We start from the raw sequence: 56,251 nt of genomic DNA on the forward strand, positions 1-56,251 counted from the left end.
GTGCCACCGGCGCCGTCGGCACCGTCATGCTCGACATCCTCTCCACCCGCGAGAACGTGTGGGGCGAGATCCGGCTCGTGGCGTCCCCGCGCTCGGCCGGCAAGCGCCTCACCGTCCGTGGCGAGGAGATCGAGGTCCAGGCGCTCGCCCCCGAGGTCTTCGACGGGGTGGACGTCGCGATGTTCGACGTCCCCGACGAGGTCTCCAAGGAGTGGGCGCCGATCGCCGCCGCGCGCGGCGCGATCGCGGTCGACAACTCCGGCGCGTTCCGCATGGACCCCGACGTCCCGCTCGTGGTGCCCGAGGTCAACGCCGAGCAGACCCGTAACCGTCCCCGCGGCATCATCAGCAACCCCAACTGCACCACGCTGTCGATGATCGTGGCCCTTGGCGCGCTGCACCGCGCCTACGGCCTGTCCGAGCTGGTCGTGGCCTCCTACCAGGCGGCCTCGGGGGCCGGCCAGGAGGGCATCGACACCCTGCACGACCAGATCGCCAAGGTCGCCTCGGACCGCACGCTCGGCAGCCGCGCCGGTGACGTCCGCGCCGCGGTCGGCGAGCTGGGGCCCTTCCCGGCCCCGCTGGCGTTGAACGTGGTGCCGTGGGCGGGGTCGCTCAAGGACGACGGCTGGTCCTCGGAGGAGCTGAAGGTCCGCAACGAGTCCCGGAAGATCCTCGGCCTGCCGGACCTGAAGGTGTCGGCGACCTGTGTGCGCGTCCCGGTCGTCACCACCCACGCGCTCGCGGTCCACGCGACCTTCGAGCGCGAGGTCGACGCCGCGGCGGCGCGCGAGGCGCTGGCGTCGGCGCCCGGTGTCGTCGTCCAGGACGACCCGTCCAGGGGTGAGTTCCCGACCCCGGCCGACGTCGTGGGCACCGACCCGACGTGGGTGGGCCGTATCCGCCGCTCGCTCGACGACCCGCGCTCGCTCGACCTCTTCCTGTGCGGGGACAACCTGCGCAAGGGGGCGGCGCTGAACACCGCGCAGATCGCCGAGGTCGTCGCCAAGGAGCTCACCGAGGGCTGAGCGACACCGGACCGGTGACGGTGGGGCGGGGCGCGTAGCGCCCCGCCCCACCGTCGTCTCAGCCGCGAATGGTCACGGGACACGCCGCGACATGCCTGGCGTGTTTCCGCGTTTTCCGAGGTCGAGCAACTATGGTTACACCAGGTCACTGAATGAACACGTTGTGTTCCGGTTCGGCCGATCCGAAAACGTTCGTGGAAGAGGTAAATGAGAATGCGTCTCATCGCGAAGTCCGCCTCCCTGGCCATCGCCACCGGCGCGATGCTGGCCTCCCTCAGCGGTGCCGCGTTCGCCGGCGGCGACGAGGGCGGCAACAACGACAACAACGACAACGTCAACAACTGCACGCTTGAGGGCGGGATCATCGAGCTGCCCATCAACCTCAACATCCTCGCCGTCGGCGAGCAGGACGCCAGCGACTCCCTGGACTGCATCATCGTCGACTGACACTCGGCGTGATCCCGGTCACCGGGACGTGTCCGCTCGAGCGGGGATATCCCGCACGGCGTACGGGCACCGCGAGGACCCGACGGTCCCCGCGGTGCCCTTCGCGTTGCGGCGGGTGGGACGGAGCGGTCAGCGGTAGCGGTTACGGCGCACGTCGGCGTGGGAGCGGGCCAGGCTGAGCCGGTACACCAGCCGGCACCGGTCCGGGGTGGCCACCAGGTCCGACGTCTCGACGGGGCGGCGCCCCGAGAAGTGGGTGCGCTCCACCACGAGCACGGGCAGCCCCGGGGTCAGCCGCAGCAGTCCGGCCTCGGTCTCGCGGAGCGGACGGACCGACACCTCCTCCACCACCCGGTCGATGGGGACCCCCGCCGCGCCGAGCCGGTCGATGACCCCCAGGCGCGGAATCATCTCGCCGGGTGCCCGGGAGGTGCCGTGGGTGAGGATCGTCGGCTCCCAGGAGGTGTGGACGGCGACCGGCGCGCCCTCGGAGGACCCCACGAAGCACGTCCGGTACAGCGGCTCGTCCTCGCGGATCCGCAGCCGTTGCGCGAGCGAGAGGTCGGCCGGGAGCGTCACCGTTCCCACGGGTTCGGCGTCCAGCGGTTCGACCCCCGTCCCCGACGCGCGGTCGGTACGCGAGAACCGGTGCGCCTCGGGCAACCCCCGGACGTAGTACCCCGACCCGGGCCGGCTCTCCACGAGCCCTTCGGTGACGAGCAGCCGCAGCGCGTTGCGGGACACCTGCTCGCTGACCTCGTACTGCCGGGCGAGCTGGGCTCGCGAGGGGAGCCGGGTCCCCGCGGCCAGTTCACCGCTGAGGATCGGCCGTCGCAGCGTCTCGGCCACCCACAGGTAGCGCGGTTGCCGGGACATGGTCAGGAACGCCCGGAGCGAGGCACCTCCAGGACCGGTCCGGTGTTTCTGAGCGCGAAGTCGAGCTCGGCGGCCATGTGGCGGATGCGTTCCTCCACGACCAGGGAACCGTGGCCGGCGTCGAACCGGTACACCTCGTGCGGCTTGCCCAGCTCGGCGAGGCGTTCGATGTAGTTGTCGATCTGGCGGATCGGACAGCGTGGATCGTTCTCGCCGGCCAGGATCAGCACCGGAGCGGTGACGTCGCCGACGTAGGTGATGGGAGAGGAACGCTGGTACAACTCCGGCACCTCCTGGGGAGAACCGCCGAACAGTGAACGGTCGAACGCCCGCAACGCCTCCATCTCGTCCTCGTAGGCGGCGGCGTAGTCGGCGATGGGAACGGCGGCGATGGCGACCCTCCAGTCGTCGGGGTACACGCCCACACCGAGGAGCGCCAGGTAGCCTCCCCAGGAGCCGCCTTCGAGGACGAGGCGGTCGGGGTCGGCGAGGCCGGACTCGACGGCCCAGTCGCGCACCGCCTTGATGTCTTCCAGTTCGGTCAGGCCGACCCGGCCCTCCAGGGCGTCCCGCCAGAGGCTGCCGTACCCGGTGGATCCCCGGTAGTTGACCCGCACGACCGCGAACCCGTGGTCGACCCACGCCGCGACGTCCGGCGAGAAGGAGTCGAAGTCCTGGGCCTCGGGACCACCGTGTACCAGGAACACGGTCGGGAAGGGCGCCGACTCCTCCTCGGGGCGCGACACCAGGGCGTGGATGTCGCCGCCCGGGCCGCTTACGGTGGCGTCCTCCACCGGAACCGACCACGGGGCCTCGGGTCCGGGCGGGGACAGGACGGTCCTGCCGTTGGTGTCGCGGATCATCGGGGGCCGGGCCGAGCTGGACCAGGCGTATTCGACGGTGCCGTCGGGGCGCGGGGCCGCGGCCGACACCAGTCCCGGGGGCACCGGGAGCTCGGTGAGCGCGCCGGAGGCGAGGTCGTACCGGTACAGCCGCGACCGTGCCCGGAAATCCTGGGAGATGAGGAGGGCGTCGCCGTCGGGGTACCAGTCGGCGGCGAGTTCGCCGGGCAGGTCGATCGCGATCTCGTGTTCGCTCCCGGCCACGGCGTCCCAGATGAGCGGTTCGAGCCGGTCGCGCCGCTCGTGCAGGACCAGCAGCCGGTGGTCGTGGGGGGCGAAGGCGACCGGTGACAGGTTCTTGCCGGGGCCGTCCCACAGGTCGGCGACGGTCTGCGCGGTGCCGGTCGCGGTGTCCAGGCGCAGCACCCGGACCGCCATGTGCCGGCTGTCGCCGTGCTCGCTGTGGGCGATGGCGAACAGCGACTCGTCGCGCGACAGCGCGGCCAGCCAGCCCTCCTCACGGTGGGAGTACACCGTCCGCGGCGGCCGGTCGGGAAGCGCGAGGTGCACGCTGAAGCCGTCGTCGGTCGAGCGGCCCACCAGGGCGGTTCCCGACGCGCCCAGCGCGAGCCCTCCCAAGTAGGAGCGCTCCAGTCCGGGGACGGCGATCTCGTGCTCGCCGCCGTCGAACTCCTGGCGGCGCCACAGGCCGAACTCGTCGCCGTCGGTGTCGTCGAACCACCACACCCGCGTGCCGGTGGGGTCGAGGACGCCCGTCGTCGTCCCGTTGGGGCGCTTGGTCACCTGGCGTTGCTCACCGGTGGCCCGGTCCCAGGTGTAGAGCTCCCATGTTCCGCTGGAGTTGCTGCGGAAGAGGGAGCGGTCAGGGGCCTCCTTGGCCCACGAGGGAAGACTGATCCTGGCTGCCCGGAACCGTTCCTGCCAACGCTCACCCATGATCTCCAGTAAAGCAGTGGGGAACGCTCCTATGGAGGGGAACGAGTGATACCAGATGACCACTCTCGGTCATCGGCGCACGTCAAGGTGGCCGTCGAGAAGGGGAAGGGGGCCGTGGGCGCCCAGGGGAAAGTCACTCCCTAAGGGCATAATGACCGCTATGGTCGACGCTTCCCTTCCTCCCCTGTCCGTCGCTGACCTTCTGAAGGGAGTGGAAAGTGGCGAGCCGTATCGCTACCTCCTCTTCTGGGGACACCGCCCGTCCCGCGACGGCGGTCCCGGCCCCGGCTGGCTGAGCCAGTGGTGGCCCGCGCCGTTCACGGTCGATGGGGTCGAGTACCGGACCGCCGAGCACTGGATGATGGCGCACAAGGCCCTGCTGTTCGGCGACGAGGAGGCCGCCGGCCGGATCGTCGCCGCGAAGCACCCCGGCGAGGCCAAGCGACTGGGACGCCAGGTCCGCGGCTTCGACGAGGAGACGTGGCGCGCGCACCGGTTCGACATCGTCGTCCGCGGCTCGGTGGAGAAGTTCCGCGCCGACCCCGCGCTACGCGCCTACCTGGTCGGCACCGGAAGCCGCGTGCTGGTCGAGGCGAGCCCGCGTGATCGGGTGTGGGGCATCGGCCTGGCGGCCGACGACGAGCGCGCCACCGATCCGGCCCGGTGGCGCGGCGACAACCTGCTCGGATTCGCGCTGATGCGGGCGCGCGCCGAACTCGCCGCGGGGGACTGACCGCGACGCCCTGGACGCGGACCGCTCCCCGCCGGTGCCGGCGGGAAGCGGCCGTCTCGTGGCCGGGAGCCGCGGGACGGGGCCTGCGCCGTGGCCATGACGCGGATCTCCCGGCCGGTCCGTCCCCGCCTCGCCATCCCCTTCGGGACGGTGCCCGGCCCGTTCCGCCCGTCGGCACGGGAGCGCGGCCCCGTCCGCCCGACGGGCCCACGGGTATGCTGCCGCGGTGGCCACCCAGTGACGAGGAGCGATCGTGGACGGCGGTGACAAGCTGAGGATCGGGATCATCGGGCTGGGCGACATCGCGCGCAAGGCCTACCTGCCCACACTGCTGTCCCGCCCGGGCGTCGACCCGTACCTGATGACCAGGGACGCCACCAAGCTCGCCGGTCTCGCCGAGGCCCATCGGGTTCCCGTGGACCACTGCTTCACCGACCTGGACGCGCTGTTGGAGCGTCCCTTGGACGCGGCGTTCGTGCACGCTCCCACCGATCAGCACGTGTCCATCGCCGAGCGACTGATCGACGAGGGGATCGCGCTCTATGTCGACAAACCGCTCGACTCGACCCTGGAGGGGGCACGGCGCGTGGTCGAGCGTGCCGAACGGGCCGGCGTCACGCTGATGGTCGGCTTCAACCGCAGGTACGCCCCCGGATACGTCAAGGCCCGGGAGGCACCGCGCGACCTCGTCGTGCTCCAGAAGAACCAGCCGGGTATCCCCGGCTCTCCCCGCACCGTGGTCTACGACGACTTCATCCACGTGGTCGACACGCTGCGCTTTCTGGCGCCGGGGGAGATCCGGCGGGCCGATGTCACGGCGCGGGTCGAGGCGGGGGACCTGCACCACGTCACACTGCGGCTGGCGGGGGACGGGTTCACACTGCTCGGCCTCATGAGCCGGTTCGGCGGGGCCAAGGAGGAACGGCTGGAGGTCACCGGCGGCGGTCGCAAGCGCGTGGTGATCGGGCTGGCCGAGGAGATCGACCACGACGGCGGGACCACCGTGACACGGCGCGGCGACTGGACCCCGGTGGCCCGCCAGCGCGGTATCGAGCAGGCGTGCTCCGTGTTCCTCGACGCGGTGCGCGAGGGACGCCCGCTCGACGCCCGGGACGCGCTGCGCACGCATGAGCTATGCGAGCGCGTCGTCGTCGCGATCGAAGCGGAGGGGTAGTCCCACGGCGGCCGCGCGCCGTGGAACCACTCCGCGGGCGGTGGCGACCGGAGGCCCCGTCGGCTCACCGACTCCTCACTGCGTCGTCGGAGGGGCCGCGGTGTCGGCGGCAGGGAACAGCGCGCGGAGTTCGTCGACGCTGGCGACGATCCACGCGCGCAACGCCGCCGGCCGAAGGTCGACGCCCCCGATGGCCTCGGCGGTGAACGGCACGTGCACCACCTCGTGCCGTCCGTTGCCGGCGTGGAACTCCGGGCCGTAGCGCTCCTCGGGACGCATGTCCCGCAGCAGGCAGGCGAACAGGTGCTGCCGGTGGAGCCGGCCGTCCTCGTGGCGGACCACGACGGAGGTGAGCGGGGTGAAACGGGTGGCGACCGCCCGCAGCTCCTCGTCGAGTTCGCGCCGCAGGGCCTCCAGGCGGGTCTCGCCGGGCTCGATCCCCCCGCCGGGCAGGCTCCAGTAGACCGGGTGGTCCGCGATCACCCGACGGAACAGCACCACCGACCCGCGACCGTCGAACAGCAGGGCGCGGACCCGCTCGCGGTCGACCACCGGCCCCTCCGGCCGGCCCGCCGGCCACGTCGCCTCGTGGCCGGCGGTGGGTTCGCCGGGGGTCATGGCACCTGGAGGTCAGGCCGGCGGATCATGGTGACCTCGTCGGTGTCGAGCAGTTTGTCGATCAGTTCCTCGTCGTAGTCGGCGAGGCCGACGTCGTTGAGGATCCGCATGTCGGTGGGGTGGGGCAGGATCTCGTCGGGACGGGCCTGGCAGATCCCCGAGATCTCCTCGGGGTCGAACGCGAACCCCTCGCGCACCACGCTCGGCTCGGACGCCCGGTAGACGTGCAACCGGAACGCGTAGGGTTCGTCCTTGAAGCGTCCGTACAGGTCGTAGACCCCGCAGGGCGCGAGCGCGCCGGCGTCCACCCCCGCCTCCTCGGCGGCCTCGCGCCGAGCGGCCTGCTCGGGGGTCTCACCGGGGTCGATGTACCCGCCGGGCAGCAGCCAGTGCCCGATGTAGGCGCCGCAGTTCTGCAGCACGAACGTCAGGGTCCCGTCGGGGCCGGGAACGATGGCCACGGCGGTCATGATCATCTCGGTCTCGCTGGACTGGTTCGAGGCGACCGTCATGCGGAGGAGTCCGTCCTTTCGTGGTGGGCCGATGGTCGGGTGACCGAGGGAGCGGCCGGCCGGCCGCCCGCCGGGTCGATATCGGCGTGGTAGGCGCTCGCCTGCAATCCGTACAGGCTCGCGTAGTGCCCACCTTGGCGCATCAGCTCCTCGTGTGTGCCCTGTTCGATGACACGGCCGTGATCGAGCACGTAGATGCGGTCCGCCAGACGCACCGAGGCGAGCCGGTGGGTGATGAGCACGACCGTGCGCCCGGAATCGGCGGCGACGTGCCGGCCGATCGACTCGAACAGACGGTGCTCGGCGCGCGCGTCCAGCGCCGCGGTCGGCTCGTCGCAGATGAGCAGGGGTGCGTCACGGTAGAAGCCGCGGGCCGCGGCGACACGCTGCCACTGGCCGCCGGACAGCTCGTGACCGTCGGCGAACCTGCGGTCGAGCAGGGTCTGCCAGCCGTGGGGGAGCTCGGCGACCACCGCGTCGGCGCCCGAGAGCGCCGCCGCGCGTTCGAGGCGCGCGGGGTCGTCGTCGTTGCTCATGACGACGTTGCGCCGTGCCGTCATCGGCCAGTGGGTGTGGTCCTGGGCGATGACGGCGATCCGGTCGCGCAGCGTGTCGGGATCGACGTCGGCCAGATCGGTGCCGTCCCAGCACACGCGCCCGGACCGGGGCGAGTAGAGGCCGGCGAGCAGCTTGGACAGGGTGGTCTTGCCCGATCCGTTCTCGCCGACCAGGGCGATCACCTCGCCGCGGCGGATCTCGACGGTCACCCCGTCCAGGGCGGGGGTGTCCTGGCCGGGGTAGTGGAAGACGACGTCCTCGACGGAGATCCGGTCGAATTCGGCGGGCGCGGTCAGCGAGGCCGGTGCGGGGAGGTGGGCGCGGGCCGACGCGCAGAACTCGACGTAGTCGTTGAAGTACAGCCCCGACTCGTAACAGCTGTTGATCGCCACGATCGTGCTGGCCAGCGCGGACTGGCCGCTGCGGATGGCGATCACGGCGGTTCCGGCCACGGCGAGCGGCATGCCGCCGGTGACCAGCAGCGTGGCCAGGGCGACGTAGACGACGACGGTCGCCGCGCCGGTCGCGGCCTCGCCACCGGCCCGTACCAGCGCCTGGCGCCGGGCCAGGCGCAGGTGGGCGTCGCGCTCGTAGCGGGCGACCCGGTCGAAGTCGTCGAGCAGCAGGTCGCGCATGGTGAACGAACGCACCTCGGCGGCCGTCTCGCGTTCGGCGAGCAGGTCGGAGATCATCCACTTGCGGCGGTGCCGGTCCGACAGCGCGACGAGCAGGGCGTGGCGCATGCGCGCGGCCCTGCCCGCGGCCCACCCCTCGGGGAGGACCGCCAGCAGGAGCAGGGGCAGCAGCACCGGGTGCAGCACGCCCAGGACGCCGGCGGCCGAGACGAGACCGGTGACACCGGTCAGCACGTTCACGGTGTGGGAGACCACGTACTGGGCCTCGCGGATCCCGCGCAGACGGGCGCGGTGGGCCGCGTCGTGGAAGGCGGGGTCGTCGAAGGCGACCAGGTCGATCCGTCCGGTCAGCCGGAGCAGCCGCAGTTCGGCGATCCGCTCGACCTGGGGTTCCAGCCGCGACTGGGTCCAGCCGGCGGCCGAGGACAGGGCCCCGCGCAACGCCGCCGAGCCCGCCACCAGGATCAGTGACGGGGCCGCGGCGCGGACCCGGTCGGGGGTGGGGCCGGAGGCGAACAGCTCCTCCAGTACGCCGGCGGTGGCGACCAGCGCGATCGCGGTGAACACCCCGGCGGCCAGGTTGAGGGCGATGGTCGCGGCGGTGTCGAGGGGACTGGCCGTCCAGGCCAGCCGGACCGCCTGGCCCACCAGCGTGGGCAGTCTTCGGACCATCCCGGTCCAACGGGCCGAGGCCAGCTCGTCGTCGTGGGTCCGCCACCAGCGGGTGGCGAGGGCCGGGGGAGTCTCGTGCTGCTCACCGTCCGGTGCCGAGCCGTCGGGTGAGGACCCCTCTTCGCCGTTGGCGGGGCCGTCGTCGGGAGGGGCGGTGCGTCGGGTGCCGTGGGTCACGGGGACCTCCTGGATCGCTGTTACCGGTGCCCAGATCCTCCGCGCGGCCGGTGACAAAGCGCGGTCGGTTGGGCACCGTTGGAATTCCAACCGTCCGATGCCCGACCCGGCCGGGGCGGGGCCGACGCGGCACGGTGAACGTCGCCGCTGGTCGCGCCTGTGTCGCGGGCACTCCGGGCCTGTCCCGCCGGCGGTGCCCGGTGGACCGATCCCTGGTCCGCGTGCGTGGGCCGGGACCGGGAGGCGGCTCAGGCGCCCGAGGCCGAGAAGAGGGAGCCGACGAACTCCACCAGGAAGAGTTCCTTCAGCTCCTGGGGAGCCGCGTCGAGCAGCGCCAACACCGGCGCCGATCGTGCCGGCACCCCCTCCCCGGGGACGATGCCGGCGGCGGCCAGGACCGCCGCCATGTCCTCGGGGCCGAGTTCCGCCGGATTCAGCGCGGCGATCGCCTCCGCCACGTCGGGATCGGGGTCGGGCGAGGGGAGGTCCGCCGCCACGCGCACCGCCTCGGCCAGGTCGGCGAGCATGTCCGCGGCACGCGGCCCGGTGGCCGGTGTGACCGTCAGGTGAAGGGTGCGGTTCAACCCGCCGAAGGACAGCTGCGGCTGGAGGAACCAGCCGCGCTCCCGCATCTCGTCCGCGACGTTCAGGGGGTCCGTGATGTCGCTGGCCACGCACACCAGGGTCGAGGCGGGGCTGCCCAGGACGCGCAGCCCGTCGATCCGTTCCACCCCCGCCACCACGGCCTCGGTGGCGCGCAGCGCGGCGGCGGCCAGGTCCGCGTACCCGTCGTCCCCGACGTGCCGCAGTACCGCCCAGGCCGAGGCCAGCAGCCCGGCCGACCTGCTTCCCAGGATGGTGGGGTTCACGACGGGATACCCCGGCCAGGCCGCCGAGGCGAAGTACTGGTGGCGCCGCAGCGCGGCGTCGCGGTACAGCACCACGGAGGCGCCCTTGTCGGCGAAACCGTACTTGTGCAGGTCGCTTGTCGGCGAAACCGTACTTGTGCAGGTCGACGGAGAGGGACTGGACACCGGGCACGGACAGGTCGAAGGGGGCGATGTCGCGGCCGAGCCGTCGCAGGTAGGGCAGGACCATGCCGCCCACGCAGGCGTCCACGTGGCACCACACACCGCGTTCGCGCGCCAGGGCGGCGATGTCGGCGACCGGGTCCAACACTCCGTGGGCGTAGGAGGGGGCCGAGGCGACCACGAGCGCGGTCCGCTCGCCGACGGCCCCGGCCATGTCGCGGGGGTCGGGGGTGAGCGTCACGGGGTCCACGGGGACCGTGACGACCCGCAGTCCGAGGTAGTGGGCCGCCTTGCGGAACGCGACGTGCGCGGTGGCGGGCAGCACGATCGCGGGGTCGGTGAGGCCCCGGGTGGCGCGGGCGTGGTCGCGCGCGGCCTTCACCGCCAGGAGGATGGACTCGGTGCCACCGCTGGTGAAGGAGCCACGAGTCGCGTCGTCCCCGCCGAGCAGCCGGGCGGCGAACGCCACGACATCGTTCTCCAGCCGGACCACGCTGGGGAACACGGTCATGTCGAGGGCGTTGACGGTCGCGAACGTCGCGTAGGCGCGTGCCGCCAGGTCGTCCAGGCCGGGAAGCCCGGCCTCGTACACGTAGGCGAACGTGCGTCCGCCGCGGGTCGGGGCGTCGTGCGCGCGTAGGCGGGTGAGCTCGGCCAGGATCTCGTCGTCACTGGGCATGGGGCGCTCTCCGGTGTTTCACGTGGAACCTTCACGGGTGCCGGCCAGAAGGGCGGTCAGCCGTTCCTCGGTGAGGTCGTAACACCGCACGAACGGCAGGCTCACGCCGATCAGGGCGGCCGGTAGCAGGCTCATTCCGATGACGATCCCGGCCAGGGCGCTCGATGACTGGAGCACCTGGACGGCCGCGTCGGAGGAGACGAACCCGCCGAGCGCGAGGACGAGGGCGTAGATCCCGCTGCCGGCCGCCATGGCCAGCGTCTCGCCCGCCGTCCACAGCCCTGTGAACAGGCCGGCGCGGCGCCGTCCCGACACCGCGGCGTCCAGGGCGAGCGTGTCGGTCAACATCGCGAACGGCAGCATCTGGGTCCCGGCGTAACCGATCCCGACCACGGCCACGCAGCCGTAGGCGTAGGAGGCCGCCCAGGCGGCGGGGAGAAGCGGGGTGGCGGCGATCGCCGCGGCTCCGACCAGGAAGAACCCGGCCGCGGCGAACAGGCAGGAGCGTTTTCCACGCCGGCGGGAGGCGCGTAGCCACAGCGGCATCGTCACGATGAGCGGACCGACCAGGCAGACGAAGAGCGGGGTGACGGCCGAGGCAGCCCCCAGCGTGTAGGTCGCGAAGTAGGGCGCGCCGGCCAGCATGATCCCCGCGGGGATCGCCTGGAGGACGAACGCGCAGAACAGGAGGGCGAAGGGGCGGTTGGACCGGGCGGCGGCGATCCGCTCCCGGAGCCGCCCCTCCGACTCCAGACGGCCGGTCAGGGGGGCGCGGCGGGTGCCGAGGAACGCCGCGAGCGTGCCCACCAGCAGGAGGCCGCCCACCGCGATCCCCATGAGCCGGTACCCCTCCGCGGTTCCGCCCTGGCTCTGCGCGATCGCGGGGGCGACGGCCCCCGAGAGCAGGATCGCCACGCCGAGGAAGGCCATGCGCCACGACATCAGCAGGGAGCGTTCACCGGGGTCGTCGGTCATCTCCGCGGGCATCGCCACGTAGGGCACCTGGAACACCGCGAACGCGGTCGCCGCGACCAGGAAGGCCACCGCCACGTACAGGGCCGCGCCCGTCCCGTCCAGCGGTGGGGCCAGGAAGACCGCAGCGAACGACACCGGCAGGGTGAGCGCCCCGGCCAGCAGCCACGGCCGGCGGGGACCCAGGCGCGAACGGGTGCGGTCGGACAGCCCGCCGATCCAGGGGTTGGCGAGGACGTCCCAGGCCTTGGGGAGGAACACCACGAGCGCGGCCACCCCCGCGGAGACCGCCAGCACGTCGGTGAGGTAGTACAGCAGCACCAGGCCGGGAACCGTGGCGAAGGAACCCGTCACCAGGGAACCCAGGCCGTAACCCACGTGGACGGAACGGGGGAGGGGCGGGGAGGCCATGCGGCATTAGAACACGCCGCGCGACCGCTCCTCCAGGGATCCGGCGACCTTGTCCGCGCGTGGTCGCCGCAGCATGCACCACACGCGCGGCGCGTCACCGGGGAGCGCGACCTCGGCCGTCACCTCGAAGCCGAGGCTCCGGTAGAAACCGACGTTGCCCTCGTCCGCGGTCTCGAGGAAGGCCGGATGGCCGCTCGCCTCGGCCGCGGCGATCCCCGGGGCCAGGACGGCGCGTCCCAGACCGCTGCCCTGGTCCGCGCGCCGCACCCCGACCGTGGCGAGGAACCAGCAGGGCTCCTGCGGGCGGTGCGGGGCCAGGAGCTCCTCGGCCCGGGCCATGACGGCGCCGCGGTCGCCGTGCAGTTCCACCAGTTCCGCAGCGGTGAACAGCTCCTCGGGCAGGGCGACATCGGGCAGGGTCCACACGGCCACGGCGGCACCGTCGCGGGCCACCCACACACGGCCGTGGGGAAGCCCGACCCGTTCGGCGTAGTAGAGCTGCACCGCCCGCAGTCGGCGTTCGTAGTCGTCGGCGGGCAGCACCCAGCGGGTCCACCGGTAGTCGGCGAAGGCGTCGGCGAGGGTGTCGGCGATGACGGGAAGGTCGTCGGTGGTCGCCTCGCGGACATCGGCGTCGGGGCGGGTGGGCGGATCGAGCGGCACTGCTGTTCTCCCTGTGGTTGTTTCCCCGGACCGTCGACCCGGGGTCGCCGGTCCATGACGACGAAGCCCGCTCCGGCACGCCAGGCGGCCGGAGCGGGCGACGAGGTGATCCAAGCGGTTCCTGTCCTACAGGATGATCCGCATCGGCTCCTCCAGCGTTTCGGCGAGGTCCTTGAGGAAGGCCGCGCCGACCGCGCCGTCGACCGCGCGGTGGTCCACCGACAGCTCCAGCGCGATGGTGTTGCGGGCGACGATCTCGCCGTCGCGCACCACGGCCTCCTGCTTCATCGCGCCCACCGCCAGGATCGCGGCCTCCGGCGGGTTGATGACGGCGGCGAAGCTGTCCACGCCGAACATGCCGAGGTTGCTGACGCTGAACGTGCCGCCGCTCATCTCCTGCGGCTTCAGCTTGCCGTCGCGCGCCTTGGCGGCGAGCTCCTTGGTCTTGGTGGAGATCTCCGACAGCGGGGTCTTGTCCGTGTCGTGCAGGACCGGGACCACCAGTCCAGCGTCGACCGCGACGGCCACGCCGACGTTGATGCGTCCGTGGCGCAGCAGCCGGTCGTCCACCCAGGAGGAGTTGACGGCCGGGTGGCGGCGCAGCGTGGTCGCCACCGCCTTGACGATGAGGTCGTTGAAGCTGATCTTGACGCCGGTGTCCGCCAGACGCTCGTTGACCTCGGCGCGGAACGCCTTGAGCGCTTCGGCGTCGATCGTCCGCCGCAGGTAGAAGTGCGGGACCTCCTGCTTGCTCTGGAGCAGGCGGCGCGCGATCACCTTGCGGACGTTGTTGACCGGCACCTCTTCGGAGTCGCGTCCGTCGTCGTACTTCTCCTGCGGCGCGGCCTGCGGAGCGGGGGCCTTCGGCTGCTCCCGCGGCGCCTCCTGCTGGGCGGGCGCGGAGGCGGACTGCTTCTTGGCGGCGGCCTCGATGTCGGCGCGGACGATCCGGCCCTTGGGACCGGAGCCCTCGATGTCGTCGAGGTTGAGACCGTACTCGCGGGCCAGCCGGCGGGCCAGCGGGGAGGAACGCGGACGCGGCGCGCCGTCGGCCGGACCGGTCGCAGCGCTGGGCTCGGCCTTCTCCTCGGCCTTCGGCTGCTCTTCCGCGGGAGCCTCCTCCTGCGCGGGCGCGGCGTCGCCGGAGCCGGACTCGTCGGGCACGGCGTCGGGGCTGTCGCCGATGACGCCGATCACCGCGCCGATCGGCACGGTCTCGCCCTCGGAGACCGACTGTTTGACGAGGAAGCCCTCCTCGTAGGCCTCGTACTCCATGACGGCCTTGTCGGTCTCGATCTCGACGAGGACGTCGCCGGGGGCCACCTTGTCGCCGACCTTCTTGACCCAGCTACTGATGACGCCTTCCTCCATGGTGTCGGAGAGGCGCGGCATGTAGATCTCAGACATCGTGTGGTTATCCCCTTTATCCGACCCGCCGGCCCACGGCGCTCAGGGTCTCCTTGACGGCGGTGGTGATCGAATCGATCGACGGCAGCGCGGCCGTCTCCAGCGGCTTGGCGTAGGGCATGGGAACCTCGGCCATGGCGACCCGGCGCACCGGGGCGTCCAGGTAGTCGAAGGCGCCCTCCTGGATCGAGGCCGCGATCTCGGCGCCGATGCCGTAGGTCAGCCAGTCGTCCTCGGCGACGACGGCGCAGCCGGTCTTGCGGACCGACTCCACGATGGTGTCGCGGTCCAGCGGGCGCAGGCTGCGCAGGTCGACGACCTCCACGCTGATGCCCTCGGCCGCGAGCTTCTCCGCGACCTGGCCGGCGACCATGGCCATCCGCGAGTAGCCGATCAGCGTGATGTCGGTGCCCTCGCGGGTCACCGCGGCGCGGCCGATCTCGGCGACGCTCTCGTCACCGTCGGGAACCTCGCCCTTGGTGTTGTACAGACCGAGGTTCTCCAGGAACAGGACCGGGTCGTCGTCGCGGATGGCGGCCCGCAGCATCGACGCGGCCTCGGCGGGGGTGCTGGGGGCGAGCACCTTGAGGCCCGGGATGAAGGAGTAGAACAGCTCGATGTTCTGCGAGTGGGTGGCGCCGAGCTGCTGCCCGCCGCCGCCCGGGGTCCGGATGACCATCGGCACGCTGGTCTGACCGCCGAACATGCCGTAGATCTTCGCGGCGTGGTTGATGATCTGGTCGATCGCGATCAGCGAGAAGTTGATCGTCATGATCTCGACGACCGGGCGCAGGCCCAGCATCGCCGCGCCGATCGCGGCGCCGACGAACCCTTCCTCGGCGATCGGGGTGTCGCGCACCCGGCGCTCGCCGAACTCCTTGAGCAGCCCCTCGGTGATCTTGTAGGAGCCTTCGAAGACACCGATCTCCTCACCGAGGAGGAAGACGTTCTCGTCGCGGTGCATCTCCGCGCGGAGCGTGTCGCGCAGTGCCTGGCGGTAAGTGATAACGGACATGACCGCTCCTTCTCTACTCGGCGAAGACCGGGTCGGCGGGCATGCGGCGCGACTCGTTCGGGACGGGGGTGGCGTAGGTGTAGTCGAACAGCGTGGACACCTCGGGGTGCGGGCTGTTCTCGGCGAAGTCGGCGGCGTCGGTCACCTCGTCGCGGACCGAGTCGGCGATCTCCTGCTTGATCTCCTCGGTGAGGATGCCGGCCTCTTCGAGCTGGCGCTCGAACGCGAGGACCGGGTCGTTGGCCTTGGCCTCCTCGGCCTGCTCGGCCGTGCGGTACTTGGCCGGGTCCACGACGGAGTGGCCCTTCATCCGGTAGCTGATCGCCTCGAGCAGGAACGGCTTCTGCTCGGCGCGCGCACGCTCGACGAGGTCGGTGGCGGCGTCGCGGACGGCGAGCACGTCCTGGCCGTCGACGCGCACGCCCTCCATCCGGTAGGACGATCCGCGCTTGTAGAGCTCGGGCTCGGCCGAGGACTTCTCCACGGTGGTGCCCATGCCGGTGAAGTTGTTGACGACCACGAACACGATGGGCAGGTTCCACAGCGCCGCGATGTTGAGCGACTCGTGGAAGGCCCCGATGTTGGTGGTGCCGTCACCCATCTGGCACATGACGACCTCGTCGCCGCCGCGGTAGGAGATGGCGAGCGCGGCGCCGGTGGCCAGGGGGAGCTGGCCGCCCACGATGCCGTAGCCGCCGAGCATCCGGGTCTGGGTGTCGAACATGTGCATCGACCCGCCCCACCCCTTGGACACGCCGGTGGAGCGGCCGTAGAGCTCGGCCATGACGCTGCGCGGGCTGATGCCCTTGCCGATGGCGTAGCCGTGCTCGCGGTAGTTGGTGAAGAGGTAGTCGCGTTCCTGGAGGGCGGTCATGAGGCCGACGATGGTGGCCTCCTCGCCCAGGTTCAGGTGGCAGTAGCCGCCGATACGGGCCTGGGTGTAGGCCTGCGCGGTGCGCTCCTCGAACCGGCGGATGAGCAGCATCTGCCGGTAGTAGTCCAGCAGCGTCTTCGGCTGCTCGTCGGCGATGTTCGGCGCGGTGTCCTTGCGGCTCCGCCGGCGGCCGCCAGTGCTCCTGGCAGTGCCGCCGCCCTTCGGCTTGGCCGTGTCAGCCATGGTGGTGCCTTTCTACGTGCGGGCTCGGCCGGTCCGGGCCGGTGGGTCCGGGGGCCGCTCCGTGACGCGCGGTGGCGCCTCGTCACGGGCCGCGCGCCGGAACCGGGCTCAACGGCGGGCGCGCGGGGTGGCTGCGATGTTCAATGTGAGGTTCGTCGCGCACACTCTACGTACTGATCGATGATCGATCAATACGACTTTAAGGGAGATCCTGGACTTTCCTCGCAGAAGGGGCGGTAATGCGAGAGGGGAGGCGGTCTCCCTCCCGTCGGATCACCCGATGGCGTCCCGTGTCTTCAGCGCGGCCTCGACATAGTTGAGCACGTGGTCGCTGAGCATCCGGCCCACCTCGGGGTCGCGGCGGCGGAACGCCTCGGTGATCTGGTGGTGGTCGGCGGCTTTGGCGTGCAACTCCATGTTCAGCCAGCGCACCGACAGCGCCGTCCACACCTCCACGCCCAGGGACTCCCAGGTGTGCAGCAGCACGCTGTTGCGCGCCGCCCGCACGATCTCGCGATGGAAGTCCACGCTGTGCTTGATCTGCTCCTCGACGTCCCCGTTGGCGGTCGCCCGCTTGAGCTCCTCGACCTCGCGTTCCAGGGGACGGATGTCCTCGGCCAGCCTCGGCGCCGCGAGTTCGGCCGCGACGAGTTCGAGCCCGGCCCGCACGGGGTAGATCTCCGCCATATCCTCGACGCCGAAGTCGCGTACCCGCGCCCCCTTGTTCGGCACCGACTCGATCAGCCGCAGCGTCTCCAGTTCGCGCAGCGCCTCGCGCACGGGCGCCTGGCTCACGTTGAGCTCGGCGGCGATGCGCCGCTCGACGATGCGCTCCCCGGGCTGCCATCGACCGGCCAGCAGGCCGTCGACCAGGACGCGGCGGATCTGTTCCCGTAACGGGTTACGGGCCAGCCGGGAGGAGTCGTCCGGCCTCTCGGGGAGGTCGACCATCGACGGCCTTTCTGCTCGGAGTACGGGGTGGGGGAGGGCATCAACGAGAGTGCCACATCGTGGCGCGTTCACCGGCATGCGGCCGGCCGCCCTCCCGTGTCCCCTCTCCTCCGGCCACCTGGATGAACATGTCGCGCCGATTGGTCGTCCGATGCGCGCCCGGCAGCTGTCCGCGGCGGAAAGTGCGAGGTAGAAGGACCGACTTCAACAGGTCGGGGCATGTCGAGGTGGCCCGGCGCGCTATGCTCTCCTGTCGGAAATGTTCTGAAAAGCAGGCTGCCGCCTCGGGAGGACCGCCCCCAACAACGGTCACCGGAGCGCGGTGGGAGCCACGGTCCGTCGTGGCGCCCGGGAGCCGTCACGATGGCGCTCCTCATGTCGACTTGACGGAACGCGGTATTTCCCGGCTGCGCGGGCGCGTACAAGGGCGCGCCCGTTCCCCAACCCCTACGACCCCACCGAGACAGACCCAGCGGCGAGCCCGTCCCCCTTACGCACGACCGTGCCGCAGGCCAGCCCACACCACGTGAGACAGCACTGAGCACATGATGCACACATCGCGGATCCGGCCCAAGCCGCCAAACCGAGCCGGGCATTCCAACCACGCGTTCCGTCGGTCCGGGTACCCCTCTGGTGGTCCCGTCACCATCTCCAACGGCCCACGTCCCGACAGGGACGGACCCAAGCGGGTCACCTGGCCGACCGTCAGCGAGATCGCCTGGGGACTGGCGTCGGACAAGATCGCCATCCTCCTGGCCGTGGCGCTGGTGACGATGACGGTGCTGTCGGCGGGACCGTTGCACCCTGTCGACAACTTCATCAACACCCTGCCACGCCCCTTCTGGGATGAGATCAGGGTGTTCCTGATCCTATGGCCTGACACGGTCGCCTCGCGATTCGTCGCACTGCCCGTGCTGACCGTCGTGGCACTGCACCTGGCCTACCACCACCGCTCCTGGCGGCCGATCATTCTCGGCGCCGGTGGCGTCTTCGGCATGATCTGCCTGGTCGCCTCGATGAAGCTGCTGCTCGCCCGCAGCCACCCGCGTACCTACGACCCGTCGTTCTTCTCCGAGGGCGGGGTCTCCTTCCCCTCCGGGCACGGCGCGAACGCGATCATGATCTACGGCCTGGTGCTGTTCCTGATCGTCCGCTACCGCGCGGCCCGGCCGCATATCGTGCACCGGCTCGCCTACTGCATCGTCATGATCGCGGTGCTGCAGTCGGTGGTCTCGGCCTACCTGCACTTCCACTGGTTCACCGACCTGGTGACCGGGATGATCGCCGGCGGTTTCGCCCTGCGGTTGACGATCCGGCTGGACCGGATGATCCCCGAGGGACGCACCACGAACTGGTGGCCGTTCCGTCGCCAAGACGACGAGGTTGCGGCGGCCGCCGAATAGCCCCGGAACGCCTCCCACGGCCGTCGCGCATCGCGCGGCGGCCGTTTCCGTGTTCGGGAGGGGCCGCCTCGACACGTGCTCATGCGGGACACAAGAAGGCGGGGCCCGTAGGCCGGCGCCTGAAGGCGCTTCCACACGGACCCCGCTCCACGGTCGCTCGCCCGGAGGGAACCCCCCGTGCCCTCCTGCCCCGAGATCCCCCGATCGGGGCGGCGAACCCCCGGTGACGTCCGGGGGACCCCCATCACCCCGGCTCACCGTGACCGCTCGGCCGTGCTACTACCCCTTGAACAGTGACCAAACATCTTCTTCGGATTTTTTTCGCGCCGGTGTTCCGGCCTGCCGTGAGGTTCCTCCAGCGGTCGCGCGCCGCGGCGTGGCAGCCCTACATTTGGCTACACAGGGAGCCGTTCCGGATGCGCTCCCACACAGACGAGAGGTGCCCGTGTCGATCCTTCAGCCGGACATGAAGCGGATCAGGCTCTCGGTTCCCGCCGACGCCTCCTTCGACGCGGTCCGTGACCTCGACGGTACGGTCGCCGAGGTCGCCGACCCCAAGGACAGGTACCGCTACAAGCGCGACGACTACACGGTCGACTTCGAGGCGACGGGGGAGACCAGCGTCGACGCCGGGGAGGAGATCGAGGTCTTCCGGGCGGTCCGCCTGCACGTGTGATCCGCCGTCGTGTGGGACCGGTCCCACACGGCCGGTGCCGCCGTCCTCGACGTGGACCCCGGTCCCTGAGGCCGGGGTCCACGTGTCGTCACCGGCAGGGCGTGGTCGCGTGGACCCCTCGCCGCCATGGGAACGCGGTCACCTGATCGGCCGCCTCCGCGCCCTCCCCGTCGGCGGGACGCGGGGACCGGGGACGATCCGAGGCCGTGGCGGCCCTCGTGGTGCCGGAAACGCGGGGCGCCGTCGCGGGCCGGGAGAACAGTCTGTACTCCCCCGCCTCGTGTCGGTTACGTTCTCCGTGCGGGGGGACACAGCCACCGACCGGAACGGCGGAGCCGACATGTCCGAACTCGCCTCGCCCCCCACCGACCCGTCCGGCGGACGGCGCCGACCCACCGGGCTGCGCGCCGACCTCCGCGCCGCTATCCCCGACGCGCTGGCCGCCCTGCTCGTCACCGCCACGGTCTTCGTCGTCCTCTACGCGCGGGTGCGCGCCGGGACCTCCGACACCGTCGCCGTCATGCCCTTCCTCGCCGACGCCGACGAGTACTGGATGTACTGGCTCAGCCAGGCCTTCGGCTGGTCCGCCCTGTTGTGGGCGTGGGGCACCGTCGTACTGGGGCTCCTGCTCTCGGGACCCCGGCCGCGCCGACTCGCCACGTCGGTGGCCCGGATCGAACGCCTGCACCGCACCACCTCCCTGAGCGCGATCGCGCTCATGTTCGCCCACGCGCTGATGTTCTTCGCCGAACTGGTCCGCTACGAGGACGAGCTGGGGTGGGCGGCCCGGATCGGCGCGGCCTACCTGGAGACCTTCGTCCCCGGCGGTTACACCAGTGGCACCGGGCAGATCGCCATCCCGATCGGCCAGGCGGCGATGTACCTGGCGCTCCCGTTGGGTCTGATGTTCTACGCGCGCCACCGGATCGGCGCGCGCACGTGGCGCAACCTGCACCGGTTCGTCATCGTCTGCTACGTGCTCGCCGTCTGGCACACCCTGCTGTACGGCACCAACGTCTGGTACGACGGCTGGCCGCGCACGGCCCTGTGGCTCGCCCAGCTCCCCATCGCCGTCCTGCTGCTGGCCCGCCTGCTCCGACCGTCCCGCCGCGGCGAGCGGCTGCGCGCCGGCGGGGGCGACAGGCGGCGCGGCCTCCTGCCCGTCTGGCTGAGGCTGGCCGGGCGCGCCGCGGCCGTCCTGGTGATCGTCGCCCTGGTCGCGGTCGTCGTCACCGGCAGGGACGGCGGGCGCCCGGCGCCGGGCGCCGGGGACGGACACGCCACCCACACCGAAGAGGGGACCGGCTGATCCGCCTGGGGCCGTGGGCGGGTCACAGCGTGTGGACGGCGGGCTCGTCCACCAGCACCGCCTCGTGGACCGACGCCCGTGCCCGGTCCAGGGCGCGCACGGCCTGGCGCAGGCCGTCGATCGCCGTGCGCGCGCCGTCCTCGTCCCGTTGTGGGTCGCGGGCGGCCCCCGCCGCGCAGAGCAGGGCCGAGAGCGCCGCCGCGACGAGCTCGACGGCCCGGAGCAGGCGGTCGCCGCCGGCCGGGGCCGGCCCCGCGGAGTCGCGGTTATGGGCGAGCGAGCCGATGGCCTGGGCCAGCCGGGTGGCCTGCCACTCGACCAGGGCGAACTCCTCGGTCTCACTGCGGACCCCGGCGGCCAGCGTCCGGCTCCGCGCGGTGGCGCCGAACTCGGCGGGGCTGGTCCCGGCGCGGAGCGCGGCACGCTCGGTGTCGATCGCGTTGCGCTCGGCGGCTCCGACGAGCGCGTAGGCCAGGCCCAGAGCCGTCGATCCGTCCCCCGAGCCCTGTCCGGCGCTCGCGGTGACACCGAGCTCGGCCAGCAGCGCCATGACCTGTTCGGTGCTGAGGGGGGTGTCGGCCCGTGTGATCGTCATGGCCACGATCGTAGACAGTCCGAAAAAGCGGAAAATCCGGTCGTGAGGGTTCGCCCTGGTGGGGCGGGGGTGACGTGGACGGCTCCCTGCCTTTCCGTGATCGTTTCGGCGCGCAACGTTAAAGGGAAGGTCGAGGATGGGTAAAGACGGCGTATGGCCACTCCTGAAGTCCGCCCCCTCCCCAGGCGTACGGCGCGGATCGCCGCACTGGCGCTGTCCGCGCTCGCCGTCACCGGATTCGCCGCCCCCGCGCAGGCGGCCACGGTCGCGGGAGCACCGTCGTCGGTCGCCGCGATCCTGCCCATCGACCTCGGTGGTTCCGAGCTGCTCAACCGCGGCGACTCCGGTCCCGAGGTCCGTGAGCTCCAAGAACGCCTGAACGAGCTCGGCTATTGGACGGGAACCCCTGACGGCCTGTTCCAGGACCTCACCGTGCAGGCGGTCTACGCCGTGCAGAAGGCCGCGGGCATCGACCGCGACGGCGTGGTCGGACCCCAGACCCGTAAGGCCCTCCGGGAAGGGGTGCGGCCCGAGGCCACCGCCTCGGGCGAGGCGATCGAGATCGACCTGGAGCGTCAGCTGCTCCTCGTGGTCTCCGACGGCCGTGTCGAGCAGGTCTTCAACACCTCGACCGGATCGGGTGAGACCTACGAGTCCCGGGGACGCCAGAGCGTCGCCGTCACCCCCACCGGCGCCTACACCGTCTTCCGCGAGGTGGACGCCTGGGACCCCGGCCCGCTCGGCGCGCTGTACCGGCCCAAGTACTTCAACGGCGGCATCGCCATCCACGGCTATCCCTCGGTTCCCCCCTACCCCGCCTCGCACGGGTGCGCCCGGGTGAGCACCCCGGCCATGGACTGGCTGTGGGAGAGCGGCCACCTCGACCACGGCAAGACCGTCATCGTGCGCTGACCCGCCTCCCGCGTTTCCCAGTCCTTCCGGCCCAGGTCGTGATACCTATGACCGGGAGGGGGCGGGGCAGCCCGTGCCACCGATGCGAAGACGGTCGGGTGCGCAGGAGGCAGGGTGAAGGTCGCGGTGGTAGGGGCCGGGAAGGTCGGCGCGATGGTGGCCGTGGGGCTGGTCTACCACGGGATCGCCCGAGAGATCGTCCTGGTCGACCAGGACACGGCACGGGCCAGGGGGGTCGCGCTCGACCTGGGCTACGCCGCGCCGATGTACCCCGAGGTGGACGTGCGCGCCGGGACCACCGACGACCTGGCCGGAGCCGGGGTCGTGGTCGTGACCGCGGGCCTCAACGAGAAGGCCGGCGGCGCGACCGACCGTTCCGATCCGCGCGGACGGCTGCGCCTGCTCGACCACAACGCCGGGGTCTTCCGCGACGTCGTCCCGGCCATCGCCGCGGCGGCGCCCTCGGCCACCGTCATGGTCATCACCGATCCGCCGGACCCGCTCGCCGACCTGGCGCGCTCCATCCTCGGCCACGACCGGGTCTTCTCCACCGGGACGGTCATCGACAGCCTGCGGTTCCGGGTGCGCCTGGCCCACGCGCTGGGCGTCACCCCGCGATCGGTCCACGCCCAGATCATCGGGGAACACGGCACCAGCGGGGTCTTCCTGTGGTCCACGGCCGCGGTCGGGGGCGTTCCAGCTCTCCACCTGGCCGAGCGGGCCGGGCACGACGTCGACCGGTTCCGCGCCGAGGTCGAGCGGGCCGTGCGCTACGCCAACATCGACATCATCGAGGGCACCGGTGCCAGCCGTTACGGCATCGGCGCGGTGGCCGCCATGCTGGTGCGCTGCGTGGCCCGGGACGAGCGCACCGTGCTCCCGGTCGCCTCGCACCGCCCCGCGTGGGGGACCACGCTGTCGCTGCCCTCGGTGCTGGGCGCCGGAGGGGTGCGTGAGGTGATCGAACCGGCGATGGACGACGCCGAGCGGGCGGCGCTGGAGGCCAGCGCGCGCACCCTGCGCGAGGCGGCCTCCACCGTCCTGGTCTAACCCCCTCCCGGCGACGGGGGCAGGCGGGGCCCCGGGAGGTGTGGGGGCGTCGGATCCGGACCGGTGAGGGGAGGCCCGCCGGGACCACGCGCGCGGGTTCGGCGCCGCGCCGCTCACCCGCGGACATGGGAGTGGGGTCAGGGGGCCGGTGGCCCCGGCTGGGCAGCGGTGTCCGGAGGTCTTCGCGTACCTGGTGGACGGGTGTTGCTGTGGCCGACCGGTTGAGACGCATGGGCCGATCGGGTTCGGCCGTGCGAAGGGGCGTCATGTCTTCGAATCCGTGGCCGTGGACCGGGGGAGGGGCTGGTCGTCCCGGTTGGGTACCGCTGTTCGGGGGTTTGCGTACCTGGTGGACGGGTGTTGCTGTGGCCGACCGGTTGAGACGCATGGGCCGATCGGGTTCGGCCGTGCGAAGGGGCGTCATGTCTTCGAGTCCGCGGACACGGGAGCTGTGAAAGAAAGGGGGAGGGGCCGGCGTCTCGCGCAGGACGCCGGCCCCTCGGCCGTCCCGCTATGGAGGGGGGCGCGGAGCGGCCTGTGTCCGAGTCCCCGAGACTCGAACGCGTGTACGAATACTACGCGCCGGTGGGATCCCTGTCGAGGGGCCGGTGCCCCGCGTCCGGCCGGAAGCGGCCTCCTCCCCCCGGGGGAAAGGGTTGGCGAGCAGAAGAGGTGGGTAGCGGGCCGCGATCGCGCCACGCCGGCCTGCCGACCCAGGAGGAGCAGCATGGACACGACAGCGCCCCACCACGTCTTCCACCCCGCCGAGCGCCCCGGCCACCCACTGCTGTTGCTGCTGCACGGACCCGACGGTGATGAGGAGGAGCTCGTCGCGGCGGGACGCGGCCTCCTGCCCGAATCCGCCCTGCTCGCCCCGCGCGGGTTCGGCGTCCACGACGGGATGGACGGACGCGAGGTCGAGGAACGGGTGGTCCGCCTGGAGCGATTCGTCGACAAGGCGACCATCCACTACGGCCTCGACCCCGACGGCGTCATCGCGGTCGGACGCTCCGACGGCGCGTCCCTCGCCGCCGCCAGCCTCCTGCTCCACCCGGGCCTGTTGCGCGCGGCGGTCATGTTCGCGCCGGCTCCGGTCCTGCACGACCCGCCCCGCCCCGACCTGACGGGACGGTCGGCGTTCATCGCGGCGGGGCGCGCCGATCGCGTCACCGACCCTCTCCAGTCGGAGCGACTCGCCGCCGACCTGCGGCGCTGCGGTGCCGACGTGGTGCTGCACTGGCACCCGGGGGAGGGCGACGCGGTGAGCGGGCCGGCACTCGACGCCGCCCAGGCGTGGTTGCGCGTGCGTGACACCGCGCTGTGACCAGGGCGCGCGGGCGCCGGCCCGTCCCGGGATCACGGAAGGTCGCCCACCTCCCGCACCCACGCCGACTCCACCAGGACGACGTACTCGTTCACCACCGGTGAGCCGTCCGCGATGTCGGTCGTGTCCCCTTCCATGGCCACGGTCTCGTGGTAGAGCGGCATCCCGGTGTCGGCGTCGAACATGATGCGCCGCTGGAGGGTCCCCCCCTCGGAGAAGAGGCGGTCCTCCGCCACGAACAGCACCCCGGTGCGGCCCTCGCGGTCGGTGGCCTGACCCGCGAGGCGCACGCCGTCGTCCTCGGCGAGCATGCGCAGGATCCTCTCCTGCTCCCCTGGGGACACCGGCATCTCCTGGTAGAGACGCTGCAACCCGTAGAAGACCTCCGCCGTGTCGACCTCCGCGTTCTCGATGCCGTCCCCCTCGGCGAGCTGCCGGCGCAGGGTGTCGGGGTCCTCCGCCAGCGTCCCCGGGGCCCAGCTGAACTGGAGTCCTTCGTCGGGGTGCGACCATTCGTACTCGGTGGCCTCGGGCTCGAACAGGGCGTCGATGGGGCCGCGGTCGCCGGCCAGGTGCTCGGCCGGCCGGGGCCGCTCGACCACCCGGCCGGTGTGGTCGGGGGAACGCCAGACCTGTTCGTCCACCGGTGCGATCCCCCACCCCTCCTCTCCGGTGTCGAGGTCCTGCGACAGGGTGAGGTTCCACCGGGAGAGGCGGACGTAGGCGACCTCGCCCTCTCCCGCCGTGGCCGGTCGCGCCGCGGCCCGCTCGGCCAGCTCCCGCAGCTCCTCCCCCGCGTCGTCCAGCTCCCCGGGGAGCACGCTGAGCGGCGCCGGCGGTGGAGTGGCTTCGGCGGTTCCGGGATCGCGGTACAACGTCACCCCCGTCAGCAGCAGCGTGGCGACACCCGCCGCCAGGCCGAGCAGCAGGGGCCGGCGGCCTCGGGCCGGGCCGCCCCGCACGGACGCGGGCACGGTCCCGGTCTGGATGCCGGCGCGGGCCTGGTCCATCCGCTCGGGGTCGGGCCGGGTCCCTGCCGCCGGATCATGCGGTGCGAAAAGATCGCGTACGACCTGCTCGTCGGCGTTCATCGGTTCTCCTCCACGAGGGTGGGACGGGTCAGGGGGAGCGGCCCGGGGCCGTCGCCGTCGGGCTGGGCCGCGGAGTCGGCGAGAAGCCGCTGGATGCGCTTGCGCGCCCGATGCAGCCGCACCCGGGCCGTCGCGACGGTGCAGCCCAGGACCTGCGCGGCCGCGGGCATGTCCAGCCCCTCCCAGGCCAGCAGCATGACCAGCTCGCGTTCTCGGGGGCGCAGCGCCTTCAGCGCGGACAGGGCGGTCTGGCGGTCGAGGACCTGCCCGGCGGCGTCGGAGCTCGCCGGGAGCCCCGGTGGCTCCCCGTCGAACAGGCCGAACAGTTCGCCGCGGCGTCGAGCGCCCCGACTGCGCGCCAGCACGATGTTGCGGGCCGTCGCGTAGAGCCAGGGCAGCGGAGCGTGCCCGGGTATCCGGTCCCGGCGGCGCCAGGCCACCGCGAACGTCTCCGCCGCCACGTCGTCGGCCTGATCGGGACCCAGCCGGCGCAGGGCGTAGCGGTAGACGTCGGGATAGTGCCGTTCGAACAGGCGGGCGAACCCGTCGCTCGTGGAGGCGTCGGGATCCTCCTCGGATCGCGTCATCGGATTCCTTCCGGTGCGGTGTCGTCCTCTCATGTCCGCCACGGGGCCGTTATTACGGGCTCCCGGGATTTTTTCCTCTCGGCCGCCGTCGCCGCCCCCGCCAGGGGCGAAGGCGGTTGTCCACGCGGGTGGAACGAGGGGCCGGACGACGCGATGGCGCGACGGTTGATACGCCGTCGGGGACCGCCCTGTCGGACCTGGTCGTGTGAGACCTTCGGCGACCGATCGCTCCCCTTCGCCCCGACGCCGACCTGCGGGTGGAGCCGCACGAGCGCACCGGGGAGACCGTGGCGTCCTACGCGCGTGCGCGGGAGGTCGCCGGTCGGTGAGCGCCGGGCGCGTCCCCGACCACACCGGTATCGCCTGGTCCGGGGAGACGGTCCCCCTGAGGTGGGTCCTCCTCCGCATGTCCCTGGAGAACGCGCACCACACCGAGCAGGTGGACGTCGTCCGGGAACTCCTCGACGTCGGGACGGGCGACCATCGTCCAGGTCGAGCCGGTTCCCGTCCGCATTCCAGCCGCTCAAGTGTGAAGAGGGTCGCTTCTGGGAAGATCCCGGACTTTCCGGTCCTAACGGTTGGGGTGAGGGTTCCCATGGAGAGCTACGGGGTCCAGATCGGCCTCGTGTTGGTCCTGGTCGTGTTGAACGCGGCGTTCGCCGGAAGCGAGATCGCGCTCATCACGCTGCGGGAGGGGCAGCTGAAGCGCTTGGAGGAGCAGGGGGCGGGCGGGCGGCTGGTGGCCCGGCTGGCCCGCGACCCCAACCGGTTCCTGGCCACCATCCAGATCGGGATCACCCTGGCCGGGTTCCTCGCGTCGGCGACCGCGGCCGTCGCCCTGGCCCAGCCGCTGATCGAACCCCTCAGCGGGGTTCTGGGTGCGGCCGCCAGCCCGGCGGCGATCGTGCTGGTCACCATCGTGCTGACCTTCGTCACCCTGGTCTTCGGCGAGCTCGCGCCCAAGCGCATCGCCATGCAGCGGGCCGAGACCTGGGCGCTGCTGGCCGCGCGCCCGCTCAACCTGCTGGCCGCGATCTCGCGTCCGGCGGTGTGGCTGCTCAGCGTCTCCACCGACCTGGTGGTGCGGCTGACCGGGGGCGACCCCAAGGCCAACCGGGACGAGGTCACCGAGGAGGAGCTGCGCGACCTGATCTCCACCCAGAGCGGGCTGGCTCCCGAACAGCGCACCATTCTGTCCGGCGCGTTCGAGATCACCGACCGCCGCCTACGCCAGGTCCTGGTGCCACGTCGCGACGTGGACGCCCTGCCCGCGGCCCTGCCCGCCGACGAGGCCGTTCGGGTCCTCGCCGAGCGTGGGCACTCGCGCGCCCCGGTGGTCGCCGACGACGACCTCGACGACATCGTCGGTGTCGTCCACTGGTCGGATCTGCTCCGCGGTTCGGGGAGTGTCGGCGAGCTCGCGCGCGTCCCGCTGCTGCTTCCCGACTCCCTGCCGGTCTCCCTGGCCCTGCAGCGCATGACGGCCGAACACCAGCAGCTCGCCTTCGTCATCGGGGAGGTCGGTTCCACCCAGGGCATCGTCACCCTGGAGGACCTGTTGGAGGAGATCGTCGGCGACATCTACGACGAGACCGACTCCGACATCCGTACCGTCACCCGGCTGGACGACGGGGCCATCCTGATGCCCGGCACGTTCCCGGTGCACGACCTCGATGACCTCGACATCGCCTTCGCGGACGCCCCCGAGGGCGACTACGTCACCATCGCCGGGTTGCTCATCGCCCGGCTCGGCCACATCCCCACCGAGCCGGGGGAGCGGGTCGACCTGGGAGGCTGGACGGCCACCGTCAGCGCCACCGACGGCCGGGCCATCACCGAGGTCCGGCTCGTCCCGGTCGAGGCGAGTTCGCGTGGCGCCGGTGAGGTGGGGGCGGACAAGGGGTGACCGCTGAGGGAGGATAGGGGAGGGGCCCCGCGGAGGTCCGAGCCGCAGGGCCCCTCTGTCATCGCGGAACCGCTCAGGCGCCGGTGGCCTTCGCCACCGCCGCCAGCGCCGAAGCGTTGGCGAAGTACTTGTTGGCGGCGAGGTCGGCGACCGTGACGATGCCGAACGCCTCCTTCAGCAGCTCACCGTCGCGCTCGGACACGCCCTTCAGGGCACTCACCGGGGCGGCCAGCACCTCGGCCAGCTCCTTGTCGGCCCAGGCCTTGTCCACGACACCGTCCAGGTCCACCGATACGGCCATGCCGTCTCCTTGTCTCGTTGTCGGCAAAGTGACGATCCGGCCCCCACGGGAGTCCACGGCCGTGCGGGGCGGATCACCCCACGCAACGGTGGTCATACGGGGACGGTTCCCAAAGAGTCGGTCCCATCGGTGAATTAACCCCCCACCTGGGGTGACGCAAGGAGAGGTCGGGAAATCCCCGAGGAAACGGTGGTCCGTTACCTCGATTTCCCGCCGGGCAGGAACTCCTGCGCCTTGGCCTTGACCCCTTCCTTGACCACCGACCAGGCGTCGGGATCGCCCTTGGCCAGGGCGGCGGCCACGCTCTCCATCTGTTCCAGGGTGGCGTGCGGCGGGATCGGGGGCACCGCGCCGTCGGTGACGAACTCCACCACGCAGGGGCGGTCGGCGGCGAGCGCGCTCCGCCACGCGCCGGCCACCTCCTCGGGATCCTCGACCCGGATCCCCCGCAGGCCGATGCTCTCGGCGAACGCCGCGTAGGGGAAGTCGGGCAGCCGCTGTGAGGGCAGGAACTGCGGGGCGCCGCCCATCGCCCGCAGCTCCCAGGTCACCTGGTTGAGGTCGCGGTTGTTGAGCACGCCCACGACGATCCGCGGGTCCTCCCACTCGTGGTGGTACAGCCCCATGGTGATCAGCTCGTTGATGCCGTTCATCTGCATCGCCCCGTCACCGACCAGCGCGATCACCGGACGGCCGGGGTGGGCGAACTTCGCCCCCGTGGCGTAGGGCGCGCCCGGCCCCATGGTCGCCAACGTGCCCGACAGCGAGCCGCTCATTCCCGGTCCGAACCGCAGGTGACGGGCGTACCAGTTGGCCGCGGACCCCGAGTCGGCGGTGACGATCGCGTCCTCGGGCAGCAGCGGGGACAGCTCGTGGAACACCCGCTCGGGGTTGATCGGGTCGGCCGTGACGTGGGCGCGCCGCTCCATCACCTGCCACCACCGTCGGACGTTGTCCTCGATCCCCTTCCGCCAGGACCGGTCCTCCTCGCGCTCCAGCAGGGGAAGCAGCGCGCGCAGGGTCGCGGCCGAATCGCCGGGAAGGTTGCACTCGAACGGGTAGCGCATGCCGAGCATGGCGGGGTCCGCGTCGATCTGGACGGCGCGGGCCTGGTCGAAGTCGGGCAGGAACTGGCTGTAGGGGAAGCTGGAGCCGACGACGAGCAGGGTGTCGCAGTCACGCATCATCTCGTAGGAGGGACGGGTGCCCAGCAGGCCGATGGCCCCGGTGACGAACGGCAGATCGTCGGGCAGGACGTCCTTGCCCAGTAGCGCCTTGGCCACCCCGGCGCCCAGCACGTCGGCGACCTCGGTCAGCTCCCGAGCGGCGCCGCGCGCTCCCTGACCGGCCAGGACGGCCACCCTGCGGCCCGCGTTGAGGATCTCCGCGGCGTGCGCGAGCCCGTCGGCGGGCGGGACGACCTCGCCCGAGGACGCGCCGAGGCTGGAGGGGACCATCTTGAACTCGTGGCCGGGAGGCGAGTAGTCCAGGTCCTGGACGTCGGCGGGGATGACGACCGCGGTGACGGTACGCCGGGCCGTGGCGATGCGGATGGCGCGGTCCAGCACGTTGGGGAGCTGTTCGGGGACGGTCACCATCTGTAGGTAGTCGCCGGCCACGTCCTTGAACAGCGACATCAGGTCGACCTCCTGCTGGTAGGAGCCGCCCATCGCGCTGCGCGCGGTCTGGCCGACGATCGCGACCACGGGGACGTGGTCGAGCTTGGCGTCGTAGAGCCCGTTGAGCAGGTGGATGGCGCCCGGCCCGGACGTCGCGACGCAGACGCCGACACGGCCGGAGAACTTCGCGTAACCGGTGGCCTCGAACGCCGCCAGCTCTTCGTGCCGGGCCTGGATGAAGCGGGGGGAGTCGTCGGCGCGCTCCCAGGCGGCGAGCAGTCCGTTGATGCCGTCGCCGGGGTAGCCGAAGACGTGCTCCACCCCCCATTCCCGCAGGCGTTTCAGGACGTGATCGGAGACGAGGTCCGCCATGGTCGTTCCCTTCGTGGAGTGCGCGCGGGTGCCTCCACCCTCGACTTCACGGATGCGGGCTCCCAGGTGCGGGAGCGTCTCACCGGCCGCTACCCGGTCGCCTGTCGGACATTCCCGGCGCGGAAGGCCGGACCGGCGTTGGGACGGCGTGTTCGGCGGGGTCGCGAAAGAGAAGGGAAGAGAAGTGCGATCGCCCGTTTACGGAACGTGGTGTGGGAAGGGAGGAGACGTGTGGGGGCGATCTCCGTCGCTCGTCGCCCTCGCCGCTGGAGGAGGAGCGGGCCCTCAGCCCCCCTGGACGTCTCGCCGGACGCCGCTTGAGGGCCCGCTCGCCACACACATGCGAGGGCATATGGTGCGAGAAGCGGTATTGGGTACCGCTCTCACCTGGAGACACTACAGTTTGCATGCGAGCAATTGCAAAGAGTGGCGCCCCGTGTCGGCGGATCGACGGTGATCACGGCCGCCGTCGGGTGGCGTTCACCCTCGCTTCGGCCACGCGGTCGCGGACCGGTCCCCGGACGGCCGGACCGTGTCCCGGCAGCAGCAGGTCCGCCGCCAGACCCTCCAGTTCCTCCAGCGCCCGCACCGTGCCCGGGCCGTCGTGGTTGAACATGGCGGGCAGGCACTGGCCGCCCCGCAACCGCGAGGTGGGGTGCGCGCTCACCAGGGTGTCCCCCGTCACCAGCGCGCCCACCGCCGGCAGGTGATAGGCGCAGTGTCCCGACGTGTGCCCCGGGGTGGGCACCGGGACCGGCCGCCCCGGCAGGTCGAGGGCACCGGCGGAGGGGAAGGCGCGGGCCTGCGGCACCTCGACGTGGGTGAGCCCGCCGGTGCGCACGGCGTGCACCGCCCAGGGCAGCACGCCGGGACGCCAGGCGTTGGCGAGGATCTGGGCCGGGGTGACCTGCTCCAGGTAGGCGCGCCGGGCGTGGGGGACCTCCCGGGCGTCCATGTAGACGGGGACGTCATAACGGGCGAGGAAGCGGGGGATCGAGCCGATGTGGTCGACGTGCGCGTGGGTGACGAGGATCGCCCGCACCGCTTCGGGACGGTGACCGATCGAGCGGATGGACGCCTCGACCGCGTCGGCGTCGCCGGGATATCCGGCGTCGATCAGGGTGAGGTCGGCCCCCTCGACGAGGATGACCCAGTTGGTGTTGCTACCGGTGGCGAAGTGGACGCCTTCGGCCACCTGGACGACGTCGCCTGCTCGCATGCTGCTCCTCGATGGGATGGACGTGGTCACCGGCATCGCGCTCGGGGACCGTGGCAGCAGTCTGACGGTCCTCGGTGTGGGAGGCAGCCGGTTTGCGCGGCCACGCCACTCGCCCGGTACGGTGACGCGCCGCAGTGTCGGAGGCGTCCCCCTCGGGACGGGGAGGGGGCCGGCCTCGCGGGGAGGCCCTTTGCCGCGCGTGTGGTCCGGGAGCGGGCCCGTCCGGCCCGGTGATTCCCGAGGCGGGGCGGATCGGGCAGCCACCCCGGAGGGGGCGGCCGCGCGGCCGGAGCCGGGCGCAGCGTCCCCCGGGGGCCATGGGACCGGCGTTGTCTCCGCATCGCGGCGGACGCGCTCGGAGTCGGACGTCCGTGTCTCCCGGCCGGCCGCGGCGCCCCTCGGCCGTGGGGTGCCGTCCGGCCTCTTCCCGCCGTCCGCGTCTTCTCGTCCACGGACCGTCATCCGGGGACGCGCGCTGCGGCCGGGCGCGGTCCGCCGCCAGAGCCGGCGGGGAAGCGGGGCCGCCCCCGGCCCCCGGTGGTGGGCGGGCGCCCGCCCCGCCGTGGCAGGAGAGGGCGCCCGTGGACCCGGCCGGTTCGGCCGGGGAACCGACCGGCCGGGAGAACAGGTGAACGGCGCTCGGGAGGGGCCGTTCAGCGGCGGGACACGGGCGGCGACGCGCCCGCCACGGCCGCTACCGGGCCGCCGTCTCCTCCCCCGATTCCCCGACGTCGGCCGGGCGGGTCGCGGGGGTGACGACGGGGAAGTCCCGTCGGGCCTTGTCGACCAGGCCGAACAGCGTGGCCAGCAGATGGAGATCACCCTCGTGCCCGACCTCCCCCGCGGCGATCAGCTCGGGCAGGGAGGCGGGGTGGGCGACGATGCGGTTCAGCATCGCCCGGTCCAAGACGAGGGTCAGTCCGGGGCGTGAACCGGGCAGGGGGTTCGCGGCGTCGTGCACCAGGACGCCGTTGGACAGCACGGTGTGGTACTCGGCGTCGTCGCGCAGTCTCCACAGGATGTGGAGGGTGTGCCCGGCGGCGCGCGGACCGTCCAGACGCACGGCCAGCGCCTCGAAGAGCTGCCGGGGCTCCAACGCGGCGAGCAGGTCCCCGCCGGCGGAGCGTCGCGGCGCGTGGGGGCGACCGGTGCGCAGCTCCAGCGCGGCGGTGAGATAGAAGTTGCGCCAGGTCGCGTTCTCGGCGCCGTAACCGAGCTGTTCCAGCGCCGCGGCCTGGAGCTCCCGGGCGCGGGCGTGGTCCGGCTCGGCCTGGACGACGTGGTCGACCACTTCGACCACCCAGCGGTAGTCACCCGCGGCGTAGCTCTCCCACGCCATGTCCACGACGCGGTCGGCACCGCCCATGAACCGCACATAGCGCTGAGCGGCGGCCACGGGCGGGTGCGGCCACAGGTGCGCCGGGTTGCCGTCGAACCAGCCGATGTAGCGCTGGTAGATCGCCTTGACGTTGTGGCTGGTCGAACCGTAGTAACCGCGCGCGTGCCGAGCGCGCTCCAGGCGTGGGGGCAGGGCCAGGTTCTCGGCGATGTCGGGGGCGGTCAGCCCCCGGTTCATCAGCCGCAGCGTCTGGTCGTGCAGGTAGGCATAGAGGTCGCGCTGTTCGCACAGGAACCGCACCACCGCCTCGGCCCCCCAGGTGGGCCAGTGGTGTCCGGCGATGAGCACCTCGGCCCGGTCGCCGAACAGGACGACCGTCTCGGTGAGCGACCGCGCCCACGCCCGCGCGTCCCGTACCGGGGCCCCGCGCAGGGTGCCCAGGTTGTGCTGGGTGTGCGTGGCCGTCTCGGCCACGCACAGCACGGCGAGGTCGGGCAGGAAGAAGTTCAGCTCGGCGGGCGCCTCGGTGTCGGCGGCGAGCTGGAAGACCATCCGCACCCCGTCGACCGTGTGCTCCTGTCCCGTCCGCTCCACGTGCACGGTGGGACGGACCAGGCTGACCCGGCCGGTGGAGGTCGCCAGCCCGAGCCCCACGCCCACCTGCCCGCGCGGACCCGGCTCCAGCGCCGAGCCGTACATGAACACCGCGCGACGGCTCATCACCGTGCCGGCGTGGACGTTCTCGCTGACGGCGTGCTCGGTGAACCCCTCGGGCGCCAGGACCTCGATCTCGCCCGACGCGAACCGCTCGGCGTCGGCCAGGCCGAGCACCCCGCCGAAGTGGTCGACGTGGTTGTGGGTGAACACCACCGCTGTCACCGGCCGGTCGCCGCGGTGCCGGCGATACAGGTCCAGGGCGGCCCGGGAGGTCTCCACGCTGATGAGCGGATCGATCACGATCACGCCGCGCTCGCCCTCGACCAGCGTCATGTTGGACAGGTCGAACCCGCGCACCTGGTAGACGCCGGGGACCACCTCGAACAGGCCCGCCTCGGCGAGCAGGCGCGCCTGCTCCCACAGGCCGGGGTGGACCGAGTCGGGGCGCCGCCCGTCCAGGAATCGGTAGCGGTCGAAGTCCCACACCACGCGCCCCGCCGCGTCCTCGATGCGGCGGCGCGCGGGCCCGGCGACGAACCCCCGCCGGGCCGCGGCCAGGTCGTCGTCGAAACCGTCCGGCGCGGACTCGGCCGCGGCCCGGTTGGCCGCTGCGATGCGCTCGGTCGGAGCGGAGGGGCGGTCCATCGGTCGTCCTCTCTGTCTCGGTGCCGGAGGGTCAACGGGCCCGGCGGACCAGCTCCCGGGCGATCCCGTTGCGCTGGATCTCCGACGTCCCGGTCAGGACGCGGAACATCCGGATCTTGCGGAAGAGGTACTCGACCTCGTTGCCCTGGGTGAGTCCCTCCTTGCCGTGGATCTGCACGGCCTCGTCGAGGATGCGGAAGGCCGTCTCCCCGACGAAGAGCTTGCACATGAACGCCTCGGCGCGCGCGTCCCCGCCCGCGTCGAGGGTGGCCAGCGCCGCGTAGGTCATCGAACGCGCGGCGTAGAACGTGGCCGCCATGTCGGCCAGCTTGTGCTGGATGGCCTGGAGGCCGATCAACGGCTGTCCCCCCGCGACGGTACGGGACAGGGCCCGGTCGCGGGACAGCTCGATGGCGCGTCGCGCGGCCCCCAACGCGGACGGGCAGTGCAGGAGCCGGTTGCGGGTGACCCGGCCCAGGGCGATGCGCATCCCCTCGCCCTCCCGGCCGAGGAGGTTGGCGGCGGGGACGTGGCAGTCCTTCAAGACGATGTCGCTCTCGATGTGCTCGCCCGACATCGGCGTCGCCCCCTCCCGGACCTCGCATCCGGGGCTGTCGAGGTCGACGAGGAAGGCGGAGAAGGCGTCCTCCTCGCCCTCCATCCGGGCCACGACGATCGCGAAGTCGGCGAACGGGCCCGCGGTGCTGAAGACCTTGTGCCCCGTGAGCCGGTAGCCGCCGCCGTCGCGCACCGCGGTGGTGCGCATCGAACGGACGTCGGAGCCCGCGTCGGTCTCGGTCAGCGAGAAACAGCAGGCGCGTTCCCCGCGCACCACGGGCATCAGGTAGGTGGCGAGCTGGTGGTCGGTCGCGTGCCGGAGGATGTCGCCGGCGCGCAGCGGTCCGCCCATGTCCCCGAGGACGCTGTGGCCGAGCACCCGGCCGCTCGCGCCGACCTCCTCCTTGAGGGCGGCCAGCGCGGTCAGGGACAGGCCCCGGCCGCCGTACTCCTCGGGCAGGTGGACGCCGTAGAAGCCGAGCTCGCGGCTGCGCCGCCAGACCGGTTCGAGGTCGGCCCGGGTCAGCCGGGAGGTGTGGGTGATGCCGCGCTCGCGCTCGTAGTCGGCGAGCTCGCCGTCCAGGTAGTCGCGCAGCCGTTCGACCAGCTCGGACAGTGCGGGGTCGGGGTAGGAGGGGCGCAGGGAGAACGTCATCGTGGGGCTCCTGTCCGGTTCAGTTCACTCGTCGCGCGGAGTCCGCCCAGAACGGCTCGCGTACCGCCCTGCGGTCCAGCTTGCCGTTGCGGTTGTGCGGGAGCCGGGACACGAAGTCGACCGACCGGGGCTTCTTGAAGCGGTCGAGGCGTTCGGCGCAGAAGGCGATCAGCTCCTCGGCGGTCGGCTCGTGGCCGGGACGCGGGACGACGACGGCCTTCACCGCCTCGCCCCACATCTCGTCGGGGACCCCGACGACGCAGACCTCCTCGACGGCGGGGTGGTCGTACAGGGCGGCCTCCACCTCGGTGCAGTAGATGTTGAACCCGCCCGAGATGATCATGTCCTTCTTGCGGTCCACGATGAACAGGTAACCGTCCTCGCGCATCCAGGCCAGGTCGCCGGTGTGCACCCAGCCGTCGCGGAAGGTGCGCGCCGTCAGCTCCGGGTCCTTCCAGTAGTGCGTCACGCAGTCGGGACCGCGGACGATGATCTCGCCGACCTCGCGCGGGGCGACCTCGCGGCCCTCCTCGTCGACCACGCGGATCTCGGTGTCGTAGGCGGCCCGCCCGCACGAGCGCAGCAGTTCGGGGTCCTCGGCCACCGCCCGGGCCACCTCCTCGCGGCTCAGGCCGGCCACCACGCTGGTCGTCTCGGCCAGGCCGTACCCCTGGGCGACGACCGGACCGAACAGGGCGACGGCGTCGCGGAGGCGCCGCGGCGAGATCGGCGCTCCGCCGATACGCACGCTGGTCAGGCTGGACAGGTCCCGGTCGGCCGCTTCGGGGTGGGCGAGCACCATGTTGAGCATGGCGGGGACCAGGAAGGTCGCGGTGATGCGCTCGCGCTCGACGGTGTCGAGGAACGCCTCGGGGCTCCAGGAGGGCAGGACGTGGGTGGTCGACCCGCCGAACACCCCGCTGAGCAGGTTCATCCCGGTGGCGTGGGTGATCGGCCCGCAGGCGAGGTAGCGGGTGCCCGGTCCCAGGCGCGACTCCTGGCTCATCAGTTGCTTGCGCATGTTGGCGAGCCGGTTGCCGAAGGTCTGGACGGCCGCTTTCAGTTTTCCGGTCGAGCCGGAGGTGAAGTTCAGGACGGCCGGATCATCGTCACCGACCTCGACGGCCACCGTGCCCTCCCGGCCCGCCCGCACCAGGGCCTGGTAGGACAGCTCGCCCGACGCGGGGGCGGGTGCCGCCTCATCGGTGTCGATGCGGACCGGGACGCAGCCCGTGTCCGCCCCGGCGATGGCGGCCAGGGCGATGTCGCGGTGGGCGGTGTCGAAGAGCAGGGCGCGCACGGGGGCGTCGCGCAGGATGTGCTCGATCTCGCCGGGCCCGAGCCGCGCGTTGATCGGGACCCGCAGCAGACCGGCCTTGTAGAGGGCGAACTCGATCTCGACCAGTTCCCCGCGGTTCCAGGCGAGGGCCGCGACCGCGTCCCCCCGGCCGAGTCCGAGGTGGTCGGTGAGGGCGGAGGCGAGGCGATCGGTGGTCGCGTCGAGCTCCCGGTAGGTCCAGGTGCGCGGGCCGCAGACGAGTGCGGGCTCGTCGGGCCAGTACCGCGCGCTGCGGGTGAGGTAACCGCCCAGGTTCATCGACGCCTCCGGAGCCAATTTGCCTGACAAGGTGAATGTTTTCGGACAGTCTGTTCAGTAGCTGTCTAGGTGTCAAGCCTTCCTACACTGGACGGGGCTTGAGGTCGGCCGGAGAAGGTCGCGGCCCCGCACGGCGACGAGAGGTGACGATGGCGGAGGACAGGCGCACCCGGCGCACGCGGCGGGCGCTGCGCGAGGCCCTGGTGGCGTTGGTGCTGGAACGCGGGTTCGGCGCCCTGACGGTCGAGGACATCGCCGAGCGCGCCGACGTGGCGCGCGCCACCTTCTACAGCCACTTCCAGGGCAAGGACGACCTGTTCGCCCGGGTCACCTCCGACCTCCTGGCCGACCTGGACGAGCGGATGCGGCCGGCCGTCACCGAGAGCACGGTCGGCTTCACCGGGCGGCCGCTGCTGGAGCTGCTGCGCCACGCGCGCGACGAGCGGGACCTCTACCGGATCGTGCTCCAGGGGGAGGGGGACGGGCGGCCGCTGCGGATGTTCATCGACTCGTGCGCGAGGGTCACCGCCATGGAGTTCCGGGTGCGCGCCGAGCGCAACGGCGTCACCCCGCGCATCGATCCGGACCTGCTGGCCCGGGTGTGGGTCGGCGAGCAGGTCGCCGTCCTCCAGTGGTGGGTCGCCCACGAGACCCCGCCGATGCCGGCCGAGGAGGTGGTGCGCATGCTGCTCGACCTCGCCCTGCGCGGCCGTTACTGGGCCAGCGGATTCGACGTCCCCGGCTGAGCGCGCACCGCGTTCGACGGTCACGGGTCCGGCCGGTCCCGCCCCTGGTGGGACGGCCGGACCCTTTCTGCTGCTCCGACGTCCCCGTTTCCACCTCTTGAGCCCTGAGTGTGATCTAGCTTATATTGCGTGCGTCACGTCAGCTAATGGACAGAGTGTCTGGTTTCTTCGGATGGGATCGGCTCTCGGTCCGGTGAGGAGCGGTCCGTGGACGCATCGACGCCGGTTTCCGGTGGAACCGAACTTCTGGCCCGGCTCGACCGCCTTCCCCTGTCCCGTCCCCATCGCCGGCTGATGCTCCAGGGCGGGATGGGCTACATGTTCGAGTCCTACGACGGGGTGCTCCTCGGTTACGCGGCCTCGGCGGTCGTGGCCCTGTGGGCCCTGGACTCGGCGACGTCCGGATGGGTCCTGGCGTCGGTGTTCGTCGGCTTCCTCATCGGCGCGCTGATCGCCGGCGCCCTCGCCGACCGCATCGGACGCCGCAGGGTCCTGATGTACGCCCTCCTCGTCTACGTGGTGTTCACGCTGCTCGCGGCGACCGCGTCAGGACCGGGGGAACTCATCCTGTGGCGGATCCTCAGCGGTATCGGGATCGGCGCCGAGGCGACGGTGATCGTGCCCTACGTGTCGGAGCTGCTGCCCAGCCGGGAGCGGGGGCGCGGCATCGGCCGGACCATGATGTTCCTGGGCGTGGGACACGTCCTGGCCGGCCTGACCGCCGTCACCGTCATCAGTCCCGCCCCCGAGACCGGGTGGCGGATCGCGTGCCTGTTCGGCGCCGCGCCGGTGCTCCTCCTGCTGTGGTGGCGCCGCTCGATGGTCGAGTCGCCGCGCTTCCTCATCGCCCAGGGGCGCCTCGACGAGGCGCGCGAGATCGTCGAGGAATTCGAGCGGGAGGCCGAGCGGGCGGGAGCCGTGGTCGAGCCCGTCGCGGCGGCCGGCGTGACGGCCCGCGACTCGGGGGCCGCGACGGTCGAGCGGACCTCGGCCCTGCGCCGGTTGGCCGCTCTGTGGGGGCCGGGGATGGCGCGGCGCAGCACCGTGGTGTGCCTGCTGTGGTTCGCCTTTCAGGCCGCCCAGTACGGTTACGGGACCTGGCTGCCCACGCTGCTCGTCCTTCAGGGGTTCGCCATCTCCACGAGCTTCGCGTTCACCCTGGCCGGGGCCGTCGCCGAGATCCCCGGCTACTACCTGGCGGCCGTCATCAGCGAGCGCATCGACCGCAAGTGGACCATCGTGCTGTTCCTGCTCGGCGGCGTCGGCTGCGCGGCGGGGCTCGTCGTCGCCGACAGCGTCGTGACGGTCTTCTGCTGCACGGTCGGGCTCTCGTTCTTCATGAACGGCACCGCCTCACCGCTCTACGCCTACACCTCCGAGATCTACCCGACGTCCCTGCGCATCACCGGCATGGGGGTCGCCAGCGCCACCGCCCGGGTCGGCAGCATCCTGGCGCCGGTCACGATCGGCTACCTCTACGCCGACCTCGGGTTCGGTGGCGTGTTCACGATGCTGTGCGGTCTGCTCCTGGGCGGCGCCCTCATCCTGGCGGCCTTCGGCCTGCGCACCGCGGGGCGCAGTCTGGAGGAGATGCACGATCCGGTGGCCGCGCCGGGCCGGACGGAGGGGGTGGCCTGACGGGACGGTCGCCCGAGGTGGGTCGGCCCGGAGCACGGGACCTCGCCCCGGCGGCGGGCGCCGGCACGGCGTCCGCCCGAGACCGTGGCCGAACCGGGGAGCGCGGTCGGACCACCCGGGGAGACGGTGGGGCGTCCCGGTCCACCGCGTACGTCGTGATCTCGGCGGAACGGGGCCGGTCCGGCCTGATCCCCCGCCGACCGTGCGCGGCGGACGACGGTTCCCGCGGTGGCCGAGGGGGACGGAGCCGCGCGGCGTCCGGTAGACCGGCACGCCCCGTGGGCGTACCCCTGTGGCCGGTTTGCCGCCGCCCGGGAGAGGCGGGGGAGCGGCGCGGCCGGCCGCCGGGACCGGTTTTGGGGAGGAGCGGAGCGGCGCAACACCGTGTGCCGGGTAGTGAGCGAAGGAACAGACGGTGCGGTGTGGAAACAGCAGCGCTGTGGATTCTGCAGTGTAAATTGGTCTCGGTCCGACCCGGATCCGGCTACCGCCGGTGCGCTCCCGGAGTCGGCGTCGAACAACAACAGGAGGGGATCCCATGAGGATCGGCATCATCGGGGCGACCGGAAACGCCGGACGCGCCCTCGTCGCCGAGGCCGTCAAGCGCGGCCACGAGACGACGGCCATCGTGCGCGACGCGGCCAAGGCGGGCACGACGCTCGGCACCGACGTCCCCGTCCTCGAACGTGACGCGTTCGACCTCACCGGCGCGGACCTGGGCGCCTTCGACGTCGTGGTCAACGCCTTCGGCACCGCGCCCGACCTGGCGCACCTGCACGTCGATCTGGCGCGCGCCCTTGTCGAACGCGTCCGGGGACAGGCCGGCCCGCGACTGGTCTTCATCCTCGGCGCAGGCAGCCTGCGCACCGGCGAGGACGGCCACCTGTTCGTCGAGGACCTCCGCACCACCCCCGGCGCCGAGGCGTGGATCGCGATCCCGGAGAACCAGCTCAAGGAACTCGACTACCTGCGCACGGTCACCGACGTCGACTGGGTCGGCGTCTCCCCCTCCGCGCTGTTCGCCCCCGGCGAGGCCACCGAGGTCGTCCTGGGCTCCGACGAGCTGCTGGTCGCCTCCGACGGCACGTCCCACACCAGCACCGGCACCATGGCCGTGGCCATCCTCGACGAGATCGAGCGTCCCGCCCACCGGCGGACGCGCTTCACCGTCGGCGACCGCTGAGCCGGATCGCGGGGCGGCATCCCGGACATGACCAGGTCCGGCCGAGCCGGCCATGGCGGCCGGCTCGGCGTCCTCGCGGGAACCAGGGCCGTCCAGCCCCATACCGGGTCCGGTCCCGCGATCCCGGGAACAGAGGGCATCCGCCGCAGGCTCACGGCGGTGACGGCACCGGCGGGGAGTTCGCGCCCGTCCCGCTCAGCGGGTCAGCCGGGCTGGCCTTCGTAGATGGTGATCCGGTATCCGTCGGGGTCCTCGAAGATGAACTCCCGGCCGCACGAACCGTCGCACAGCGGCTTGACGATCCGGACCCCTTCGGCCCGCAGCCGCTCCGCGAGCTTGTCGGGGTCCTCCGCCTTGATCCACACGACGATTCCCCAGCCGAGCCGCTCCACCGAGTCCAGGTCGTCGGTGGCCTGCCGCAGGGCGATGCGGATGGGCTCGGCCCCCAGCACGGCCGCGTTGGGCACCTTCGACGGAACGGTTACGAAACCGACGAGCTCGGTGTAGAAGCGCGTCGAACGCTCCAGGTCCCGGACCTGGAGGGTGAGGAAGTCCGGCCCGACGACATTGGTGTTCTCACTCATGGGTGCTCCTTGACGGGTTCCTGCGGCTTCGTCATCTCGGCCGGGGTGGCCGCGCGCCGTGTCCCCTCACTATCTCCGCGGTGTTCCATGGGCACATCCCGGCTTCTCGCCATCTGGGTCCTGGCCGAGGGACCCGTCGGTGCGGGAAGGATGTCCGTTCCCTCCCCCATCGTGAAATCCCGAGAACGCGGGACGTCCCGCGCCTCCTCGCCGAAGAGACTGCACAGAGCGTCATGAGGTGCGGGAGACACGGAGAGGAACAGGGATGAAGGGTTTTCGGCAGCGGCTCGACACCGTGGTCATCGGAGCGGGAGTGCTGGGCCTTGCGACCACGGACGCTCTGCGGCGCCGCGGGGTGGACGTGGTGTGCTTCGACGGGCGCACGCCGGGACAGGGCCAGTCCGGTGGGCGGACACGGTCGTTCCGCCATCGCCACGATGATCCCCGCCTGGTGCGGATGGCGGCCGACTCGCTCGCCCTGTGGCGCCGGTGGGAGGAGCGCAGCGGCCGGGTCCTCATCGGCCCCGAGGGGACCGCGTACGCGGGGATGTCCGAGGCGGACGCCGAGGGGCTGCGCATCCACGACGTCCGCCACGAGTGGGTGGAACCGGAGAAGGTCACGACCGTCTTCGGCCCGCTCGCCCCGGTGTCCGGCCCATTGCTGGTGGACCCCACCTCCGGAGCGATCCGGACCCGCTCCACCATCAAGGCGCTCCAGGGCTGGGTCGGCGATCGGATCAGGCGGCAGGACGTCCACGGCGTGACCATCCCCGATGACGGGGAGGGCGTGGAACTGCACACCGAGGACGCCATCTACCGGGCCCGCCACGTCGTGATCTGCGCGGGCACGGAGACCCCTCGCCTCGCTGCGGGGGTCGGCCTGGAGATCCCCCTCGACCAGGCGTTGCACACCCGGCCCCACTACCGCGTGCGGGAGGGCTACCAGGCAACCCCGATCCCGTGCTGGGTCGACCGCAGCGGCGAGTTCGGCGAGACCGTCTACGGCTCCCTTATCGGAGGCACCGATGAGTTCGTGGTGGGGCTGATCGGCCAGGGGGTCGACGTCGACATGAACGACGGGCTCCCCCCGGGGACGGAGATGGAGTCCCACGTGCGCCGGCTCACCGAGTACGTTGAGAGGGCCATGCCCGGCCTGGTCCCCGAGCCCGTGGGCATCAGGGTGTGCGTCATGACCAAACTCCCCGGAGGGAGCGACGCGTTCGGCGTCTGGAACGTTCCAGGTGTCACGGCGACGACCGGACACAACCTCTTCAAGATGGCGCCCCTCCTCGGTGAGCTGCTCGCCGACAGCGCGCTGAACGGCCGGCCCTCGGACGAGCTGAGGGACATCACCGCGTCCGCCCTGGTGGCGGGATGACGGAGCGGAAACGGGAGAACGCGCCGTGGGGGCGCGGAGAGATCCTGGTGACCGGGGCCACCGGAACGGTGGGCCGGTCACTCGTGACGGAGCTGGTCGGGGCAGGGCTGGAGCCTCGCCTCCTCGTCCGGCCGCGGACCCGCTCCGTGGTCCCCTCAGGTGGGACGGTGGTGCGGGCGGACCTGGACGACCGGGAGGCCGTGCGGCGCGCGTTCGAGGGAGTGCGCGCGCTGTTCCTGCTCACCCCCCTGCGGCCGAGGCAGGACCTCGCGCAGATCGCCCTTCTCAGGACGGCGGTCGAATCGGGGGTGGAACACGTCGTCAAGGTGTCGGCGTTCGGCGCGGACCCGGACTCACCGGTGACCGTCCACCGCGAACACGCCGCCTCCGACGCCGAGCTGTCCGCTTCGGGCCTGTCCCACGCGATCCTGCGCCCCAACACGTTCATGCAGAACATCCTGCAGTGGCGGGCCGGGATCGCCGGTAGGGGCAGGATCGAGCTGCCGATGGGGGACGCCCGGGTGAGCATGATCGACGCCCGTGACATCGCCCTGGCGGCCTACCACGCCCTGCTCGACCCCCGGCGCGGTGCCGGTATCCACGAACTGACCGGACCGGTCGCGTTGGGCTATGACGAGATCGCCGCGTCCGTCGCCGAAGTCATCGGGTCCGACGTCCGCTACGTGGAGGTCACCCCCGAGGAGACGGCGGCGAACATGCGCGCCCGGGGCGTGCCCGATTGGGCGGTGCAAGCGCGTCTGGAGCTGTACGGCAGCATCCGCGCCGGTGAGGCGGAGGAGGTCACCTCCGGGGTCCTGCGCCTCACCGGCCGCGAACCAGGAGGGCTGCCCCGCTTCCTCAAGGAGGTCGCCCACCTCCTCGGCCGGCCGTGAGGGCCCTGTGCGACGGGCGGCTCCGTGCCGCCGACGAGAAGAAAGCGGGTGATGGGACATGAGGATCTTCGCGGTCGGTGCCACGGGAGTGCTCGGAAGAGAGCTGGTCCCCCTTCTGACCTCCCAGGGCCATGAGGTCACCGTGATGGCGCCGGACCGCTTGGAGCGGCTGCCGGACGGCGTCACCCCCCTCCGCGGCGACCTGCTCGACCCGGACCTGGACCTGTCCTCGGCGTTGACCGGCCACGACACGGTGGTCAACCTCGCCACCAGCATGCCGAGGAGTCCCACCGCCCCCGGAGCCTGGGAGACCAACAGCCGGGTGCGGACCGAGGGGACCCGCCGTCTCGCGGAGGCGGTGCTCCGGGCCGGGGTGACGCGCGTGGTCCAGATGAGCATCACCATGGCCTTCGGAGACGGTGGTGATACCTGGCTGGACGAGAAAACCCCCTTCGACCCCACGCCCCGCAGGGAGGCGATCGTGGGACCGGTCGCGGAGCTGGAGGCGACGATCACGGCGCTACCCCTCGGCGAGGTGTCCTGGACCGTGCTGCGCGGCGCCCGGTTCGTCGGGCCGGGCACCCTGCAGGACACCCACATGGACCAACTGGCGCGTGGGGAGCTCCGTCTTCCTGGGGACGGGCGCGCGTTCCTCTCCATGGTGCACGTCGCCGACTTCGCCGACGCCGTGGTCGCCTCGCTGGGACGGCCGGCCGCGGGGCGGATCCTCAACGTGGCAGCGGAGCCCGTGCGCGCGGCGGAGTACTACGCCGCGCTGGCCGCGTCGGTCGGGGCCGCACCTCCCGTGTGGGACCCCTCCACGCCGTCCGAACCCCCGTCCCAGCGTGTGGACAGCCGGGCCGTGCGGGCTCTCCTCGGCTGGCGGCCGAGACGGGGGCTCCTGCCCGCCGGCTGACGGGACGCTCCGCCCGGGCGGGGCGTGCCGGGGCGTCGGCCCGGCACGCCCCCACGCGCTCAGGGGAGTCGGATGGACTGGGCGTGCCGGAAGACGTCATCGGGGTCCCAGTTCTGCTTGACCTGCTGGAGGCGCGCGTAGTTCTCCTTGTAGTAGAGGTCGTGCCACGCGACGCCGGAAGTGTTCAGCCCCCCGTCCGACAGATCGATGTCGCAGTAGTTGATGAAACAGCCGTCGGTGTTCTCGTTGGGGACGGGGACACCACCGGTGTCGGCGTAGACGGCGCGGTAGAAGTCCTGGTGCCAGCCGAGGTGGAGGTCGTCGTCGGCGGAGCTCTGCCAGGCCGTCCCCCACAGGAGGAGCATCACCGAGTCGCGGTGGGCGTGTGCGGTGTCGCCGGGGGCGAGCGTGTTGATCCGGCCGCCGTAGGAGGCGATGGACACGACGAAGGGCGGCTGCGCGTAGTCGGTCGCGGTGAGCTTCTCGTAGAAGGCCGAGATCTGCGCGTCGGTGAAACCACGACGGTGGAAGCTCGACTTGTACTTGTAGCGGTCGGTCGGGTTGCTCATCCACATGCCCGGCCACCCCGAGGCGTGCAGCCAGGGCATCCTGCGGTGGTCGGTCACCGTCGCCTGGACGCCCACCCCCGCGTTGACCGCGGCGAGGAACGCGTTGAGCAGCGCCTCGGCGTCGGGTTTGCCGGCGTCCATCTGCACCACCAGGTGGAAGGCGCCGGACCCCACGGTCGTGAGCTCCAGCCGGGAGAACAGGCCGGTGTAGGGGCTCCCGGTCGCGCTGTTGTCCTCCAGCCAGCTCCCGTAGTTGCGGAGGAGCCTGGTGAAGCCGGCCTGTGTCATGTCCTTCCACGCCCATTGGGAGCGGTGGACCCAGACCTCCCGCGGTGGGGCGGGCAACGCGGTCTTGGGGGTGGAACCGCCCTGGGGGGAGCGGAACCAGTACCGGGTGACGATTCCGAAGCTTCCCCCGCCCGCTCCGGTGTGCGCCCACCACAGGTCGCGGTTGGGGTCGCCCTGCTCCCGGGTGGCCGTGACGGCCCGGACGCCGTTCTCGTCGGCGACCACGACCTCCACCGCGTACAGATGGTCGCTGATCAGGCCGTGTTCCCTGCTGAGTCCCCCGTAACCGGCGCCGAGCACGTGGCCGCCGGCGCACACGGTGTAGCAGGATCCGCCGGGAAGCGTGATCCCCCACCGCTTGAACAGCGTGTAGTAGACGTCGCCGAGTGGGGCGCCGGCCTCCACACTGATCGCGGACTTCGCGGAGTCCCAGTCGATGGCCGTCATCTGCGACATGTCGATGATGACCTGGACGTCGGGCCGGTCGACGAAGTTCTCGTAGCAGTGCCCTCCGCTGCGCACGGAGATCTTCTTTCCGCTGCTCACGGCCTTCGAGACGGCCGTGACCACCTCTTTGGTGGTGCGGGGGATGTGGACCTGCTCGGGGGTGCTCACCCACCGCTGGTTCTGTCCGCGGGTCAGGGCCGGGTAGCGGGGATCGCTGGGGCCGACGGTGGTGATCGGGGAGGTGCGGCTGTGGTCGGGTGCCGTGGAGGCCGTCGCGAGTCCTGGCGTGACGAGGGCTCCTGAGGCGACCGCGCTTCCGGTCAGCGCCGACCAGGTGAGCAGTCCACGTCGGGAAATACCGTTCATGGGAATGGACGCCTTCTGGTGTGTCGGAATCCGCCCGTCCGTCGCCGGCACGTACGTCCACCGTGGTCCGGTTGCATGGGAGTCATGGGGGCGTCCTCGCGAACCGCGGGCGGATCCAAGGGATGGTGGAGCCCCAAGAGTCGCGGAAGTCAGGAGACGGCCGAATCGCGTATTTATGCGATTTGTCTTATATGTGTGTTTTTGTAACTAGGTGATGACACATGGTTGTGGCCCGCGTCCGTGGCGGAGTGTGAATGGCGAGGATGCGCGATGCCGGGGGCTCCTCCCCCGATGAATGCTTTCCCTCAAGGCAGTCGACGGAGAGGAGCGGGTGTTGAGCGAAGAGGGCAAGGTGCGGGCGGTACACGTCGCCCCCGGAGAGGGGCAGAGCGTGTGGGCCTTCAGCGGCGACCGCTACACGTTGAAGGCCGGCACCAAGGACACCCATGGCGGCCTCGGCGTCATGGAGGCGGAGATCCCGCCGGGCAGCGGCCCGCCCCTCCACCTGCACCAGAACGAGGACGAGATGTTCTACCTCCTGGAGGGGACACTCGAAATCACCGACTACGACCGGACGTTCATCGCGGAGAAGGGGTCCTTCCTCCTGCTGCCGCGTGGCTCGATCCACTGCTTCAAGAACATCTCGGACGAACCCGCGCGGATGCTCATGCTCTTCACGCCCAGCGGGTTCGAGGAGTTCTTCATGGAGATCGGCCAGGAGGTGGTGCCGGGTGAGCCGGCCCCGCCGCCGGAGCAGTTCGCCGCCCACGTCGAGAACGCGATGCGCATCGCCGCCGAGAAGTACGGCATCGCGCAGATGTGACGGCGGACGGGCACGGCCGGGGCGTGGCCGCGGGAGGCGCCGGCCGGCCCCGCGCCACCACTTGCCCGCCGCTCAGAGGGGCCCGGACGGAAGACCCGTTCCGGGCTCCTCCGCGTCCGCGGGGCCGGGAGACCCCGTGGCGAACGGGGAGGCCGCCTCCTCGGCCTGGCGGACGATCTCGTCCCAGCTCTTCATCGCGATGTCGATGACGGCCTGGGCCTCCTCCCCCGTGCACCCGTCCCGGGCCTGGATGGACAGCCCCTGGAGAACGGTGAGGGCGAACGAGGCGGTCGAGGCCGCGTCCAGGCCCAGGGGGAGGTCGCCCTCGGCGATGCCCTGCTCGATGCGCTCGCGGATCCTGGCGTGGTCGTTACGGCGGCACTCGGCGAGATAGCCGCCGATGTGCTCGTGGCCGACACCGAGGTTGAGACCGGCCAGCACCACCATGCATCCCCGCGGGTTGCCCGGATCGACGTAGGCCTCGGCGTTCTCCCGGAGCATCGTCTCGATCGCCCGGCGCGTGGGACGCAACTCCAGCGCGCGGCTGGTCGGCGACTCGCTGGCCGAGTTGTACAGCTCCACCGCCGAGCGGAACAGCTCCTCCTTGGAGCCGAACGCGGCGTAGAGGCTCGTGGGGGTGATCCCCATCGCCGAGGTGAGCATGCTCAGCGACGTTCCCTCGTATCCGTGCTCCCAGAAGAGCTCCATCGCGATCTTGAGCGCCGCCGCCGTGTCGAAGCGTCGTGGGCGCCCTCGTCCTCGTTCTGTCATGGTCCTCTGTGAATTCCCTTGACGCTCTTCCATGCTTGATGCTAGCACTTATGTAGCAATCGCTACTGAATTAGATCACGGCTTCCCGAACGCAGTGGAGGACACAAGATGGGTTCGCTTGACGGCAAGGTCGCGCTGGTCACCGGCGGAAGCAGGGGGATCGGGGCGGCCATCGTCGGCCGCCTGGCCGCCGAGGGCGCCGCAGTGGCGTTCACCTACAACGCCTCCCCCGACCGGGCCAAGGAGGTCGTCCGCGGCGTCGAGGAGGCAGGGGGGAAGGCCATCGCCATCCAGGCCGACGCGACCGACCCCCAAGCGGTGACGTCCGCTGTCGACCAGGCCGCCGCGGAACTCGGCGGACTGGACATCCTCGTCAACAACGCCGGGATCTTCCCCTATGGGAGCATCGAGGAGCTGACCCTCGACGACTACGAGAACACCATGGCGATCCACGTTCGCGCGGTGTTCGTCGCGGTGAAGGCGGCCGTCCGGCACATGGGCGAGGGAGGCCGCATCATCAGCATCGGCAGCAGCCTGGTCGAGCGGGTCCCCGGCCCCGGCATCAGCCTGTACTCCATGAGCAAGTCCTCGCTGGTCGGCTTCACCAAGGGGCTCGCCCGTGACCTGGGGCCGCGCGGGATCACCGCGACCGTCGTCCACCCGGGCTCCACGGACACCGAGATGAACCCGGCCGACAGCGAGGAGGCCGAGGCGGAGCGCGCGGTGACCGCTCTGGGACGCTACGGCACCACCGCCGACATCGCCGCCACCGTCGCGCACCTCGCCGGGCCCGCCGGCGCCTACATCACCGGGACCTCCATCACCGTGGACGGAGGTGTCACCGCATGACAACAGGCGCAGGGGAGGGCGGGGACTCCGGTCGCGCTCGCGCGCGCTCCGGGGCCCTGGCCTGGGGCATCCTCTTCCTCGCCGCACTGCTGGAGATCGTGTGGGCGGTCGCGCTCAAGGAGGCCGGCGGCCTGGACAATCCAGTCTGGACGGTGGTCGGGGTCGCGGTGGCGATGATCAGCCTGGGGATGCTCTCCTACGCGCTGCGGGATCTGCCCGTCGGCACGGCGTACGCGGTGTGGGTGGGGATCGGGGCGCTTGGCGTCGCGGTGGCCGGCATGGTGCTCTTCGCCGAGCCGGTCACCTGGCCTCGGGTGCTCTTCCTCGTCCTGATCCTCGCCGGCGTGATCGGGCTCAACCTGTCTGAGAAGTCCGCTCGCTCCGAGGACGAGCGGGACACGCGCCACGTTTCACGGGTCTAGGGGGCTTTCTATGGCGTGGGGCATTCTCATCGTGGCGGGCCTGCTCGAGATCGTCTGGTCGCTGGCCCTGAAGAAGGCGGAAGGACTGACCCGTCCGTTCTGGGCGGTGTTCGGGGTCGCGGTGGCGATGATCAGTCTCGGGATGCTCTCCTACGCGCTGCGGGATCTGCCCGTCGGCACGGCGTACGCGGTGTGGGTGGGGATCGGGGCGGTGGGGGTCGCGGTGGTCGGCATGCTCTTCCTCAGGGAACCGGTGTCTCGGACCCGGTTGCTCGGTCTCGGGGCGATCATCGTCGGTGCCGTGGGCCTCAACCTCGTGGGGGGATGATCCGACGGGTCACGGTGACCCTCTTTCCGGCTGCTTGATCCTCCGCGCGGGCGTCGTTCCAGGTAAGGCGGAGCGGCGCCTGTTCTCGCGCCGGGAGATCCGGCAGTGATGCCGAACACCGGGAGATGGAGGTCATGGCGGTTCCCGGCCGAGGACGATCTGCGACGAATGGCCGAGGGAGGCCCGTCTGATTCGGCGGGGTGTGGAGAGTCCGATGGGCGGTCAGGGGAATCCCCCGTCATCGAGGAACGGTCCGGTCCGAAGAGGTTCCGCCCCCCCCGGCCGGGACCTACGCGCCCCTGCTCGGGGCGGCCGCCATACGGGCCGGACCGGCGAACCCCTCCAGACGGAGGCGAAGGCGGCGGACGGCGTCCCTTTCGACGGTGAACGGTGGTCGGCTCCCGCCTCCGGGGAGGAACGGAGCGACGGAGGAGCCGATCGCCGGTCGCGGCACCACGGCGAACCGGTGGTCGCCATGATCGCGGACGTGGAGGGTGCCACCGCGCTCATCGTTCCTCTCCCCGCCCACGAGACGAAACGCCGGTCCGTCCTGCGGATTCTCGCCCTGTGACCGGGGAACAAGGACGACGCCGTGGGAGAAGGGCCGCAGACTGTTCCGGCGCGAGACCCGTTTCGATCGCGTCTCCTCCTTCGGCGGGGGCGCTCCCGCCGACCACGGCACCGCCCCTCACCCCGCCCGCTGCCGGGCGAGCGCCCGGCCGATGACGCGCGCGCCATCGGGGAAGGCGCCGGGGTTCGGGCCCGCGTAGTTGAGCCGAAGGTGGGGGCCGGTGGGCTCGGCGGGGAACCATTCGTCGCCGGGGGCGACGACGACCCCGGCGCGCCCGCACTCCTCGACGAGCCCGGGCAGGTCGGTGGTATCCGGCAGCCGCACCCACAGGTTCAGCCCTCCCCGGGGCACGGCCTCCAGGTGAGCGGCGGGGGCGTGCTCCCGCAGGGCGTCGGCCAGGAGGTCGCGGCGGGCGGCCAGCTGCCGGCGGAGGCCGCGCAGGTGCGTGCGCCAGGCGGGCTGGGTCACGACGTCGAAGGCGACGGCCTGCAACACGCCGCTGACGTACATGGCCCCGGCCTGGACGTCGGTGAGGATGCGTTCGCGAGCCGGGCCGCGCGCGACGATCCCGGCGACGCGCACGGCCGGGGACACGCTCTTGGTCAGCGACCGCAGGTACACGACATGCCCGCTGTCGTCTCGGGCGGCGAGCGGGACCGGGTCCGCGGTGATACCGAGGTCGTGCGCCCAGTCGTCCTCGACCAGGAACGCGCCGTGCCGGCGGACGACGCCGAGGACACGGTCGGCCAGGTCCGGGGTCCATTGGGCGCCGGTGGGGTTGGCGAAGTTCGGTTGCGCGTAGAACGCGCGGGCGCCCGTCTGCGCGAACGCGCGCGCCAGCTCGTCGGGGTCGGGGCCGTGAACGCCGCTGGGGACGGGCACGACCCGGACGCCCGCCTGAGCGGCCGCGAGGATGGCGCCCCAGTAGGTCGGTGACTCCATCAGCAGGGGACGACCGGCGCCGACAAGGGCGCGGAACGCGGCGCTGAGGCCGCTCTGGCTGCCGGGGAGGATGACGACGTCGCCCGGAGTCGGGGGCGTGATCCCGGCCGGGGCCGCCGCGCCCAGTTCGGCCGCGAACCACGCTTGAAGCTCCGGCAGCCCCGCGGCCGGCGGGCGGGCGAGGGCGGCGTCGCCGCGGGCGGCGCGGCCGAACGCGGCGCGCACCAGGCGCTCGGGCAGCAGCTCCCGGTCCGGGTACCCCGAGTGCAGGGCGATCACGTCGTTAGGGGCCGGTCGCAACGCCGTGGACAGGCGTGGGCCGCGGTTCGGTGGTGTCCCGAGTGCCGCGGTCTGCCAGCCGTAGTCGTTCGGGCGGGCCACGCGGACCGCGCGGACGAAGGTCCCCACGCCGGGCCGGCTCTCCACCATTCCCTGCGCCGCCAGGGTCCGCAGTGCCTTCTGCACCGTGACCGGGCTCGCCCCGTACTGCGCGACCAGCGCGCGCGTGGACGGTAGCCGCGCCCCGGGGGGCGCTGTCGCGATCCATTCGCGAAGCCCTGCGACGATTCGGGAACTGCTATCGTCAGACATGAAAAATGATAGTAGCGCTATCGATATGACGGCGCCAGTGCTATCCCCCGCGCGCGCGGGTCTGTGGTGGGGGCTGGTCGGCGTCACGGCGTTCTCCCTCACCGTCCCGCTCACACGCGTCGCGGTCGAGGGCGGCGGGATGTCGCCACTGTTCGTCGGATCCGCCCGGGCGGTCGTCGCCGCGCTGCTCGCCGCGGTCGCGCTGGCGATCGCCGGGCGGCGCTCGCCTCGCGGCGCCCAGTGGGCGCGTCTGGCGGTCGTCGCCGCTGGCGTGGTCGTCGGCTTCCCCGTGTTGACCTCGTTCGCGCTCACCACCGCCCCCGCCGGTCACGGTGCCGTCGTGGTCGCGCTCCTGCCCGCCGCGACCGCGGTGACGGCCGTGCTCCGCGGACGCGAACGCCCCCCGAAGTCGTTCTGGGGCATGGCGGCTGCGGGCGCGGTCGCCGCGGTCGGGTTCGCCTCGCTCCAGGACGGCGGGTTCGGTGACCTCCACCGCTCCGACCTCCTCCTGTTCGGCGCCGTCATCGTCGCCGCGATCGGCTACGCGGAAGGCGGGCTCCTCGCCCGCGAGCTCGGCGCCTGGCAGACCATCTCCTGGGCGCTCGTGCTCTCCGCCCCGTTGACGGCCGTCCTCGCCGGCGCCTCGATCGTCCGGCATCCCCCGGCCGGTGCCCCCGTCGAGTGGGCCGCGTTCGCCTACCTCGCCGTGGTGAGCATGTTCCTCGGCTTCTTCGCCTGGTATCGCGGGCTCGCGATCGGGCCGATGGCGCAGGTCAGCCAGGTCCAGCTCGTCCAGCCCGTGATGACCCTGTGCTGGGCCGCGCTGCTCCTGGGGGAACGGCTCACCTGGCCCACCGTCCTCGGCGGTGTCGCCGTGATCGCCTGCGCCGGGGTCGCCGTCCGCGCTCGGCTCGGACGGGCCGCGGGTAGGGCCGGGAGACGGGGCGCGGCGAACGCCCGGTAGCGCAATCCGTCCCCGTCGGTCGCGGCCCGCCCGAGGACGGTCCGCCCCGCCGGCCGCCGTCCGGCGCGTCACCCCCCGACCCTGGGCAGACGGGTCGAGGGGTCCGAGGGGCCGGGCGAGACGGCGCATTGCGCGCACGGTCGTCGCCGAATCGGGAGGCGGGGTGGCGGTACTCGTCGACGGCGGACAGGGAGCGCGGAACGCCGCCCCGCAGCCGAGAAGGCGCGAACGGCGACCGGACGCGGGGGTGGGGGAACGCGCCGGCCGTCTCGGTGAGCACCGCGGGGAGGAACCGCGCCTCGGATGACGGCCCGCCGCCGGTACCGAGGAGTATGCACCCCCGTCGGTCCGGCCGCCGAGGAAGAGGAGGACGCCTCCTCGCGGGGCGGTGAGGTGGCCTGACTGCGGGCCAAGCACCACATGGTTGAGACGCGGTTCCTCGATTACCCCACCCAGGGGTGAAACGGCGCCGACTCCGGCTGGTGTACCGCCGTCGTGGCGCGTGGCTGAGGAAAGAAGCCGAAGACCACCCGTCCTTGCGGCGGTGGGAAGTCCGATGAGCCGTCGGAGGGCTTTCGTCCGTTGAGGTACACCGATCTGCGGAGTGGCCGTGAGGTCGGGGGAGAAAGGCAACCGGGAGTCCCGGTTTGCAGAGCCGCGCGGTTTCCCTTGGTCGGTCGATGACATCCGCGTGTCGTCACCAGACGTCTCATTCGTGCGTGTTCGTCACAACGGCGTCGGTCGACAGTTCCCCGGCACGGTGCCCCGGCCGGCGCAACCGAATGGGAAAAACCCCCTTTTTAGGACGAAGGTGGACAGTGTTCACTTATGGACAATTGGCGCGGCAAGGCGGCAGTGACGCGCGTCGATCGGTGTATGCGTTGGTCAACCTCCAAACGACGGGTCTGTACCCCAAGCGGGGATCGCGGATCTGCGAAGTCGCCGTGGTGCGTATGCGTGGCAACGGCGAGGTACTGGATGAGTACGCGACCTTGGTCGATCCGGGCCTCAAAATCACCAACGACGAGTTCCACGGCATCACCAACGCCGACGTCAAAGGGGCCCCTCGGTTCGAACACATCGCCGGCGACCTGCTCGCCTACCTCGGTGACGCGGTCGTGGTCGGACACAACCTGGAGTTCTTCGAAAAGTTCCTCATCGCGGAGTTCGAGCGGCTGGGGGTGCGCTTCCAGGGTGTGCCGGGGTTGTGCACTCTGGTGACAGCCCGGACCCAGTTCGAACGCTACGGCTACCGGTTCGAGAACGTGCACCAGATGCTGACGGGGAGCTGGCCAAGTGGCGAGCAGGGCGCTTTGGGGACGGCCAGAGGAGCCGGACGCATGCTCGCCGAACTCCTCACGAACGCTCCCCAGCCGCTGTTCTGGCAAGGACCGTCCCCGGTCCGGTTGCCCGAGCTGCCCCGGCAGGGGTTCGTCGCTCCGCGCGTCCTGGGAATGCGCAAGGGCACGGAAGGGTGGCTGAGCAACCTCGTCGCCTGCCTGCCGCGGACGCAGACGCCTCCGCCGCCGCGCCCTGAGGCGCTGCGCGACTACCGATCCCTGCTTGAGCTCGCACTCTCCGACGGCAAGGTCGTCGGCGAGGAAGCCCAGAACCTGGCCGTCCTCGCGACACGGGCCGGCCTCACGCAGCTCACCGCCCAGCAGGTCCACGAGGACACATTGGCCCTGGCTCGCCGGCGGGCCGAAGCCGACGGGGTCGTGACCTCGGCGGAGTTCAAGGAGTTGCGGGCAGCCGCCAAGAACCTGGGTGCCACCCACCTCATCCAGGACCTACAGGAAGCGGCGACGGCCCACCGTCCACAGAACCGGCGGCTGAAGGGGTGGCGCCTGCTGCCGGTGGGCGAGGCACCCGGTATGGAGGAACTACTGGACTACGCACTCGCCAATGGGGCGACGGTTGCCAAGAACCTCACCAAGACGGTGCGGCTGGTCGTAGTGGGAACCGACGGCTTTGACCCCCGGCTGGGCCAGGCGCGCGCCGCCAACGTCCCCGTCATGACGGTCGACGAGGCCCGCAAGGTGCTGGAAGGCGAGGTGGCGGCGGTTGCGGCGAGTTCCGGCGTCTTCAGCGACAGCCGGGGCCGGGAGGTGGCCGAACGCCTCGCGGCCGAATCGGGATCCGCGCGGCCCGAATGGCACGAATTCTGGCGCCCGCGTCAGTTGACGGTAACCGAGTACAAGCGGCAGTTCACCGAGCCTTTCCAGCGTGACCAGCCTGCCGACGGCGTTCTTTCCCGTCCTTCCGCCCGTCCCCAGCCGGTGGCCGCGACGCGGGGAGGAAGCGGGTGCGGGGTATTCCTCCTCATGTCGACTGGCATCGGTGTCGCCCTCACCGAAGTCGCCACCCACCTGCCCATTTGATTTCCGTCGGACGGACAGGTGCCGGAGGGGACCCGCATAGGCCGTATCGGCCGGACGCGCGGACGGCGCGCGAAGTGAGTGCGCCAATAGTCACGAGATACCCCGAAGAGTCAGGAAGCCGACGGCCGAGACGGCTCTGGACGAACCTTCCGGCCTGTTGCGCGTCCGCCTGGATGTCTCGCTCAGCCGCGTCCTGAACGCTCGGCGCCGTGTGCGGTGAACGCGCGACGCGGACCGTCCCGGTTCTCCTCCCACCCTCCGGACGTGGGGAAGGCCCGGCCTGTCTGTGCAGGTCGGACTCTGTCTTTCCGTCGCGGCGATGCGTAATCGGGAGGAATCGCCCCAGGTCTTCCGGATCCGTGGACCGATCAGACTCCTTGCTCCACGGCATATCGGGCGGCGTTGTCCAGCGCCGGGTTCTCCCATGTCGATGACGCTCCTGCTGCCGTTCGCCCTCATCGGGTGTTCCGCCGTACCTGGAAATCCTCTGTCCTTTTCGCCTCCTTGTCCAAATCGGGTGAAGGAATCGAATGGCTGACACGGATCAGACGGAAGGGCGTCCAGGTGGTTTCTTCGCGCCGACGCCCCAGGGGAAAGGCCTGATGTGGCCAGATGGGGGTTAAAGGGCATTTCGCGGCATCCGTGGAGGTAAATCCCGATTAATTTGTGTGGTTCCAGCCCCGCACAGGGGAGCCGATGAATCAAGAACCTCCCGGAGGAGCCACGTGAAGCGCGGATTGCCGGTGGAGTTGAAGGCCGTACGCCTGTTGCTATTCATCACGGCCGGGCTGACCCTGCTGGCCGTGGTCGGAGCGTTGATGGTCGTCGAGGTCGACGCGGTGATCCTGGGCGAGCTGACCTGGGTGGCGCTGCCCGGCGTGTTCGCGCTCGTGTTCGCGCTGCGCCTGCCTCGCGGCGGCCGGGTGCTGTTCTGGGGGATCGCGGTCCTTCAGGTGCTGACCCTGCTGTTGGCGCTGGGCAATCTTCCCAGTCCGAGCGCGCTGACGCAGATGCTGCTGCCGCTGCTGACCCTGGGACTACTCACCCGCGGCCGGGCCCGCGAGGCGCTCCTGGCCCGCTGACCTCACCACGGCCCCACCACCCCCACCCCCTGATTCCCCCGGTGGCCTTTCATGCTGCGCAGAATCCACGACCCCGACCGGGGCGCCTCCTTCGTCGAGTACAGCGCGGTCATCATGCTGGTCGCGGCCATCATGGCCGTCCTGATCGGCTCTGGCATCCCCACCACGTTGCGCGACGGCGTCACCGGTGCCGTCGACTCCATCTTCGACGGCACCGGCGCTGATCAAG

Annotated in this window: 50 protein-coding genes and 1 pseudogene (2 of these 51 only partly in view); 25 read left to right on the forward strand and 26 right to left on the reverse strand. The window is 71.6% G+C overall.

From position 1 onward, the window contains the following. Together ACYVHU_RS14895 and ACYVHU_RS14900 are read left to right on the forward strand one after the other, a co-directional pair. On the forward strand, positions 1-1,028 hold the 3' portion of the coding sequence (locus ACYVHU_RS14895) for an aspartate-semialdehyde dehydrogenase (protein ID WP_078761960.1). Its footprint begins 34 nt before the window's first position; 1,028 of the gene's 1,062 nt are visible here — the last part of the coding sequence; its start codon lies off the left edge, out of view; the stop codon is at positions 1,026-1,028. Between the two features lie 207 nt (positions 1,029-1,235). Beyond that, positions 1,236-1,475 carry a hypothetical protein gene (locus tag ACYVHU_RS14900; RefSeq protein WP_144390106.1) on the forward strand — a complete coding sequence of 80 codons (240 nt, stop codon included), beginning with the start codon at positions 1,236-1,238 and terminating at the stop codon, positions 1,473-1,475. Positions 1,476-1,604: 129 nt separating this feature from the next. On the opposite strand, the gene ACYVHU_RS14905 is transcribed toward ACYVHU_RS14900, so the two are convergent. After that, the gene (locus ACYVHU_RS14905; protein ID WP_078761958.1) at positions 1,605-2,351 is read right to left on the reverse strand and encodes a GntR family transcriptional regulator; all 747 of its coding nucleotides are present in this window, start codon (positions 2,349-2,351) and stop codon (positions 1,605-1,607) included. Positions 2,352-2,353: 2 nt separating this feature from the next. After that, the gene (locus tag ACYVHU_RS14910) at positions 2,354-4,150 is read right to left on the reverse strand and encodes a S9 family peptidase (protein WP_078761957.1); all 1,797 of its coding nucleotides are present in this window, start codon (positions 4,148-4,150) and stop codon (positions 2,354-2,356) included. Positions 4,151-4,310: 160 nt separating this feature from the next. Between ACYVHU_RS14910 and ybiA the strand changes: the two genes are divergently transcribed. Together ybiA and ACYVHU_RS14920 are read left to right on the forward strand one after the other, a co-directional pair. Continuing rightward, a complete protein-coding gene (ybiA, locus tag ACYVHU_RS14915) occupies positions 4,311-4,883 on the forward strand; it encodes an NADAR family protein (protein WP_498948792.1) in 573 nt (190 codons plus the stop codon). Between the two features lie 253 nt (positions 4,884-5,136). Then, positions 5,137-6,057 carry a Gfo/Idh/MocA family protein gene (locus tag ACYVHU_RS14920; protein WP_235000964.1) on the forward strand — a complete coding sequence of 307 codons (921 nt, stop codon included), beginning with the start codon at positions 5,137-5,139 and terminating at the stop codon, positions 6,055-6,057. Positions 6,058-6,132: 75 nt separating this feature from the next. Here ACYVHU_RS14920 and ACYVHU_RS14925 read toward each other — a convergent pair whose 3' ends face one another. The 11 genes and pseudogenes from ACYVHU_RS14925 to ACYVHU_RS14975 form a co-directional block, all read right to left on the reverse strand. Then, positions 6,133-6,675 (reverse strand): NUDIX hydrolase, encoded by a 543-nt coding sequence (locus ACYVHU_RS14925; RefSeq protein WP_498948794.1) that lies wholly within the window; start codon positions 6,673-6,675, stop codon positions 6,133-6,135. Further along, positions 6,672-7,187: an NUDIX hydrolase gene (locus ACYVHU_RS14930; protein WP_078761954.1), complete on the reverse strand. Its 516-nt coding sequence runs from the start codon at positions 7,185-7,187 to the stop codon at positions 6,672-6,674. Before ACYVHU_RS14930 ends, ACYVHU_RS14925 begins: the two co-directional genes overlap by 4 nt. Further along, positions 7,184-9,052, reverse strand: a complete 1,869-nt coding sequence (locus ACYVHU_RS14935) for an ABC transporter ATP-binding protein (RefSeq protein WP_078762074.1) — start codon at positions 9,050-9,052, stop codon at positions 7,184-7,186. Before ACYVHU_RS14935 ends, ACYVHU_RS14930 begins: the two co-directional genes overlap by 4 nt. 425 nt (positions 9,053-9,477) lie before the next feature. Beyond that, positions 9,478-9,861: a hypothetical protein gene (locus tag ACYVHU_RS14940; RefSeq protein WP_498948859.1), complete on the reverse strand. Its 384-nt coding sequence runs from the start codon at positions 9,859-9,861 to the stop codon at positions 9,478-9,480. A 367-nt stretch (positions 9,862-10,228) separates the two neighbouring features. Further along, positions 10,229-10,939, reverse strand: a pseudogene (locus ACYVHU_RS14945) (pyridoxal phosphate-dependent decarboxylase family protein); the annotation flags it as partial. A gap of 18 nt (positions 10,940-10,957) precedes the next feature. Then, positions 10,958-12,322, reverse strand: coding sequence for an MFS transporter (locus tag ACYVHU_RS14950; protein ID WP_078761952.1), 1,365 nt, complete (start codon positions 12,320-12,322; stop codon positions 10,958-10,960). A 6-nt stretch (positions 12,323-12,328) separates the two neighbouring features. After that, complete coding sequence (locus ACYVHU_RS14955) at positions 12,329-12,985, reverse strand: GNAT family N-acetyltransferase (protein ID WP_078761951.1); 657 nt, start codon at positions 12,983-12,985, stop codon at positions 12,329-12,331. Positions 12,986-13,111: 126 nt separating this feature from the next. Continuing rightward, entirely contained in the window at positions 13,112-14,392 is a 1,281-nt protein-coding gene (locus tag ACYVHU_RS14960) for a dihydrolipoamide acetyltransferase family protein (protein ID WP_078761950.1), read from the reverse strand. A 16-nt stretch (positions 14,393-14,408) separates the two neighbouring features. Next, a complete protein-coding gene (locus tag ACYVHU_RS14965; RefSeq protein WP_078761949.1) occupies positions 14,409-15,407 on the reverse strand; it encodes an alpha-ketoacid dehydrogenase subunit beta in 999 nt (332 codons plus the stop codon). A 13-nt stretch (positions 15,408-15,420) separates the two neighbouring features. Continuing rightward, complete coding sequence (gene pdhA / locus ACYVHU_RS14970) at positions 15,421-16,524, reverse strand: pyruvate dehydrogenase (acetyl-transferring) E1 component subunit alpha (protein WP_078761948.1); 1,104 nt, start codon at positions 16,522-16,524, stop codon at positions 15,421-15,423. A 273-nt stretch (positions 16,525-16,797) separates the two neighbouring features. Beyond that, complete coding sequence (locus tag ACYVHU_RS14975; RefSeq protein ID WP_078761947.1) at positions 16,798-17,475, reverse strand: GntR family transcriptional regulator; 678 nt, start codon at positions 17,473-17,475, stop codon at positions 16,798-16,800. Positions 17,476-18,020: 545 nt separating this feature from the next. Between ACYVHU_RS14975 and ACYVHU_RS14980 the strand changes: the two genes are divergently transcribed. From ACYVHU_RS14980 to ACYVHU_RS14990, 3 genes are all read left to right on the forward strand, one after another. Beyond that, positions 18,021-18,878: a phosphatase PAP2 family protein gene (locus ACYVHU_RS14980; protein ID WP_235000963.1), complete on the forward strand. Its 858-nt coding sequence runs from the start codon at positions 18,021-18,023 to the stop codon at positions 18,876-18,878. Between the two features lie 445 nt (positions 18,879-19,323). Next, complete coding sequence (locus tag ACYVHU_RS14985; protein ID WP_078761945.1) at positions 19,324-19,554, forward strand: hypothetical protein; 231 nt, start codon at positions 19,324-19,326, stop codon at positions 19,552-19,554. A gap of 340 nt (positions 19,555-19,894) precedes the next feature. Further along, complete coding sequence (locus tag ACYVHU_RS14990; RefSeq protein ID WP_078761944.1) at positions 19,895-20,863, forward strand: ferric reductase-like transmembrane domain-containing protein; 969 nt, start codon at positions 19,895-19,897, stop codon at positions 20,861-20,863. 22 nt (positions 20,864-20,885) lie between these two features. Here ACYVHU_RS14990 and ACYVHU_RS14995 read toward each other — a convergent pair whose 3' ends face one another. Further along, on the reverse strand, positions 20,886-21,458 hold the full coding sequence (locus tag ACYVHU_RS14995) for a hypothetical protein (protein ID WP_078761943.1): 573 nt from the start codon (positions 21,456-21,458) through the stop codon (positions 20,886-20,888). A 153-nt stretch (positions 21,459-21,611) separates the two neighbouring features. On the opposite strand from ACYVHU_RS14995, the gene ACYVHU_RS15000 reads away from it, so the two are divergent. The 3 genes from ACYVHU_RS15000 (at position 21,612) to ACYVHU_RS15010 (ending at position 24,744) form a co-directional block, all read left to right on the forward strand. Then, the gene (locus ACYVHU_RS15000; RefSeq protein ID WP_078761942.1) at positions 21,612-22,370 is read left to right on the forward strand and encodes a L,D-transpeptidase family protein; all 759 of its coding nucleotides are present in this window, start codon (positions 21,612-21,614) and stop codon (positions 22,368-22,370) included. Between the two features lie 114 nt (positions 22,371-22,484). After that, the gene (locus tag ACYVHU_RS15005; protein WP_078761941.1) at positions 22,485-23,420 is read left to right on the forward strand and encodes a lactate/malate family dehydrogenase; all 936 of its coding nucleotides are present in this window, start codon (positions 22,485-22,487) and stop codon (positions 23,418-23,420) included. A gap of 727 nt (positions 23,421-24,147) precedes the next feature. Further along, the gene (locus tag ACYVHU_RS15010; RefSeq protein WP_498948798.1) at positions 24,148-24,744 is read left to right on the forward strand and encodes an alpha/beta hydrolase; all 597 of its coding nucleotides are present in this window, start codon (positions 24,148-24,150) and stop codon (positions 24,742-24,744) included. Between the two features lie 32 nt (positions 24,745-24,776). Here ACYVHU_RS15010 and ACYVHU_RS15015 read toward each other — a convergent pair whose 3' ends face one another. Both ACYVHU_RS15015 and ACYVHU_RS15020 read right to left on the reverse strand, forming a co-directional pair. After that, positions 24,777-25,835: a CU044_5270 family protein gene (locus ACYVHU_RS15015; protein ID WP_078761939.1), complete on the reverse strand. Its 1,059-nt coding sequence runs from the start codon at positions 25,833-25,835 to the stop codon at positions 24,777-24,779. After that, on the reverse strand, positions 25,832-26,422 hold the full coding sequence (locus tag ACYVHU_RS15020) for an RNA polymerase sigma factor (protein ID WP_078761938.1): 591 nt from the start codon (positions 26,420-26,422) through the stop codon (positions 25,832-25,834). Before ACYVHU_RS15020 ends, ACYVHU_RS15015 begins: the two co-directional genes overlap by 4 nt. 595 nt (positions 26,423-27,017) lie before the next feature. On the opposite strand from ACYVHU_RS15020, the gene ACYVHU_RS15025 reads away from it, so the two are divergent. Then, positions 27,018-28,328: a hemolysin family protein gene (locus ACYVHU_RS15025; protein WP_078761936.1), complete on the forward strand. Its 1,311-nt coding sequence runs from the start codon at positions 27,018-27,020 to the stop codon at positions 28,326-28,328. 73 nt (positions 28,329-28,401) lie between these two features. Here ACYVHU_RS15025 and ACYVHU_RS15030 read toward each other — a convergent pair whose 3' ends face one another. The 6 genes from ACYVHU_RS15030 to ACYVHU_RS15055 form a co-directional block, all read right to left on the reverse strand. After that, positions 28,402-28,629 carry a hypothetical protein gene (locus ACYVHU_RS15030; protein ID WP_078761935.1) on the reverse strand — a complete coding sequence of 76 codons (228 nt, stop codon included), beginning with the start codon at positions 28,627-28,629 and terminating at the stop codon, positions 28,402-28,404. A gap of 197 nt (positions 28,630-28,826) precedes the next feature. Next, positions 28,827-30,620, reverse strand: coding sequence for a thiamine pyrophosphate-requiring protein (locus tag ACYVHU_RS15035; RefSeq protein WP_078761934.1), 1,794 nt, complete (start codon positions 30,618-30,620; stop codon positions 28,827-28,829). Positions 30,621-31,077: 457 nt separating this feature from the next. Next, the gene (locus ACYVHU_RS15040) at positions 31,078-31,839 is read right to left on the reverse strand and encodes an MBL fold metallo-hydrolase (RefSeq protein ID WP_498948801.1); all 762 of its coding nucleotides are present in this window, start codon (positions 31,837-31,839) and stop codon (positions 31,078-31,080) included. A gap of 694 nt (positions 31,840-32,533) precedes the next feature. Further along, entirely contained in the window at positions 32,534-34,480 is a 1,947-nt protein-coding gene (locus tag ACYVHU_RS15045; RefSeq protein WP_078761932.1) for an alkyl/aryl-sulfatase, read from the reverse strand. Positions 34,481-34,511: 31 nt separating this feature from the next. Next, entirely contained in the window at positions 34,512-35,693 is a 1,182-nt protein-coding gene (locus tag ACYVHU_RS15050) for an acyl-CoA dehydrogenase family protein (RefSeq protein WP_078761931.1), read from the reverse strand. Positions 35,694-35,712: 19 nt separating this feature from the next. After that, complete coding sequence (locus ACYVHU_RS15055; protein ID WP_235000961.1) at positions 35,713-37,320, reverse strand: acyl-CoA synthetase; 1,608 nt, start codon at positions 37,318-37,320, stop codon at positions 35,713-35,715. A 119-nt stretch (positions 37,321-37,439) separates the two neighbouring features. Between ACYVHU_RS15055 and ACYVHU_RS15060 the strand changes: the two genes are divergently transcribed. From ACYVHU_RS15060 to ACYVHU_RS15070, 3 genes are all read left to right on the forward strand, one after another. After that, positions 37,440-38,036, forward strand: a complete 597-nt coding sequence (locus ACYVHU_RS15060) for a TetR/AcrR family transcriptional regulator (protein WP_078761929.1) — start codon at positions 37,440-37,442, stop codon at positions 38,034-38,036. Between the two features lie 207 nt (positions 38,037-38,243). Beyond that, on the forward strand, positions 38,244-39,674 hold the full coding sequence (locus tag ACYVHU_RS15065; protein ID WP_078761928.1) for an MFS transporter: 1,431 nt from the start codon (positions 38,244-38,246) through the stop codon (positions 39,672-39,674). A 538-nt stretch (positions 39,675-40,212) separates the two neighbouring features. Then, entirely contained in the window at positions 40,213-40,857 is a 645-nt protein-coding gene (locus tag ACYVHU_RS15070) for an NAD(P)-dependent oxidoreductase (protein WP_078761927.1), read from the forward strand. A 203-nt stretch (positions 40,858-41,060) separates the two neighbouring features. Here the strand turns inward: ACYVHU_RS15070 and ACYVHU_RS15075 are convergent, their stop codons facing one another. Next, a complete protein-coding gene (locus tag ACYVHU_RS15075; protein ID WP_078761926.1) occupies positions 41,061-41,441 on the reverse strand; it encodes a VOC family protein in 381 nt (126 codons plus the stop codon). A gap of 265 nt (positions 41,442-41,706) precedes the next feature. Here ACYVHU_RS15075 and ACYVHU_RS15080 point away from each other — a divergent pair, with 265 nt between their 5' ends. Genes ACYVHU_RS15080 through ACYVHU_RS15090 form a run of 3 tightly spaced genes read left to right on the forward strand, consistent with a single transcriptional unit; the run spans position 41,707 to position 44,628 of the window. After that, positions 41,707-42,819, forward strand: coding sequence for an NAD(P)/FAD-dependent oxidoreductase (locus ACYVHU_RS15080; RefSeq protein WP_078761925.1), 1,113 nt, complete (start codon positions 41,707-41,709; stop codon positions 42,817-42,819). Continuing rightward, on the forward strand, positions 42,816-43,712 hold the full coding sequence (locus ACYVHU_RS15085) for an SDR family oxidoreductase (protein WP_078761924.1): 897 nt from the start codon (positions 42,816-42,818) through the stop codon (positions 43,710-43,712). Before ACYVHU_RS15080 ends, ACYVHU_RS15085 begins: the two co-directional genes overlap by 4 nt. 58 nt (positions 43,713-43,770) lie before the next feature. Next, the gene (locus tag ACYVHU_RS15090) at positions 43,771-44,628 is read left to right on the forward strand and encodes an NAD-dependent epimerase/dehydratase family protein (RefSeq protein WP_078761923.1); all 858 of its coding nucleotides are present in this window, start codon (positions 43,771-43,773) and stop codon (positions 44,626-44,628) included. A gap of 59 nt (positions 44,629-44,687) precedes the next feature. On the opposite strand, the gene ACYVHU_RS15095 is transcribed toward ACYVHU_RS15090, so the two are convergent. Beyond that, positions 44,688-46,298 (reverse strand): FAD-binding oxidoreductase, encoded by a 1,611-nt coding sequence (locus tag ACYVHU_RS15095; protein ID WP_078761922.1) that lies wholly within the window; start codon positions 46,296-46,298, stop codon positions 44,688-44,690. 334 nt (positions 46,299-46,632) lie between these two features. Here ACYVHU_RS15095 and ACYVHU_RS15100 point away from each other — a divergent pair, with 334 nt between their 5' ends. Further along, a complete protein-coding gene (locus ACYVHU_RS15100) occupies positions 46,633-47,121 on the forward strand; it encodes a cupin domain-containing protein (protein WP_159457261.1) in 489 nt (162 codons plus the stop codon). 72 nt (positions 47,122-47,193) lie between these two features. Here ACYVHU_RS15100 and ACYVHU_RS15105 read toward each other — a convergent pair whose 3' ends face one another. Then, the gene (locus tag ACYVHU_RS15105) at positions 47,194-47,892 is read right to left on the reverse strand and encodes a TetR/AcrR family transcriptional regulator (protein WP_078761920.1); all 699 of its coding nucleotides are present in this window, start codon (positions 47,890-47,892) and stop codon (positions 47,194-47,196) included. A gap of 108 nt (positions 47,893-48,000) precedes the next feature. On the opposite strand from ACYVHU_RS15105, the gene ACYVHU_RS15110 reads away from it, so the two are divergent. The 3 genes from ACYVHU_RS15110 to ACYVHU_RS15120 are packed head-to-tail and all read left to right on the forward strand — an operon-like array spanning position 48,001 to position 49,491. Then, a complete protein-coding gene (locus ACYVHU_RS15110) occupies positions 48,001-48,741 on the forward strand; it encodes an SDR family NAD(P)-dependent oxidoreductase (protein WP_078761919.1) in 741 nt (246 codons plus the stop codon). Continuing rightward, positions 48,738-49,163 carry a DMT family transporter gene (locus ACYVHU_RS15115; protein ID WP_144390104.1) on the forward strand — a complete coding sequence of 142 codons (426 nt, stop codon included), beginning with the start codon at positions 48,738-48,740 and terminating at the stop codon, positions 49,161-49,163. The genes ACYVHU_RS15110 and ACYVHU_RS15115 overlap by 4 nt, the downstream gene beginning before the upstream one ends. Positions 49,164-49,173: 10 nt before the next feature. Further along, positions 49,174-49,491 carry a DMT family transporter gene (locus ACYVHU_RS15120; RefSeq protein WP_498948807.1) on the forward strand — a complete coding sequence of 106 codons (318 nt, stop codon included), beginning with the start codon at positions 49,174-49,176 and terminating at the stop codon, positions 49,489-49,491. A 688-nt stretch (positions 49,492-50,179) separates the two neighbouring features. Here ACYVHU_RS15120 and ACYVHU_RS15125 read toward each other — a convergent pair. Then, positions 50,180-51,595: an aminotransferase-like domain-containing protein gene (locus tag ACYVHU_RS15125; RefSeq protein ID WP_498948808.1), complete on the reverse strand. Its 1,416-nt coding sequence runs from the start codon at positions 51,593-51,595 to the stop codon at positions 50,180-50,182. Between the two features lie 37 nt (positions 51,596-51,632). Here ACYVHU_RS15125 and ACYVHU_RS15130 point away from each other — a divergent pair, with 37 nt between their 5' ends. The 4 genes from ACYVHU_RS15130 to ACYVHU_RS15145 form a co-directional block, all read left to right on the forward strand. Beyond that, positions 51,633-52,559 carry a DMT family transporter gene (locus ACYVHU_RS15130; RefSeq protein WP_498948810.1) on the forward strand — a complete coding sequence of 309 codons (927 nt, stop codon included), beginning with the start codon at positions 51,633-51,635 and terminating at the stop codon, positions 52,557-52,559. A gap of 818 nt (positions 52,560-53,377) precedes the next feature. Further along, positions 53,378-54,940, forward strand: a complete 1,563-nt coding sequence (locus ACYVHU_RS15135) for an exonuclease domain-containing protein (RefSeq protein ID WP_498948811.1) — start codon at positions 53,378-53,380, stop codon at positions 54,938-54,940. A gap of 725 nt (positions 54,941-55,665) precedes the next feature. After that, positions 55,666-56,022, forward strand: a complete 357-nt coding sequence (locus tag ACYVHU_RS15140; protein ID WP_498948812.1) for a hypothetical protein — start codon at positions 55,666-55,668, stop codon at positions 56,020-56,022. Positions 56,023-56,073: 51 nt separating this feature from the next. Beyond that, positions 56,074-56,251: the 5' portion of a polymorphic toxin-type HINT domain-containing protein gene (locus tag ACYVHU_RS15145; protein WP_498948814.1), read on the forward strand. The gene runs 1,631 nt beyond the window's last position; only the first 178 of its 1,809 coding nucleotides appear in the window; the start codon lies at positions 56,074-56,076; its stop codon lies beyond the right edge, outside the window.

This window comes from Marinactinospora endophytica, assembly GCF_054780875.1.

Bases quoted from the DNA above. Each gene is read 5' to 3' on its own strand.
- ACYVHU_RS14980 (WP_235000963.1), top strand. From the start codon at position 18,021: ATGATGCACACATCGCGGATCCGGCCCAAGCCGCCAAACCGAGCCGGG.
- pdhA (WP_078761948.1), bottom strand. From the start codon at position 16,524: ATGGCTGACACGGCCAAGCCGAAGGGCGGCGGCACTGCCAGGAGCACT.
- ACYVHU_RS15040 (WP_498948801.1), bottom strand. From the start codon at position 31,839: ATGCGAGCAGGCGACGTCGTCCAGGTGGCCGAAGGCGTCCACTTCGCC.
- ACYVHU_RS15110 (WP_078761919.1), top strand. From the start codon at position 48,001: ATGGGTTCGCTTGACGGCAAGGTCGCGCTGGTCACCGGCGGAAGCAGG.
- ACYVHU_RS15025 (WP_078761936.1), top strand. From the start codon at position 27,018: ATGGAGAGCTACGGGGTCCAGATCGGCCTCGTGTTGGTCCTGGTCGTG.
- ACYVHU_RS15050 (WP_078761931.1), bottom strand. From the start codon at position 35,693: ATGACGTTCTCCCTGCGCCCCTCCTACCCCGACCCCGCACTGTCCGAG.
- ACYVHU_RS15090 (WP_078761923.1), top strand. From the start codon at position 43,771: ATGAGGATCTTCGCGGTCGGTGCCACGGGAGTGCTCGGAAGAGAGCTG.
- ybiA (WP_498948792.1), top strand. From the start codon at position 4,311: ATGGTCGACGCTTCCCTTCCTCCCCTGTCCGTCGCTGACCTTCTGAAG.
- ACYVHU_RS14995 (WP_078761943.1), bottom strand. From the start codon at position 21,458: ATGACGATCACACGGGCCGACACCCCCCTCAGCACCGAACAGGTCATG.
- ACYVHU_RS15070 (WP_078761927.1), top strand. From the start codon at position 40,213: ATGAGGATCGGCATCATCGGGGCGACCGGAAACGCCGGACGCGCCCTC.
- ACYVHU_RS15035 (WP_078761934.1), bottom strand. From the start codon at position 30,620: ATGGCGGACCTCGTCTCCGATCACGTCCTGAAACGCCTGCGGGAATGG.
- ACYVHU_RS14960 (WP_078761950.1), bottom strand. From the start codon at position 14,392: ATGTCTGAGATCTACATGCCGCGCCTCTCCGACACCATGGAGGAAGGC.
- ACYVHU_RS15020 (WP_078761938.1), bottom strand. From the start codon at position 26,422: ATGACGCGATCCGAGGAGGATCCCGACGCCTCCACGAGCGACGGGTTC.
- ACYVHU_RS14950 (WP_078761952.1), bottom strand. From the start codon at position 12,322: ATGGCCTCCCCGCCCCTCCCCCGTTCCGTCCACGTGGGTTACGGCCTG.
- ACYVHU_RS14990 (WP_078761944.1), top strand. From the start codon at position 19,895: ATGTCCGAACTCGCCTCGCCCCCCACCGACCCGTCCGGCGGACGGCGC.
- ACYVHU_RS14965 (WP_078761949.1), bottom strand. From the start codon at position 15,407: ATGTCCGTTATCACTTACCGCCAGGCACTGCGCGACACGCTCCGCGCG.
- ACYVHU_RS15075 (WP_078761926.1), bottom strand. From the start codon at position 41,441: ATGAGTGAGAACACCAATGTCGTCGGGCCGGACTTCCTCACCCTCCAG.
- ACYVHU_RS15010 (WP_498948798.1), top strand. From the start codon at position 24,148: ATGGACACGACAGCGCCCCACCACGTCTTCCACCCCGCCGAGCGCCCC.
- ACYVHU_RS15015 (WP_078761939.1), bottom strand. From the start codon at position 25,835: ATGAACGCCGACGAGCAGGTCGTACGCGATCTTTTCGCACCGCATGAT.
- ACYVHU_RS14940 (WP_498948859.1), bottom strand. From the start codon at position 9,861: ATGCGGGAGCGCGGCTGGTTCCTCCAGCCGCAGCTGTCCTTCGGCGGG.
- ACYVHU_RS14905 (WP_078761958.1), bottom strand. From the start codon at position 2,351: ATGTCCCGGCAACCGCGCTACCTGTGGGTGGCCGAGACGCTGCGACGG.
- ACYVHU_RS14975 (WP_078761947.1), bottom strand. From the start codon at position 17,475: ATGGTCGACCTCCCCGAGAGGCCGGACGACTCCTCCCGGCTGGCCCGT.
- ACYVHU_RS14935 (WP_078762074.1), bottom strand. From the start codon at position 9,052: ATGGTCCGAAGACTGCCCACGCTGGTGGGCCAGGCGGTCCGGCTGGCC.
- ACYVHU_RS14900 (WP_144390106.1), top strand. From the start codon at position 1,236: ATGAGAATGCGTCTCATCGCGAAGTCCGCCTCCCTGGCCATCGCCACC.
- ACYVHU_RS15125 (WP_498948808.1), bottom strand. From the start codon at position 51,595: ATGTCTGACGATAGCAGTTCCCGAATCGTCGCAGGGCTTCGCGAATGG.
- ACYVHU_RS15045 (WP_078761932.1), bottom strand. From the start codon at position 34,480: ATGGACCGCCCCTCCGCTCCGACCGAGCGCATCGCAGCGGCCAACCGG.
- ACYVHU_RS15060 (WP_078761929.1), top strand. From the start codon at position 37,440: ATGGCGGAGGACAGGCGCACCCGGCGCACGCGGCGGGCGCTGCGCGAG.
- ACYVHU_RS15080 (WP_078761925.1), top strand. From the start codon at position 41,707: ATGAAGGGTTTTCGGCAGCGGCTCGACACCGTGGTCATCGGAGCGGGA.
- ACYVHU_RS15095 (WP_078761922.1), bottom strand. From the start codon at position 46,298: ATGAACGGTATTTCCCGACGTGGACTGCTCACCTGGTCGGCGCTGACC.
- ACYVHU_RS15115 (WP_144390104.1), top strand. From the start codon at position 48,738: ATGACAACAGGCGCAGGGGAGGGCGGGGACTCCGGTCGCGCTCGCGCG.
- ACYVHU_RS15000 (WP_078761942.1), top strand. From the start codon at position 21,612: ATGGCCACTCCTGAAGTCCGCCCCCTCCCCAGGCGTACGGCGCGGATC.
- ACYVHU_RS14930 (WP_078761954.1), bottom strand. From the start codon at position 7,187: ATGACGGTCGCCTCGAACCAGTCCAGCGAGACCGAGATGATCATGACC.
- ACYVHU_RS14925 (WP_498948794.1), bottom strand. From the start codon at position 6,675: ATGACCCCCGGCGAACCCACCGCCGGCCACGAGGCGACGTGGCCGGCG.
- ACYVHU_RS14910 (WP_078761957.1), bottom strand. From the start codon at position 4,150: ATGGGTGAGCGTTGGCAGGAACGGTTCCGGGCAGCCAGGATCAGTCTT.
- ACYVHU_RS15085 (WP_078761924.1), top strand. From the start codon at position 42,816: ATGACGGAGCGGAAACGGGAGAACGCGCCGTGGGGGCGCGGAGAGATC.
- ACYVHU_RS15105 (WP_078761920.1), bottom strand. From the start codon at position 47,892: ATGACAGAACGAGGACGAGGGCGCCCACGACGCTTCGACACGGCGGCG.
- ACYVHU_RS15120 (WP_498948807.1), top strand. From the start codon at position 49,174: ATGGCGTGGGGCATTCTCATCGTGGCGGGCCTGCTCGAGATCGTCTGG.
- ACYVHU_RS15030 (WP_078761935.1), bottom strand. From the start codon at position 28,629: ATGGCCGTATCGGTGGACCTGGACGGTGTCGTGGACAAGGCCTGGGCC.